Origin of the sequence: Brevundimonas sp. UBA4553 (assembly GCF_002387245.1) — a bacterium.
Taxonomy (GTDB): Bacteria; Pseudomonadota; Alphaproteobacteria; order Caulobacterales; family Caulobacteraceae; genus Brevundimonas.
Genome location: NZ_DGLD01000016.1, coordinates 1 through 53581, shown reverse-complemented (window position 1 = coordinate 53581; position 53581 = coordinate 1). Strand labels below are relative to the sequence as shown.

General features: G+C 66.9%; 62 protein-coding genes and 1 tRNA gene (1 of these 63 cut by a window edge). 36 read left to right on the top strand and 27 right to left on the bottom strand.

Annotation, left to right across the window (positions count from 1 at the left end; all coding sequences use genetic code 11):
• Both B4A39_RS11040 and B4A39_RS11035 read left to right on the top strand, forming a co-directional pair.
• Nucleotides 1-1179: the 3' portion of an alpha/beta hydrolase family protein gene (locus tag B4A39_RS11040; protein ID WP_292036549.1), read on the top strand. Its footprint begins 900 nt before the window's first position; 1179 of the gene's 2079 nt are visible here — the last part of the coding sequence; the start codon falls outside the window, past its left edge; it ends in the stop codon at nt 1177-1179.
• A gap of 71 nt (nt 1180-1250) precedes the next feature.
• Nucleotides 1251-3356 (top strand): alpha/beta hydrolase family protein, encoded by a 2106-nt coding sequence (locus tag B4A39_RS11035; protein ID WP_292036547.1) that lies wholly within the window; start codon nt 1251-1253, stop codon nt 3354-3356.
• A gap of 72 nt (nt 3357-3428) precedes the next feature.
• Here B4A39_RS11035 and B4A39_RS11030 read toward each other — a convergent pair whose 3' ends face one another.
• Nucleotides 3429-3761 carry a hypothetical protein gene (locus tag B4A39_RS11030; protein ID WP_292036546.1) on the bottom strand — a complete coding sequence of 111 codons (333 nt, stop codon included), beginning with the start codon at nt 3759-3761 and terminating at the stop codon, nt 3429-3431.
• A 168-nt stretch (nt 3762-3929) separates the two neighbouring features.
• On the opposite strand from B4A39_RS11030, the gene B4A39_RS11025 reads away from it, so the two are divergent.
• Entirely contained in the window at nt 3930-4817 is an 888-nt protein-coding gene (locus B4A39_RS11025) for an alpha/beta hydrolase (protein WP_292036545.1), read from the top strand.
• Here B4A39_RS11025 and B4A39_RS11020 read toward each other — a convergent pair.
• On the bottom strand, nt 4814-5338 hold the full coding sequence (locus B4A39_RS11020; protein ID WP_292036544.1) for an SRPBCC family protein: 525 nt from the start codon (nt 5336-5338) through the stop codon (nt 4814-4816). The genes B4A39_RS11025 and B4A39_RS11020 overlap by 4 nt on opposite strands.
• Nucleotides 5339-5448: 110 nt before the next feature.
• Here B4A39_RS11020 and B4A39_RS11015 point away from each other — a divergent pair, with 110 nt between their 5' ends.
• Complete coding sequence (locus tag B4A39_RS11015; RefSeq protein ID WP_292036543.1) at nt 5449-6894, top strand: AMP nucleosidase; 1446 nt, start codon at nt 5449-5451, stop codon at nt 6892-6894.
• A 117-nt stretch (nt 6895-7011) separates the two neighbouring features.
• Here B4A39_RS11015 and B4A39_RS11010 read toward each other — a convergent pair whose 3' ends face one another.
• Complete coding sequence (locus B4A39_RS11010) at nt 7012-7758, bottom strand: SAM-dependent methyltransferase (RefSeq protein ID WP_292036542.1); 747 nt, start codon at nt 7756-7758, stop codon at nt 7012-7014.
• A 103-nt stretch (nt 7759-7861) separates the two neighbouring features.
• On the opposite strand from B4A39_RS11010, the gene B4A39_RS11005 reads away from it, so the two are divergent.
• The 4 genes from B4A39_RS11005 to B4A39_RS10990 are packed head-to-tail and all read left to right on the top strand — an operon-like array spanning nt 7862 to nt 10940.
• The gene (locus B4A39_RS11005) at nt 7862-8488 is read left to right on the top strand and encodes a hypothetical protein (protein WP_292036541.1); all 627 of its coding nucleotides are present in this window, start codon (nt 7862-7864) and stop codon (nt 8486-8488) included.
• A complete protein-coding gene (locus tag B4A39_RS11000; RefSeq protein WP_292036540.1) occupies nt 8488-8814 on the top strand; it encodes a winged helix-turn-helix domain-containing protein in 327 nt (108 codons plus the stop codon). The genes B4A39_RS11005 and B4A39_RS11000 overlap by 1 nt, the downstream gene beginning before the upstream one ends.
• Nucleotides 8815-8847: 33 nt before the next feature.
• A complete protein-coding gene (locus B4A39_RS10995) occupies nt 8848-9624 on the top strand; it encodes a tyrosine-protein phosphatase (RefSeq protein ID WP_292036539.1) in 777 nt (258 codons plus the stop codon).
• The gene (locus B4A39_RS10990) at nt 9621-10940 is read left to right on the top strand and encodes an anthranilate synthase component I family protein (protein WP_292036538.1); all 1320 of its coding nucleotides are present in this window, start codon (nt 9621-9623) and stop codon (nt 10938-10940) included. Before B4A39_RS10995 ends, B4A39_RS10990 begins: the two co-directional genes overlap by 4 nt.
• Here the strand turns inward: B4A39_RS10990 and B4A39_RS10985 are convergent.
• From B4A39_RS10985 to B4A39_RS10975, 3 genes are read right to left on the bottom strand one after another with little or no spacing between them, the layout of a single operon-like run.
• Nucleotides 10937-11491: a TadE/TadG family type IV pilus assembly protein gene (locus B4A39_RS10985; protein ID WP_292036537.1), complete on the bottom strand. Its 555-nt coding sequence runs from the start codon at nt 11489-11491 to the stop codon at nt 10937-10939. The two genes, B4A39_RS10990 and B4A39_RS10985, sit on opposite strands and share 4 nt — an antisense overlap.
• Complete coding sequence (locus tag B4A39_RS10980) at nt 11488-12036, bottom strand: TadE/TadG family type IV pilus assembly protein (protein ID WP_292036536.1); 549 nt, start codon at nt 12034-12036, stop codon at nt 11488-11490. Before B4A39_RS10980 ends, B4A39_RS10985 begins: the two co-directional genes overlap by 4 nt.
• A 5-nt stretch (nt 12037-12041) precedes the next feature.
• Complete coding sequence (locus B4A39_RS10975) at nt 12042-12443, bottom strand: pilus assembly protein N-terminal domain-containing protein (protein WP_292036535.1); 402 nt, start codon at nt 12441-12443, stop codon at nt 12042-12044.
• A gap of 284 nt (nt 12444-12727) precedes the next feature.
• Between B4A39_RS10975 and B4A39_RS10970 the strand changes: the two genes are divergently transcribed.
• From B4A39_RS10970 to B4A39_RS10930, 9 genes are all read left to right on the top strand, one after another.
• On the top strand, nt 12728-12898 hold the full coding sequence (locus B4A39_RS10970) for a Flp family type IVb pilin (protein WP_292036534.1): 171 nt from the start codon (nt 12728-12730) through the stop codon (nt 12896-12898).
• A gap of 111 nt (nt 12899-13009) precedes the next feature.
• Nucleotides 13010-13522, top strand: coding sequence for an A24 family peptidase (locus B4A39_RS10965; RefSeq protein WP_292036533.1), 513 nt, complete (start codon nt 13010-13012; stop codon nt 13520-13522).
• Between the two features lie 107 nt (nt 13523-13629).
• A complete protein-coding gene (cpaB, locus tag B4A39_RS10960) occupies nt 13630-14571 on the top strand; it encodes a Flp pilus assembly protein CpaB (protein ID WP_292036532.1) in 942 nt (313 codons plus the stop codon).
• Between the two features lie 11 nt (nt 14572-14582).
• Nucleotides 14583-16121 carry a type II and III secretion system protein family protein gene (locus B4A39_RS10955; RefSeq protein WP_409449591.1) on the top strand — a complete coding sequence of 513 codons (1539 nt, stop codon included), beginning with the start codon at nt 14583-14585 and terminating at the stop codon, nt 16119-16121.
• Nucleotides 16122-16126: 5 nt separating this feature from the next.
• A complete protein-coding gene (locus B4A39_RS10950; protein ID WP_292036530.1) occupies nt 16127-16819 on the top strand; it encodes a CpaD family pilus assembly protein in 693 nt (230 codons plus the stop codon).
• A gap of 5 nt (nt 16820-16824) precedes the next feature.
• Nucleotides 16825-18417 carry an AAA family ATPase gene (locus tag B4A39_RS10945; protein ID WP_292036529.1) on the top strand — a complete coding sequence of 531 codons (1593 nt, stop codon included), beginning with the start codon at nt 16825-16827 and terminating at the stop codon, nt 18415-18417.
• Nucleotides 18418-18421: 4 nt separating this feature from the next.
• Nucleotides 18422-20008: a CpaF family protein gene (locus B4A39_RS10940; RefSeq protein ID WP_292036528.1), complete on the top strand. Its 1587-nt coding sequence runs from the start codon at nt 18422-18424 to the stop codon at nt 20006-20008.
• 8 nt (nt 20009-20016) lie between these two features.
• The gene (locus B4A39_RS10935; protein ID WP_292036526.1) at nt 20017-20991 is read left to right on the top strand and encodes a type II secretion system F family protein; all 975 of its coding nucleotides are present in this window, start codon (nt 20017-20019) and stop codon (nt 20989-20991) included.
• Between the two features lie 13 nt (nt 20992-21004).
• Nucleotides 21005-21988, top strand: coding sequence for a type II secretion system F family protein (locus B4A39_RS10930; RefSeq protein ID WP_292036523.1), 984 nt, complete (start codon nt 21005-21007; stop codon nt 21986-21988).
• 3 nt (nt 21989-21991) lie between these two features.
• Here the strand turns inward: B4A39_RS10930 and B4A39_RS10925 are convergent, their stop codons facing one another.
• Both B4A39_RS10925 and B4A39_RS10920 read right to left on the bottom strand, forming a co-directional pair.
• A complete protein-coding gene (locus B4A39_RS10925; RefSeq protein WP_292036522.1) occupies nt 21992-22423 on the bottom strand; it encodes an SRPBCC domain-containing protein in 432 nt (143 codons plus the stop codon).
• Nucleotides 22424-22451: 28 nt separating this feature from the next.
• Nucleotides 22452-22826, bottom strand: a complete 375-nt coding sequence (locus B4A39_RS10920; RefSeq protein WP_292036520.1) for a hypothetical protein — start codon at nt 22824-22826, stop codon at nt 22452-22454.
• Nucleotides 22827-22909: 83 nt separating this feature from the next.
• On the opposite strand from B4A39_RS10920, the gene B4A39_RS10915 reads away from it, so the two are divergent.
• The 4 genes from B4A39_RS10915 (at nt 22910) to B4A39_RS10900 (ending at nt 25019) form a co-directional block, all read left to right on the top strand.
• Nucleotides 22910-24229 carry an amidohydrolase gene (locus B4A39_RS10915; protein WP_292036519.1) on the top strand — a complete coding sequence of 440 codons (1320 nt, stop codon included), beginning with the start codon at nt 22910-22912 and terminating at the stop codon, nt 24227-24229.
• A 65-nt stretch (nt 24230-24294) separates the two neighbouring features.
• Nucleotides 24295-24438, top strand: a complete 144-nt coding sequence (locus tag B4A39_RS10910) for a hypothetical protein (protein ID WP_292036518.1) — start codon at nt 24295-24297, stop codon at nt 24436-24438.
• Between the two features lie 30 nt (nt 24439-24468).
• Entirely contained in the window at nt 24469-24810 is a 342-nt protein-coding gene (locus tag B4A39_RS10905; RefSeq protein WP_292036517.1) for a RidA family protein, read from the top strand.
• Complete coding sequence (locus B4A39_RS10900; protein ID WP_292036516.1) at nt 24810-25019, top strand: hypothetical protein; 210 nt, start codon at nt 24810-24812, stop codon at nt 25017-25019. The genes B4A39_RS10905 and B4A39_RS10900 overlap by 1 nt, the downstream gene beginning before the upstream one ends.
• Here B4A39_RS10900 and dapE read toward each other — a convergent pair.
• Nucleotides 25016-26209 (bottom strand): succinyl-diaminopimelate desuccinylase, encoded by a 1194-nt coding sequence (gene dapE / locus B4A39_RS10895; RefSeq protein WP_292036515.1) that lies wholly within the window; start codon nt 26207-26209, stop codon nt 25016-25018. The genes B4A39_RS10900 and dapE overlap by 4 nt on opposite strands.
• A 49-nt stretch (nt 26210-26258) precedes the next feature.
• On the opposite strand from dapE, the gene B4A39_RS10890 reads away from it, so the two are divergent.
• Together B4A39_RS10890 and B4A39_RS10885 are read left to right on the top strand one after the other, a co-directional pair.
• The gene (locus B4A39_RS10890) at nt 26259-26735 is read left to right on the top strand and encodes a cupin domain-containing protein (protein WP_292036513.1); all 477 of its coding nucleotides are present in this window, start codon (nt 26259-26261) and stop codon (nt 26733-26735) included.
• A gap of 47 nt (nt 26736-26782) precedes the next feature.
• Nucleotides 26783-28036, top strand: coding sequence for an MFS transporter (locus B4A39_RS10885; RefSeq protein WP_292036572.1), 1254 nt, complete (start codon nt 26783-26785; stop codon nt 28034-28036).
• A 42-nt stretch (nt 28037-28078) separates the two neighbouring features.
• Here the strand turns inward: B4A39_RS10885 and B4A39_RS10880 are convergent, their stop codons facing one another.
• Both B4A39_RS10880 and B4A39_RS10875 read right to left on the bottom strand, forming a co-directional pair.
• Nucleotides 28079-28384, bottom strand: coding sequence for a hypothetical protein (locus tag B4A39_RS10880; RefSeq protein ID WP_292036511.1), 306 nt, complete (start codon nt 28382-28384; stop codon nt 28079-28081).
• 69 nt (nt 28385-28453) lie between these two features.
• Nucleotides 28454-29740: a hypothetical protein gene (locus B4A39_RS10875; protein ID WP_292036509.1), complete on the bottom strand. Its 1287-nt coding sequence runs from the start codon at nt 29738-29740 to the stop codon at nt 28454-28456.
• Nucleotides 29741-29876: 136 nt separating this feature from the next.
• Between B4A39_RS10875 and B4A39_RS10870 the strand changes: the two genes are divergently transcribed.
• Nucleotides 29877-29953, top strand: a tRNA-Arg gene (locus tag B4A39_RS10870).
• Between the two features lie 45 nt (nt 29954-29998).
• On the opposite strand, the gene B4A39_RS10865 is transcribed toward B4A39_RS10870, so the two are convergent.
• Nucleotides 29999-31156 carry a DUF1624 domain-containing protein gene (locus B4A39_RS10865; protein WP_292036507.1) on the bottom strand — a complete coding sequence of 386 codons (1158 nt, stop codon included), beginning with the start codon at nt 31154-31156 and terminating at the stop codon, nt 29999-30001.
• A gap of 88 nt (nt 31157-31244) precedes the next feature.
• Between B4A39_RS10865 and B4A39_RS10860 the strand changes: the two genes are divergently transcribed.
• The 7 genes from B4A39_RS10860 (at nt 31245) to truA (ending at nt 35772) form a co-directional block, all read left to right on the top strand.
• Nucleotides 31245-32402 carry a patatin-like phospholipase family protein gene (locus B4A39_RS10860; protein WP_292036505.1) on the top strand — a complete coding sequence of 386 codons (1158 nt, stop codon included), beginning with the start codon at nt 31245-31247 and terminating at the stop codon, nt 32400-32402.
• A gap of 141 nt (nt 32403-32543) precedes the next feature.
• Complete coding sequence (locus tag B4A39_RS10855) at nt 32544-32900, top strand: acyl-CoA thioesterase (RefSeq protein ID WP_409449592.1); 357 nt, start codon at nt 32544-32546, stop codon at nt 32898-32900.
• A gap of 39 nt (nt 32901-32939) precedes the next feature.
• Nucleotides 32940-33212: a hypothetical protein gene (locus B4A39_RS10850; protein WP_292036502.1), complete on the top strand. Its 273-nt coding sequence runs from the start codon at nt 32940-32942 to the stop codon at nt 33210-33212.
• A 72-nt stretch (nt 33213-33284) separates the two neighbouring features.
• Complete coding sequence (gene def / locus B4A39_RS10845; RefSeq protein ID WP_292036500.1) at nt 33285-33857, top strand: peptide deformylase; 573 nt, start codon at nt 33285-33287, stop codon at nt 33855-33857.
• Nucleotides 33857-34072, top strand: a complete 216-nt coding sequence (locus B4A39_RS10840) for a hypothetical protein (protein ID WP_292036498.1) — start codon at nt 33857-33859, stop codon at nt 34070-34072. The genes def and B4A39_RS10840 overlap by 1 nt, the downstream gene beginning before the upstream one ends.
• Before the next feature lie 27 nt (nt 34073-34099).
• Entirely contained in the window at nt 34100-35023 is a 924-nt protein-coding gene (fmt, locus tag B4A39_RS10835; protein WP_292036496.1) for a methionyl-tRNA formyltransferase, read from the top strand.
• Entirely contained in the window at nt 35023-35772 is a 750-nt protein-coding gene (truA, locus tag B4A39_RS10830) for a tRNA pseudouridine(38-40) synthase TruA (RefSeq protein WP_292036494.1), read from the top strand. Before fmt ends, truA begins: the two co-directional genes overlap by 1 nt.
• A 2-nt stretch (nt 35773-35774) precedes the next feature.
• Here truA and B4A39_RS10825 read toward each other — a convergent pair whose 3' ends face one another.
• Nucleotides 35775-36179, bottom strand: a complete 405-nt coding sequence (locus tag B4A39_RS10825; RefSeq protein WP_292036493.1) for a YidB family protein — start codon at nt 36177-36179, stop codon at nt 35775-35777.
• 93 nt (nt 36180-36272) lie between these two features.
• Nucleotides 36273-36410, bottom strand: coding sequence for an entericidin A/B family lipoprotein (locus tag B4A39_RS10820; protein WP_292036490.1), 138 nt, complete (start codon nt 36408-36410; stop codon nt 36273-36275).
• 100 nt (nt 36411-36510) lie between these two features.
• On the opposite strand from B4A39_RS10820, the gene B4A39_RS10815 reads away from it, so the two are divergent.
• The 4 genes from B4A39_RS10815 (at nt 36511) to rplS (ending at nt 41314) form a co-directional block, all read left to right on the top strand.
• Nucleotides 36511-38175 (top strand): thiamine pyrophosphate-binding protein, encoded by a 1665-nt coding sequence (locus B4A39_RS10815; RefSeq protein WP_292036488.1) that lies wholly within the window; start codon nt 36511-36513, stop codon nt 38173-38175.
• Between the two features lie 65 nt (nt 38176-38240).
• The gene (locus B4A39_RS10810; protein WP_292036487.1) at nt 38241-40085 is read left to right on the top strand and encodes a DUF885 domain-containing protein; all 1845 of its coding nucleotides are present in this window, start codon (nt 38241-38243) and stop codon (nt 40083-40085) included.
• Between the two features lie 51 nt (nt 40086-40136).
• Nucleotides 40137-40889 carry a tRNA (guanosine(37)-N1)-methyltransferase TrmD gene (gene trmD / locus B4A39_RS10805; RefSeq protein ID WP_292036485.1) on the top strand — a complete coding sequence of 251 codons (753 nt, stop codon included), beginning with the start codon at nt 40137-40139 and terminating at the stop codon, nt 40887-40889.
• Between the two features lie 2 nt (nt 40890-40891).
• Nucleotides 40892-41314: a 50S ribosomal protein L19 gene (rplS, locus tag B4A39_RS10800; RefSeq protein WP_292036483.1), complete on the top strand. Its 423-nt coding sequence runs from the start codon at nt 40892-40894 to the stop codon at nt 41312-41314.
• 79 nt (nt 41315-41393) lie between these two features.
• Here rplS and B4A39_RS10795 read toward each other — a convergent pair whose 3' ends face one another.
• The 9 genes from B4A39_RS10795 to B4A39_RS10755 form a co-directional block, all read right to left on the bottom strand.
• Entirely contained in the window at nt 41394-41879 is a 486-nt protein-coding gene (locus tag B4A39_RS10795) for a PA2169 family four-helix-bundle protein (protein ID WP_292036481.1), read from the bottom strand.
• A gap of 64 nt (nt 41880-41943) precedes the next feature.
• Nucleotides 41944-42789 carry a tryptophan 2,3-dioxygenase gene (locus B4A39_RS10790; protein WP_292036479.1) on the bottom strand — a complete coding sequence of 282 codons (846 nt, stop codon included), beginning with the start codon at nt 42787-42789 and terminating at the stop codon, nt 41944-41946.
• 55 nt (nt 42790-42844) lie between these two features.
• Nucleotides 42845-43372, bottom strand: coding sequence for a CHAP domain-containing protein (locus B4A39_RS10785; protein WP_292036477.1), 528 nt, complete (start codon nt 43370-43372; stop codon nt 42845-42847).
• Between the two features lie 37 nt (nt 43373-43409).
• The gene (locus tag B4A39_RS10780) at nt 43410-44543 is read right to left on the bottom strand and encodes an acyltransferase family protein (RefSeq protein ID WP_292036475.1); all 1134 of its coding nucleotides are present in this window, start codon (nt 44541-44543) and stop codon (nt 43410-43412) included.
• A 79-nt stretch (nt 44544-44622) separates the two neighbouring features.
• Nucleotides 44623-45069: a COG3650 family protein gene (locus tag B4A39_RS10775; protein WP_292036474.1), complete on the bottom strand. Its 447-nt coding sequence runs from the start codon at nt 45067-45069 to the stop codon at nt 44623-44625.
• Nucleotides 45070-45089: 20 nt separating this feature from the next.
• The gene (locus B4A39_RS10770) at nt 45090-45389 is read right to left on the bottom strand and encodes a hypothetical protein (protein WP_292036472.1); all 300 of its coding nucleotides are present in this window, start codon (nt 45387-45389) and stop codon (nt 45090-45092) included.
• Between the two features lie 9 nt (nt 45390-45398).
• Nucleotides 45399-45758, bottom strand: coding sequence for a YdbL family protein (locus B4A39_RS10765; RefSeq protein WP_292036471.1), 360 nt, complete (start codon nt 45756-45758; stop codon nt 45399-45401).
• 20 nt (nt 45759-45778) lie between these two features.
• The gene (locus B4A39_RS10760; protein ID WP_292036469.1) at nt 45779-45964 is read right to left on the bottom strand and encodes a YnbE family lipoprotein; all 186 of its coding nucleotides are present in this window, start codon (nt 45962-45964) and stop codon (nt 45779-45781) included.
• 88 nt (nt 45965-46052) lie between these two features.
• Nucleotides 46053-49223 carry an intermembrane phospholipid transport protein YdbH family protein gene (locus B4A39_RS10755; protein ID WP_292036467.1) on the bottom strand — a complete coding sequence of 1057 codons (3171 nt, stop codon included), beginning with the start codon at nt 49221-49223 and terminating at the stop codon, nt 46053-46055.
• A gap of 288 nt (nt 49224-49511) precedes the next feature.
• Here B4A39_RS10755 and B4A39_RS10750 point away from each other — a divergent pair, with 288 nt between their 5' ends.
• The gene (locus tag B4A39_RS10750) at nt 49512-50909 is read left to right on the top strand and encodes a M23 family metallopeptidase (protein ID WP_292036464.1); all 1398 of its coding nucleotides are present in this window, start codon (nt 49512-49514) and stop codon (nt 50907-50909) included.
• A gap of 33 nt (nt 50910-50942) precedes the next feature.
• Here the strand turns inward: B4A39_RS10750 and B4A39_RS10745 are convergent, their stop codons facing one another.
• From B4A39_RS10745 to B4A39_RS10730, 4 genes are all read right to left on the bottom strand, one after another.
• A complete protein-coding gene (locus tag B4A39_RS10745; protein ID WP_292036463.1) occupies nt 50943-52580 on the bottom strand; it encodes a TadG family pilus assembly protein in 1638 nt (545 codons plus the stop codon).
• Nucleotide 52581: 1 nt separating this feature from the next.
• Nucleotides 52582-52956 carry a TadE/TadG family type IV pilus assembly protein gene (locus B4A39_RS10740; RefSeq protein ID WP_292036461.1) on the bottom strand — a complete coding sequence of 125 codons (375 nt, stop codon included), beginning with the start codon at nt 52954-52956 and terminating at the stop codon, nt 52582-52584.
• 118 nt (nt 52957-53074) lie between these two features.
• Nucleotides 53075-53284 carry a hypothetical protein gene (locus B4A39_RS10735; protein ID WP_292036459.1) on the bottom strand — a complete coding sequence of 70 codons (210 nt, stop codon included), beginning with the start codon at nt 53282-53284 and terminating at the stop codon, nt 53075-53077.
• Nucleotides 53281-53581, bottom strand: a 301-nt coding sequence (locus B4A39_RS10730) for a recombinase family protein (RefSeq protein ID WP_292036457.1), incomplete at its 5' end; no start/stop codon positions are given. The genes B4A39_RS10730 and B4A39_RS10735, both read right to left, overlap by 4 nt.

Sequence of the window (53581 nt, the reverse complement as noted above, 5' to 3'; positions counted from 1 at the left end):
CGTCTGGCCTGGCTGGCCTCGCCGCGCGAGAACGTCGGCGGGGATCAGGCCGTGGTCATGATCGCCGACGCCAGCGGCGCCAATGCGCGCCAGCTGACCAACTGGGATCGCGGGCCGTCGGGCCTGACCTGGCGTTCGGATGGGCGAGCGCTCTACGTCACGGCCGCGGACGAGGGGCAGAACCGCCTGTTCGAGATCGACGCCCGCACCGGCGCGATCAAGGCCCTGACCGGAGACGGTGCGGTCAACGCCTTCGACGAGGCGGCAGGGGTCGTGGCCTACGCCCACGACAGCTTCACCACCCCGACCCAGGTCTTCGTGGCGGAGAACGGCGGCGCGGCGCGTCAGGCCACCCAGCACAACGCCGACCTGCTGGCCCGGTTGGACCTCCCGGAGGCTGAGCCTCTGAGCTTCGCCGGCTGGAACAACGAGACGGCGCACGGCTGGGTGTTCAAGCCCGCGGGCTATGTCGAGGGGCGCCGGTATCCGGCGGTCTATCTGATCCACGGCGGGCCCAAGTCGCCGTGGACCGAGAGCTGGTCCTATCGCTGGAATCCTCAGGTTTATACGGCGGCGGGCTATGCGGTGGTCATGGTCAATTTCCACGGCTCGCCGGGCTATGGTCAGGCCTTCACCGACGCGATCAACGACCACTGGGGCGACCGTCCGCTGGAAGATCTGCAGAAGGGTTGGGAGGCTGCGCTGTCGGCCAATCCGTGGATCGACGGCGACCGGGCCTGCGCGCTCGGCGCCTCCTATGGCGGCTATATGGTCAACACCATCGCGGGCAAGTGGAACGGGCCGTGGCGTTGCCTGGTCAACCACGCCGGGGTGTTCGACGTGCCGCAGCTGATGAACGCCATGGACATCGGCAACTTCATCCACGAGTTCGGCGGCCCCAGCTGGACGCGCAAGGACCTGTACGACGCCTTCAACCCCGAGACCTATGTCGCGGACTGGAAGAAGCCGATGCTGGTGCTGCACGGGTCCAAGGACTTCCGCGTGCCGATGGAGCAGGGGCTGGCCACCTTCTCGGCCTTGCAGCGCGAGGGCATTCCCAGCCGCTTCGTCCACGTGCCGGACGAGAACCACTGGGTGCTGAAGCCCCGGACCTGGGTCGACTGGCAGCAGGAGATCCTGGACTGGACCGCGCGCTGGACGGCGGAGGGGCAGGACTAAAACGGGACTTTGCGGGCGGCGCAGGGGGGTATAGGCCTTCGGGCAGATCGAAATCCGCTTGAGGAGCGCCCATGCGCCGTCTGCCCCATCTTCTGTCTGGCCTGAGCGCCGTCGCCCTGTTGACGGCTTCGGCCCTGCCGGCCTTGGCCGAGGCGCCTGTTCCGGCGGCGGCTACGGCTCAGGCGACGTCGAACGCCTTCACCTATCAGGACATGATCTCGGCCAACCGGCTGGGCGATCCGCAGGTGTCGCCGGACGGCGAATGGGTGGTCTATGCGCTGACCCAGACGGACGTGGCGGCCAATCGCCGCTCGAGCGCCCTCTACATCCTGAGCCTGAAGGGCGAGGGCGAGGCGCAGAAGCTGGCCATTTCCGAAGGCGGCGCCAACACCGCGCGCTGGGGCGCCGACGGCAAGCTGTATTTCCTGTCGGGCCGTTCAGGTTCGAGCCAGGTCTGGGTGTCGGGCGACAAGGGCGCGACGGCGACGCAGGTCACCAGCCTGCCGACCGACGTCAACGCCTATCGCGTCAACGCCGCAGGCGACGCCGTGGCCGTGTCTCTGGCCGTCTATCCCGAGGCAAGCGACCTGAACGCCTCGGTCGAACGCGCCAAGGCCGCCGCCGAAGTGAAATCGACGGGTCAGGTCTATGACCGGATGTTCGTGCGCCACTGGGACACCTGGAGCGACCACACCCAGAACCACCTCTTCGTCCAGCCGATCGGTGCGGACGGCAAGGCCGGAGGCGATCCGGTCTGGGTGACCAAGGGCTTTGACGGCGACACCCCCTCCAAGCCGTTCGGCGACGAGAGCGAGTTCGTCTTCGCCCCCGATGGCAAGTCGCTGGTCTTCTCGGCGCGCGAAGCTGGCAAGAGCGAGCCGTGGAGCACGGACTTCGACCTCTACAGCGTCGCGGTTTCGGCGCCCGGCCAACTGACCAACCTGACCGAGGCCAACCCGGCCTGGGACACCGGCCCGGTCTTCTCGCCGGACGGTCAGACCCTGGCCTATCGCGCCATGGCCCGTCCGGGCTTCGAGGCCGACAAGTATTCGATTTTCCTTCGTGACGTGGCCACGGGCCAGACGCGTCAGATCGCTGCCAACTGGGATCGCTCGGCCGACGGCTTGCAGTGGTCGGCGGACGGCAAGACCCTCTACACCACGGCTGGCGACGTCGGTCAGACCCGCCTGTTCGCCATCGACACGCGCAACGGCTCGGTCATGCCTCTAACCGGCGAAGGCCACGTCGGCGCCTTCCAGCAGACGCCTTCGGGCTTCGTCATGGCGGTCGACACCCTGACCTCGCCCAGCGACCTCTACTTCAAGACCTGGCGCGGTCGCGAGATGCCGCGCCGCCTGACCAACGTGAACCCGCAGCTGGCGAACAAAGCCTTCGGCCAGTTCGAGCAGTTCAGCTTCCCCGGCTGGAACGACGAGACGGTGCATGGCTTCGTCATCAAGCCTGCGAACTATGTCGAGGGTCAGAAATACCCGGTCGCCTTCCTGGTTCACGGCGGGCCGCAGGGTTCGTTCGGCAACAGCTGGTCGTATCGCTGGAACCCCGAGACCTATGCGGGCGCCGGCTATGCGGTGGTGATGATCGATTTCCACGGCTCGACCGGTTACGGCCAGGAGTTCACCGACGCCATCAGCCAGCACTGGGGCGACCGCCCGCTGGAAGACCTGCAGAAGGGCTGGGCCGCGGCCCAGGCCAAGTACAGCTTCCTGGACGGCAATAACGCCTGTGCTCTGGGCGCCTCCTACGGCGGCTATATGATCAACTGGATCGCTGGCAACTGGTCCGACGCGTTCAAGTGCCTGGTCAACCATGACGGCGTCTTCGACACCTTCGGCATGGGCTATTCGACCGAGGAACTTTGGTTCACCGAGTGGGAATACGGCGGCACGCCGTGGGAAAACCCGGAAGGCTATCAGAAGTTCAACCCGGCGAACCACGTGCAGAACTGGAAGACGCCGATGCTGGTGGTCCAGGGCGACCTCGACTATCGCATCCCCACGGCGCAGGGTCTGTCGACCTTCACCGCCCTGCAGCGCCGCGGCATCGACAGCCGACTGGTCTTCTTCCCCAACGAGAACCACTGGGTGCTGAAGCCGGCCAACAGCCTGCAATGGCACAACGAGGTGTTCGGCTGGCTGGACAAGTATCTGGCCAAATAAGGTCGTTCACCTGACCAAGAAGAAGGGCGCGGCCAGTGATGGCCGCGCCCTTTGTCGTTCTGGAACTGATGTCTAGTGGGCGGCGTAGGCCTGGGTCAGCTGGACGTAGCGGCCGTGCTCGCGTTCGGTCATGCAGCGCGGCGTGGTCCAGGTCTGCCCGGCGGTCTTGGCCTCGGCGGCTTCGCGCGCGGTCAGGAAGACCGGCTCGGCCCCGTACTGACGGGTGAAGGCGGCGCGGGTCGCGGCGTCGCTTTCGCAGATCAGCACCACGCGCTGCGGCTGGGGCGTCGACACCCGCGTCGCCTGCACGTTCTGCCTCTGCGGACTCTGTCCAGGGCTCTGGGCCAGGGCGGGGGCGGCGCCTGCGAGCAGCAGGGCCGAGACGACGGCGACGGACAGGCGCATGAGATATCCTCCCTTGGCCGGAATTCGCTCCGGACTCAGAGCGAATTATGCGCTCATTTTTTGGAATGTAAATATTATGCGACAAATCAGTGTGTGAAGTGTGACGTTCTGCGTCTTGCGGGCTCCCGGGATTGAGCCGAACGCCGCGTTCGTGCGTAGAAGAGGTCCGTGTCCACGATCCGCCGGAACCTCATGACCCGTCGAGGCCTGTTCGCCCCATTCGTCGGCGCCCTGTTGGGCGGTCTGGCGTCCGCCTGTTCGCCGTTGGCGGCGCTCAATGCGCTGGGGCCGCGCGATCGAGGGGCGGGCAAGGTCGCATCCGGCGTAGGCTATGGCGACGATCCCCGCCAGACGATGGATGTCTATGCGCCGACCGGCGCCATCGACCTGCCGGTTCTGGTCTTCTTCTACGGCGGCGGCTGGGATTCCGGCTCCAAGGATGTCTACGGGTGGGCGGCGCAGGCCCTGGCTGCGCGCGGCTTTGTCGTCTTTCTGCCGGACTACCGCGTCGTGCCCCAGGTGCGGTTCCCTCGCTTCATCGAGGATGCGGCGGCCGCGACCGCGCGAGCGGGGGATCTGGCGATCCAGTACGGCGGCGACGCGGGGCGGCTGGGCGTGCTGGGCCATTCGGCGGGCGCCCACCTGGCGATGATGATCACGCTGGACCGGCGCTACATGGCGGCCGTGGACCGATCCGACCTGATCCGGGCGGCAGCCGGTCTGGCGGGCCCATATGATTTCCTGCCTTTTGATGTGGCGGCGTCGCAGAACGCCTTTGGCCGGGCGCCCGACCCGACCCTGACACAGCCGGTGACCTTTGCGCGCAGGGATGCGCCGCCCCTGTGGCTCGGACATGGGGCCGCCGACACCGTGGTCCACGCTGAAGACACGACGATCCTGAACGACAGGATGAGGGCGGTTGGCGGCCGCTCCGAGGCCCATCTCTATCCTGGCCTTGACCATGCCGACCTGATCGCGACCTTCTCGCCGCTGTTCCGCAAGAAAGCCCCGGTGCTGGACGACGTGGTGGCCTTCTTCCGGCGCGAACTGGCCTAGTCGGCGGCCTCGACGCGCGCCTTGAGATTGGTCAGTTGCGCCGACAGCACGTTGTCAACGGGGGCGGCCCAGCCCTCCAGCCCACCGGGCGTATAGCCGCCGACAATGTAGGACCAGGTCAGGAGGCTGCCCGCGCCTTCAGCCTTGAGATCGAAGGTTAGACCGCCGCTCGCTCCCTGACCTTGCAGGGGGCCCAGGCCGCCGCGCAGCACCAGCTTAGACCCCGGCTCGACGAGAGCCGTTTCCAGATGGCGCGACACACGGCCGTCTTGCGCGTGTTCGCACCAGCAGCCGCCGGGGGCGAGGTCGAGCGACAGGGTCGAGCCCTTGAACCAGCGGTGGTCGCGGCTCCACCAGTCGTCGGGCGCGGTCAGCGCAGTCCAGACCCGGGCGGGCGGGGCGTTGATAACCACTGATCCGCCAGCCTCGAAGCCGCCGGGCGTGGCCGATTTGACTTCGGCGTGAGCGGGTGCGGCGGTCAGGACCAGCAGGGCGGCTGTCGAAATCACGCGTCTGGACATGGATGTTCCTCCTGACCGCAGACGAACGCCGTCCCGGGCCGTCGGTCAACAGTCGTGTCCTTGTGTTTCCCCCGTCTCGCCATGGTCACGGTTTTCGGCTAGAGGAGGTCATGACAGACAAGATGACCCCCCAGGCGGCGCTGGACCGCCTCGAAACCCTCTACAATCAATCCGTCGCCAACCTGCGCAATGCGGTGAAGCGCTTCCTCGAGACCGGCGAGCGCGCCGATCCAGAAGCCCGGGCCGCTGGCCTGTTCGCCTATCCCAGACTGACCGTCAGCTGGTTCGGCGACCGTCCTCAGGACCTTGAGACGCGGGCCTTCGCCCGCCTGTCGCGCACCGGCGTCTATACGACCACCGTCACCCGGCCGGACCTGTACCGCGACTATCTGCTGGAGCAGTTGACCCTGCTGGTCGCCGAGTATGGCGCGACCCTGACGGTCGAGCCCTCGGATCAGGAAATTCCCTTCCCCTATGTGCTGGACGGTTCCGGCGTGGCGCTGGACAGCACCATGACGGCGGCCATCGCCCGCTGGTTCCCGACCACGGATCTGGCCCATATCGGCGACGAAATCTCGGACGGCCTGTTCGCGCCGGGAGAAGACTTCCCCCTCGCCCAGTTCGACGGCCTGCGCACCGACTTCTCGCTGGCCCGCCTGCGTCACTACACCGGGACGCCGGTCGAGGACGTGCAGTCCTACGTCCTGTTCACCAACTATCACCGCTACGTCGATGAGTTCGTGCGCTGGGCCTGCGCCCAGCTGGCCGACCCGGGCAGCCCTTATGAGACCCTGTCCTGCGCTGGCGGCGTGATCATCGATCGCGAGACGCCTGACCCGGAACGCGCCATCATGGATGCGGCCTGGCGCCGGCATCAGATGCCCGCCTATCACCTGACCGCCCCGGGCGGCACGGGCATCACCCTGGTCAACATCGGGGTCGGCCCGTCCAACGCCAAGACCATCTGCGATCACCTGGCGGTCACCCGTCCGCACGCCTGGATGATGATCGGTCACTGCGGCGGCCTGCGCGCCAGCCAGACCATAGGCGACTACGTCCTGGCCCACGCCTATCTGCGCGATGATCACGTCCTGGACGCCGTCCTGCCCGCCGACATCCCGATCCCGTCGATCGCCGAGGTGCAACGTGCCCTCTATGACGCAACCAAGCTGGTCTCGGGCGCGCCGGGCGAAGAGGTCAAGAAGCGCCTGCGCACCGGCACGGTGGTCACCACCGATGACCGCAACTGGGAGCTGCGTTATTCCAAGTCGGCGCTGCGCTTCAACCAGAGCCGAGCCGTCGCCATCGACATGGAATCGGCCACCATCGCGGCGCAGGGCTATCGCTTCCGCGTGCCCTACGGGACCCTGCTGTGCGTCTCGGACAAGCCTCTGCATGGCGAGATCAAGCTGCCGGGGCAGGCCAATCGCTTCTACGAAGGCTCGATCTCGGAGCACCTTCAGATCGGCATCCAGGCCATCGACCTGCTGCGCGCGGAGGGCACGAAGCTGCACTCTCGCAAGCTGCGCGCCTTTGACGAGCCGCCTTTCCGGTAAGCGGGCCTACCGCGCTTTGCGCTACTTGCCGGTTGGTCGCGCCCTATTTGAGCGCAAGAATAGTGGCCTATGGATCGGGGCGCTCGGGATTTCCTGGGCGCCCTTTTCTATTGGGGCTCAGCTCTTGCGGAAGAGGTAGTGGCCGAAGCCGAGGTAGGGCGCGCCGAAGTCGAACATCATCTTGACCCGGCTGGCGGTCGCGGCGACCGACGAGGCGTCGGCGTGGTCGGGATTGGCGTCCAGCCAGCCGGCGATCGACGTTTCCATGCCGGTGCGGTAGGTCGCCCATTCAGGATCGCCGCTGATTTCGGCCGAGACGATCTCCAGTCCCGCTGTGCGGGCGGCGGCCTGCCATTCGTCATGACTGACGTAATAGCCGCCGGTCTCGACCAACTGGCGAAGGGGCGTGGGCGGCTCCTCCTTCCAGAACAGGTCGCCCCACAGCAGTGCGCCGCCTGGGGTCAGATGCTCGGCCAGGGCGGCGAAGACGGCGGCGGGCTCGCGCAGACCCTTGCCCGCCGGTTCGGTCGAGCCGATGGCGACGATCAGGTCGAAGGGGGGCTGGGCCGCAAGCGCCGCCGCTGAGGTCTCCTGCCGGACGGCGATCCGGTCCGAAAGCCCCGCCGCCTTGATGCGGGCTTCTGCGCCCTCGGCCATGAACGGGTCCAGTTCGACGGCCGTGACGCGGGCATTGAAGGCGCGGGCCAGGTGGATGGACACTTCGCCGTAGGCGCAGCCGATGTCCATGACGGGCGCGCCGGGCTTCAGGCCCGCTAGGCCCGCGGTCGCGACGAGCCGTTCCATCGACAGGGCGTTGCAGACGGCCAGGGGCTGATAGGCGATGTGATGGAAGGCGACGCGCATGGCCAAGACCTAGAACGCGTCGCGCTGTCGCGTCTCAGAAAAAGAACTTTACAAGATAAAGTTCTTGATGCACATTTCCCTCAACAGGCAGGGAGAGATCGCCATGACTCGAGATCAAGTTCAGTCCGTCCACGATGACATCGCCTATATGAAGGCCCTGGCTCAGGAGGGGCGACGCGCGCCTTTACTGGGCGGGTCGATCCTGATCGCCGCCGGCCTCGTCTTTGGGCTAGCCTCGATCGTCGCCTATGGCATCGACAGCGGAATCCTCAACCTGCCGCCGGTCGCCTACGCCTTCCTGTGGGGCGGGGCGGGTCTGATCTTCTTTGTCGTTCTGATGCTGCAGATTCGTCGAACCGGCGGTCGGCCCGGCGCGAATTCCGTAGTGAACCGAGCCGGCGGCGCAGGCTGGATGGGCGTCGGTATGGCCATCTTCTTCATGGCGCTGGCGATGACGGTAGTCAGCTGGAAGACAGGCAGCGATGTGAGCTTCATGCTGTTTCCTTCACTGATTTTCGCCCTCTACGGCTCGGGCTGGGCCGTGTCCGCGACCATGAGCGATCAGAAATGGCAGTGGAAGCTGGCGATCGCCTGCTGGATCGCCGCCCCCCTGATCGCCTTCCTGACGGGCAGCCCGCTGATGTGGCTGGCCTATGCGGCGGGGCTGTTCCTGTTCGCGCTTGTCCCCGGCGTCCTGCTGGTGCGTCAGGAACCTTCGGAGGTGATCTGATGGCGACGGAATCGGCTGCGGACACGGCGGACGCCTTCGACATCGGCCGTATCGACGAGGTCATCCATGGGCGGGTGCGTCTGGGGATCATGGCCTATCTGTCAGGCGTCGGGACGGCGGACTTCAATGAACTGAAGGCGCGCCTTCAGACCACGGACGGCAATCTGTCGGTGCATCTGAGAAAGCTGGAGGAGGCTGGCTTTGTCGAGGTCGCCAAGAGCTTCCAGGGTCGCAAGCCTCTGACGCGGGCGACGATGACCGAGGCGGGGCGTGATGCCTTCGTCGCCTACCTTGACGCCATGTCCGGGCTGGTCGGCGCCCGGTAGCCTTGATCGATGAATAGTCTAAGGAAGGCGGTCATGAGCGACCGCCTTTCGCCGTTTCAGGCCATCGATAACTTCCGCGACTATGGCGACTACGCCGCCGGCCATGCCCGGATCGCGCGGGGACGTCTGTATCGTTCGGCGCATCAGGCGCGAGCGACCGAGGCCGACCTGGAGGGTTTGGCGAAGTTGAATCTCGCCACGGTGGTCGATCTGCGCCGTCCCAGCGAGCGACGCGACCAGCCCTCGCGCCGGCCGGCAGGATGGGGCGGGCGGGTGATCGAGAGCGCCCATGATGACGGCGGCGAAGCTCCGCACATCACCTTTCTGAAGAACAGCGACCTGACCGAGACCTCGGGCCGCGCCTTCATGACCGACACCTATCGCCGCCTGCCGTTCGAGTCGGCCCATGTCGATCTGTTCAGCCGCTATTTCACCGCCTTGGGCGAGGGAGAAGGCCCGATCCTGATCCATTGTGCGGCGGGCAAGGATCGCACCGGCCTTCTTGCGGCCCTGACCCACAGCCTGCTGGGCGTGTCGCGCGACGATCTGATCGCGGACTACCTCCTGACCAATCGCGCCGTCGATCTGGAAGGCCGGGCCGAGAGCATAGCGAGAAAGCTGACCGAGATGACCGGTCGCCCTGCATCGCACGGCGCTGTGGTCGCGTTTCTTGGCGTCGAGGCCGATTATCTGCACGGGGCCTTCGCCGAGATCACAGCGCAACACGGCTCTCTCGCCGCCTATATGGAACAGGCCCTGGGCGTCGATCCGGGGCTGGCCGAGCGCATCCGGGGCCAGTTGACGGCATGAGCCTGGCCGTCGTGCAAATCGATCGGCTGGACTGGACCGACCCGCTCGCCGTCGCAACGGGATTGAATCGCCGCGAGGGGGCGTTGGCGCTGCTGGCCGGAGCGGGCGACCCGGCGGCGCATGGCGGCCGATGGTCCTTCGTGGCGTGCGAGCCGGATCAGGTTCACGTCGGCCCGGTGGAGGGCGGGGCGCCGTTCGACGCCCTGCGCGATGTCGCGTTTGCGGGCGGCGTGGTGGGGCTGATGAGCTATGACGCCGGGGCGCGTCCGGCGACGGGGCCGCGCGCCGAGGTCTGGCCCGATCTCATGCTGGCGCGTTATCCCGCCTTGCTGGCGTTCGACCATGCCCGAGGCGAGGTGCTGGCGGTCGGACGGGGCCCCAATAGGCGTGAGGCCGGAGAAAGGGCGCGGCAGGCCCAGGCGTGGCTCAGCCTCGCCGTCGCGCCGCCGACGCCGTCGCCCCCCGCCGACGCGTTCACCGAAGAAGCGGCCCCCGAGGCCTACGAAGCCGCCGTGGCCGACGTCGTCGCGCGGATCGCAGCCGGCGAGCTGTTTCAGGCCAATATCGCGCGGGGCTGGAGCGGACGGCTGGGCGCCGCCCGGGACCCGTTCGAGGTTTTCCTGCGGCTTTCAGCGGGACGGGGCGCGGCCTACGGCGCCTTTTGGCGGTTGGGCGAGCGGGTCGTGGTGTCCAATTCGCCGGAGTTGTTCCTGACCTTCGACCCTGTGTCCGGCCGGATCGAGACGCGACCGATCAAGGGCACGCGGCCGCGGCACAGCGACCCTGAGCGCGACGCGGCCCTGGCCGCCGACCTGGTCGCCAGCGCCAAGGACCGGGCTGAGAACCTGATGATCGTTGATCTGATGCGCAACGATCTGGCGCGGGCGGCCGTGCCGGGGTCGGTGCGCGTGGAGCGGCTGTTCGAGATCGAGAGCCATCCGACGGTTCACCATCTGGTGTCGACGGTGACGGCCGCTGTCCGGCCCGGCTGGAGCGCGGCCGGGGTGCTGGAAGCGGCCTTTCCTCCCGGCTCGATCACCGGCGCGCCAAAGCATCAGGCGATGAAGGTCATCGCCGCGCATGAACCGCCGCGCGGACCGTGGTGCGGCAGCCTGTTCGCCCTGGGCCTGGCGGGCGACGCCGCGCTGACGGCATCGGTCCTGATCCGCACCGCATTCCTCGAACGAGACGCGTCGGGTTGGCGCTTTCGGGTTCTGGCCGGCGCCGGGATCGTGGCCGACAGCGATCCGGGCGCTGAACGCGAGGAGACTGACGCCAAGGTCAGGGCGCTGAAGGAGGCTCTGATCGGCGCCTAGCAGTTGCTGCAGGCGACGCTGTCCACCGTGCGCGGCCGCAGATAGTAGCTGCGGCGGAAGTTGATCGGCGTCTTGATCACCTGTGCGAACGGCGAGGTGTACTTGAACGCCGTCTCGCCGAGGATCAGGCTCTCGCCGTTCTCGATCAGGCCCGGCGGCAGGTCCGTCACGATGGAGTTCTTGCCGAGCGCGGTCAGAGCCTTGCTGTTGTCGCGGCTCCAGGTGATGCGCGCGACCCCGTTGGCGTCCTTCGTCACATTGGACACGCGGATGGACAGCGGGCCGGACGGGAAGGGGCGCATGATCATGTCGCCGATGGCGAAGACCTTGGCCAGATCCTGCGTCGACGTCGCGTCCGACTGCGCCACCAGGTCGGCCACGATAGAGGCGGTGTGCCCGGCGCGACGGCTCGCCATATAGCCCTGGCAGAACTCCACCAGGCCGAAATAGAGCAGCATCATGATGGGGGCGATGAAGGCGAACTCGATGGCCGCGGCGCCGCGATGATCGCGCCAGAAGTCGCGCCTGATCCGGGGGGCGGGGCGGCTCACTGGTAGGGCTCGTTGCGGAAGGCGAGGGAGGTCGTCAGCAGCACCTTGTGGTCGGTGGTCCGCGACAGCGCCTGCGAGATGAAGGGCGTCACGATCGGCTGTTCGTACCAGATGCGCACCAGGATGCGGTCCCCTGGGCCGCCCGGCTGATAGGTCAGCTTGGACGGATCGAAAACACCGGAAGCCAGGGGATCAGGCGCGACAGGCGTGGTGAAGTTGTCGACCACGCGAACGTCGATGAAGGCGCGGTCGGGGCAGTCGCCCGAAAAGACGCTCATGCGGGCGCACAGTTTCTGTTTGATGGCCGCGGGCGTCATGGCCTGCTGCTGGGCCTGACCGGTCCGGACCAGTCGGCCGGCGTCGGAGACCGCAGTCTCGACGACCGCATCCAGAAGTAGAAGCAGCCCGACCTCCAGGATCCCGAACAACAGAATGAAGAAGGGAAAGGCCAGCAGGCCGAATTCGACCGCAGTGGACCCTTCACGCGTCGACCTGCGGCGGCGGGACGGGGACCCAACAAGGCGGAGGAGAAGCGGCCCGGCCATCATTATCAGGGGGCAGGAGACGCCGGTGTCGCCCGCACGCTGGGCGAGCAACTGGAGCCGCAGGCCATTTCGGTGGCCTGGGCGCCACGCCAGACGCGGACGGAGCCGGCGGATCCAGCGCTGACCACCACCTGGCTCTGGAACAAGGGGCGGCCCAGGGCGTCGACGGCGATGACCTCGGTCACGCCATAACCCTTGCCGGTGATGAACAGGGTGTTGGCGTCCACAACCGTCACGTCGGCGATCCTGGGATTGGCCACGATCACGGAACCGGCCGGCGCGCGCAGCTGAACGCGGGTGGCGTGGTCGATCTCGACATTCAGAGGGCGCGACTGGCCGTGAGCGGCGCTGACGGACAGGGCGAGCAGAGCGGCGCCTAGGGCGAGCCTCTTGAAGGTCCTGGGCATGGGCGACGGCTCCGAGTGGATGAACGAGCGCGCGCGAGCGCTAGGCGTGAAACTTCGCCTTGAAAGATCAAGAAATCCTGAAGGCAGGGGGAAGCCGCCTCGTTCTTGGCTTTTCTATAGTAAACAGGTTAGTAACCATCAATAATCCGGCTCGCTGATGCCTGTTTTACTCGCCCTTAATGATCGTCGGGGCATTGTCGCCATGCAAACGGGGGTCAAGCGGGCAAAGCCGGTGACCCTGGTCATGGAACTGTTGCTCGCTTAGACAAAGAAGGAAGACAATCATGCGTAACTTCATCAAGAACTTCGCCAAAGACGAATCCGGCGCCACGGCGATCGAGTACGGCCTGATCGCGGCCCTGATCGCTGTCGCCATCATCGGCACGCTGACGCTGATCGGTCCGAAGCTGGATGGCGCATTCAAGAAGGTTGAAGCTGGTCTGCCCGCAGCCTAAGCTTAACGACATTCGAAGGAAGGGGCCGGAACGGAGACGTTCCGGCCTTTTTCTTGTCTGCGCTCGAGGTCGGCAACCTCGCCTTAAAGGTTGGCGCGCCATGGTCGGAAGATGAGCGAACTGCTTCTTTTGCCGTTGAGCATTCTGCCCGTCCTGGTGATTATCGCCGGGCTGAATGACCTGACCACGATGAAGATCCCGAACTGGATTTCGGGCCTTCTGTTCTTGGCCTATTTCCCCGCCGCCTTCGCTCTGGGCCTGCCGCTGGCGACGATCGGCGTGTCGCTGGCTCTGGGTTTGCTGGTCCTGGTGATCGGTATGGCGATGTTCGCCATGAAATGGCTCGGCGGCGGCGACGCCAAGCTGATCGCCGCAACCGCTCTGTGGATGGGGACCGCCGGCATCCTGCCGCTTCTTCTCTACACCGCCATGATCGGCGGCGGCTTCTGCCTTCTGCTGATGGCGGCGCGGAGCCAGTTGCAGGTGTTCGCCATGAACGGGCCGGGTTGGGTCACGCGCCTGATGCAGCCCAAGGGGGACCTGCCCTACGGCGTGGCGATCGCCGTCGGCGCCCTGCTGGCCTATCCCTCCAGTCCGCTGGTGCAGGCGTTCGCCGGGGCCTAGAGGCCTGGGGACGGCTTAGGGGGGCGTTAACCGCCCGGCCTCATTGTCGTTAACGGCAGAGGGCGAAGAACCGGAATTCGAGTCGCCGCGCCTGCCGGAGACCGTCGATGAAGCCCGCCAAGATCGCCGTAATCTGTATCGCCGCCGTGTCGGCCATTGGCCTGGCCCTGGTGGTTCGCGCCATGGGGTCGTCCGGCGAGCCGACGGCTGTGGCCGTCGCCGCCGTCGAAACCCAGCCCATGGCCAAGGTTCTGGTCGCGGCCAAGGATCTGGAGCCGGGCAGCCGACTGACCGATTCCGACCTGGCGTGGAAGGACTGGCCCGTGGCCGAGGTCAACCCGGTCTTCATCACCGACGGCAGCGTGCCGGTGCCCGCTGCGCCCGCAGCGGAAGACGCAGCCGCCGAAAAGACTGCTGACACCAAGGCGGAAAGCGCCGCAGCGCGCGTGACCCGCGCTGCAACGGATCTGGCGACCGGCGGGGCCAAGGCCGACTTCATCGGCTCGGTCGTGCGTGAACCCATTCTGGCCGGAGAGCCGATCGTCGCACGCAAGATCGTGCGCGCGGGCGACAGCGGCTACATGGCCGCCTACCTGGAGCCGGGCATGCGCGCCATGGCCATCCGCGTTACGGTCGAAACCGCTGCGGGCGGCTTCATCCTGCCCGGCGACCGGGCTGATGTCCTGCTGACGCGCGAGGTCAAGGTGCCCAGCACTGGAACGAATGGTGGCGAAACCTCCAAATTCGTCGCCGCCACCGTCATGCAGAACGTCAAGGTCCTGGCCATCGATCAGAACACCCGCGCCGCCGAGAACGAGCAGGCCGTGGTCGGCGCCACCGCCACCCTGGAGGTCAGCGGCCGGGACGCCGAAGTCCTGGCTTTGGCCAAGTCCGAAGGCGAACTGTCGCTGGTTCTGCGCTCCTACGCTGATACGGCCGGACCCTCGGGTCAGGTGCCCGGCGCTGCGCGGCGCGGCAATACTCCGGCTGCGGGCAGCGTTGTGCGCGTCTATCGCGAAGGCCAGGCCGAAGCGGTCGCCGTCCCATGAGGAAACCGGGCATGAATCGTTTGATCGCGGCGGCCTGCGCCTCCTTGATCGTCCTTGGCGGCGCGGCCTCGGCGCCCTTGGCCCAGACCCGGGCGGCCGTCGCCACGGGTACGGCGCCGCAACTGGTCAACCTGCCGCGCGGCACCTCGTTCGCCGTGGATCTGCCGGCCGATGCGCGCGATGTGATCGTGTCCAATCCCCAAGTGGCGGAGGCCATGCTCCATTCGCCGCGCCGTATCACGGTCATCGGCATGGCGCCGGGCGAGACCGATGCGGTCTTCCTGGACGCCACAGGGCGGACCATCCTGTCGCTTCGCGTGCGCGTCGACGCCGGGACCAGCGCCCTTCAGGACACCCTGAGCCGAGTGGCGCCCGGCTCCAGCATCCGGGCGGAAGCGGTCAACGACAGTATTATCCTGACTGGCGCCGCCGCCAGCCCGGCGGAGGCGCAGCGCGCCGCCCAGGTGGCTCGCGCCTTCGTTTCGGCGCCTGAAAAGGTGGTCAACATGATCGGGGTGGTCGGCTCCGACCAGGTGACGTTGAAGGTGCGCGTGGTCGAGGTGCAGCGCAGCGCCATCAAGCAGTTGGGCTTCGACACCCAGGCGGTGCTGGGCCAGATCGGCGACACCCAGTGGCTGTTGGGCAACGCCGCCACCTGGGGCGTCAACGGTTCGCTGCTGGGCGGGATCACCGGCGGCGTGTCGCGCGACACCACCAAGAACTATCAGATGCAGCGCCCCTGCATCGGCCCCGGCTGGGCCGAGGGCGCGCTCTGCCCGTTTACGGTCGATGGGCCCGAAGACGCGCCCAACTGGGACACCGCCCAACCGGGCACCGGTCCGGGATCCGACGGGCTGAACAAGGGCAACGCCACCATCAAGGCGTTCGAGCGGGTCGGTCTGATCCGTACGCTGGCGGAACCCAACCTGACGTCGGTGAATGGCGAGGCGGCCAGCTTCCTGGCGGGCGGCGAATTTCCTGTGCCCACCGGACGGGACCGCGACGGCCAGATCTCGGTCGAATACAAGCCCTATGGCGTGGGGCTTTCGTTCCGGCCCGTCGTCCTGACTGCAGGCCGCATCTCGCTTCAGGTCAAGGTCGAGGTTTCGGAGCTGACTTCTCAGGGCGGCCTGACCATCGGTGCGGGCACGCCGTCGTCCATCGGCCTGCCCGGCCTGTCGGTGCGGCGCAGCGAGAACACCATCGAACTGCCGTCGGGCGGATCGATGATGATCGCGGGCCTGCTCCAGGAATCGACTCGTCAAAACATCGATTCCCTTCCCGGCATGACCAACCTGCCGGTGCTGGGTCAGCTGTTCCGGTCGCGCGACTATCTGATGGGTGAAACCGAACTCGTCGTCATCGTCGAGGCCTTCATCGTGAACCCGACCTCCGCAGGACGGATGCAGACGCCGGCCGATGGCCTGCGCATCGCCGAGGACGCCCAGACCATCTTCTTCGGCCAACTGAACCAAGCCTACGGCTCGCCGGCGCCGACCGCCCAGGCGGGCACCGGCTGGCAGGGGCCGGTCGGCTACGTGATCGAGTGACCGCCATGATCCTTACCTCCACGTCCCGTTCCGCGATCGTGTCCGTGCTGGCGCTGGGCGGTCTGCTGCTCAGCGGTTGCATGGGCGGCCCGGCCAGCCTGGGCGGCGAACCGCCGCTGACGCCCACTTCGCGCTACAGCCTGCAGGTCGAACCGGGCCTGGACCGGATCGCGCTGGCGGTTCACGAGACCGGCTTGTCCGCCAACCAGCAGGCGGCGCTGAAGGACCTGGTCAATCGTTTCGCCATCGAGGGCGCCTCTGTTCTGGTGGTCGAGGCGCCGGCGGGGGACGACCCGGTCGTCAATCAGGCGGCGTGGAACGTCAAGGCGGGCTTGGTGGCCGCCGGGGCGCCGGACCACATGATCCGCGTCGTCAGCTATGCCGGTCCTGACCCGCGCGCGCCGATTCTGGCGGGGTTCGAGACCCTTCGCGCCGTGGTGCCGCAGTGCGGGACCCAGTGGGGCAGCCTGACTCGCACCGGGGACAACCAGTCGCCGTCGAACTTCGGCTGCGCCGTCAACGCCAACCTGGCGGCCCAGATCGCCAATCCGCGCGACATCGTCTCGCCCCGCGCCATGACGCCGACCGACGCCCAGCGCCGCGCCGTGGTGTTCGACAACTACGCCAAGGGCGAGCAGACCTCCGCAGAGCGCGAAGCCCTGATCAGCGACGCCCGAACTTCCAGCGCCGTGGACTGATGGACATGAGCAAGCCTTTCGCCGCACAGGACTTCGACGCTCTGGACGCGTTCGAGATGGAGGACGACTTCATCGACGCCGTGGCGGCGCCTCGGCTTGATCCCACGCCCTTCATCACCCCGCCCGCGACCGCCATGGCCGGACCCGCGCCGACCGAAGAAGCCTATAATCCGGTCGGCCGAATGGTCGCGGAAACCGAGACCGCCGTGGCCGCCGTCATGATGCCCGAAGAGACCACGCCAACCTCTCCCGTTCCCGTGGATGAGGTCTACACGCCGCCCGTCCCCCTCGTCGCCGTCACGCCAGAAGCTCCCGTCTCGGCCCTGACGGCCTATGAGCCCGCCGGTTTGCCGGTAGGCCCGGGCGCGGTCGAGGTCTCCATTCCGCGCATCGCCGTTCACGTCTTCGCCGAGCGTCAGGACACGCTGGCCGCCGCCGAGCGCGCCGGACAGGATCGGCGCATGTCGCGCGCCACGACCCAGATCCGCATCGGCGGCGTCGCGGCCGCGATCGAGGCCTATCAGTCCGAGCCGACCCCGCCGCTGATCGTCGTCGAAAGCATGAAGGACGCCCAGACCCTGCTCTGGGAGATCGACCAGCTCGCCGAGGTGTGCGACGCGGGCACCAAGGTGGTGATCATCGGCGCCACCAACGACATCCTCCTGTTCCGTGAGCTCATGCGGCGCGGGGTCAGCGAGTATCTGGTTGCGCCCGTCCAGCCGCTGCAGCTGATCTCGGCCATCGGCGGACTGTTTGCAGATCCCGCCCAACCCTTCGTTGGTCGCTCCATAGCCTTCGTCGGCGCGCGGGGCGGGGCAGGGGCCTCGGCCGTGGCCCACAACACCGCCTATGCGATGAGCGAGCGGATCGGCGTCAACACCGTCATCGTCGACTATGATCTGCCGTTCGGCACCGCCGGTCTGGACTTCAATCAGGACCCGCTGGGCGGCGTCGCCGACGCCCTGAGCCAGCCCGACCGCCTGGACGCGACCCTGCTGGACCGAATGATGGTCCGCTGCACGGACAAGCTGAGCCTGTTCGCCGCTCCCGCCACGCTGGACGGCGACTGGGACATCCAGCCGGACGCCTTTGAGGAGGTGACCAGCCGCATCCGGTCCACCGCCCCCTTTGTCGTGCTTGATCTGCCCCATCTCTGGTCGGGCTGGATGCGCAAGACGCTGATTTCCGCCGATGAGGTTGTCATCGTGGCGACGCCGGACCTGGCGAGCCTGCGCAACGCCAAGAACATGATCGACCTGATCAAGCAGGGGCGTCCCAATGACGCGCCGCCGCGTCTGATCCTGAACCAGGTCGGCATGCCTGGACGTCCCGAGATTCCGGCCAAGGACTTTGGCACGGCGCTTGGCGTCCACCCCAGCCTGATCATCCCCTTCGACGCCAAGGTGTTCGGCGCCGCAGCCAACAACGGCCAGATGATCGTGGATTCCGGGGCCAAGACCAAGGCCGCCGAAGCGTTCGAGACCCTGGCCCAGATCGTGTCGCGCCGCGAACTGCCGACAGCACCCGCCAAGGGCAAGAGCGCGCCCGCAAAGAAGGGCGGCTCTCTGCTCGCCTCCCTGTTCAGCAAGAAGCGCTGACATCGTGTTTGGCAAGCGCACCGCACAAGCCGGCCTGGCGGTCCCGCCGCGACCGGCCCCGGCGCCGGCTCCGGCGGCTCAGCCGAACGTCGCCGCGGCGCGCGCGCTTGAACCTATAGACGCCTTCTCACCGGAAGAGCTTGAGGCGCCCGCGCGGGCGGTGCCCGACGCCACGGACCGGCTGGACGCCCTAGCCGCCAGGCCGCGTCCGGAAGGCCCTGCGCCGACCCCCGGCGGCCCCGTCAAGGGACCCCGCGCGACCGCTGGCCTCGAGCAGCTGAAAAAGGCGCAGGCGGTCGCGGAGATCGTTCGCGAACAGTCCGACTATTATCACGCTACGAAGACGACAATCTTCAACGCGTTGATGAACACCATCGACCTGTCCCAGCTGGCGCAGCTGGACACCAAGGCGGCGTCCGAGGAAATTCGCGACATCGTCGCCGAACTGGTGGCGATCAAGAACGTCTCCATGTCGGTGGCCGAGCAGGAGCACCTGGTCCAGGACATCGTCAACGACGTCCTCGGCTACGGCCCGCTGGAGCCGCTGCTGGCCCGGGACGACATCGCCGACATCATGGTCAACGGCGCTGGCCGGGTCTTCATCGAAGTCTCGGGCAAGGTCCAGCTGACCAATGTCCGCTTCCGCGACAACACCCAGTTGATGAACATCTGCCAGCGGATCGTGTCGCAGGTCGGTCGTCGCGTCGACGAAAGCAGCCCCATCTGCGACGCCCGCCTGCCGGACGGCAGCCGCGTCAACGTCATCGCCCCGCCCCTGGCCATCGACGGCCCGACGCTGACGATCCGGAAGTTCAAGAAAGACAAGCTGACGATGAAGAACCTGGTGGAGTACGCCTCCATCAGTCCCGAGGGCGCGCGGGTTCTGGGCGTCATCGGCGCGTCGCGATGCAATCTCGTCATCTCGGGCGGGACCGGCTCGGGCAAGACCACGCTGCTGAACACCCTGACGGCCTTCATCGATCCGACGGAACGGGTCATTACCTGCGAAGACGCCGCCGAGCTTCAGTTGCAGCAGCCGCACGTCGTGCGCCTCGAAACCCGTCCGCCCAATCTGGAGGGCCAGGGTCAGATCACCATGCGCGATCTGGTCAAGAACTGTCTGCGGATGCGTCCCGAACGCATCATCGTCGGCGAGGTGCGCGGCCCCGAGGCCTTTGACCTGTTGCAGGCCATGAACACCGGCCACGACGGCTCTATGGGCACCCTGCACGCCAACTCCCCGCGCGAAGCCATCAGCCGCATGGAATCCATGATCACCATGGGCGGCTATGGCCTGCCGTCGCGGACTATCCGCGAAATGATCGTGGGCTCGGTGGACGTCATCGTTCAGGCGGCGCGTCTGCGCGACGGCTCGCGTCGCATCACCCACATCACCGAGGTGGTCGGCCTAGAGGGTGATGTGATCGTTACCCAGGACCTGTTCGTCTACGAAATCACGGGCGAAGACGCCCACGGCAAGATCACCGGCCGACATCGCTCCACCGGCATTGCGCGTCCCCGCTTCTGGGATCGTGCGCGCTACTACGGGTTGGAGCGTGAACTGGCCGAAGCGCTGGACGCGGCGGAGTAGAGACGGCGATGCTCCCCATTCTTGCGGCCTTCCTGGCCTTCATCACCATCGGCGGTCTGGGCTGGGTGCTGGTCAGCGGCGATGACGGTTCGAGTCAGGCGGTGAAGCGCGCCAAGGCGCTCAATGTCGGACGCGCGGAAACCGCGAAGAAGCGCGCCGCTGTGGTCAATACGCCCGAGGCGCGCCGCAAGCAGATCATGCTGCAACTGCAGGAGGTGGACCGGCGCGACCGCAAGGCGCGCATGACCATGAGCGCGAAGCTCAAACAGGCCGACCTGTCGATCAGCCTGCGCACCTTCATCATCATCAGCATCGTTCTGGGCGTGATTGGCGCCGTGATGGCGTTTGTCCTGGGGCTCAATCCCGTGCTGTCTCTGGGGATCGGCCTGGTCATGGGGCTGGGCGTGCCGCGCTGGGTCGTCAACATGAAGGGCAAGAAGCGGATGAAGAAGTTCTCGCTCGCCTTTCCCGATTCCGTCGACATCCTGGTGCGAGGCATCAAGACGGGTCTGCCGGTCCACGACTGCTTCAAGATCATCGCCCGCGAAAGTCCCCAGCCGCTGGCGGGCGAGTTCCAGCAGCTGGTCGAGGGGCTGGGCGTCGGCCTGACCCTGTCCGAGGCCCTGGACAAGATGTTCGAGCGGATGCCGGTTCCGGAACTCAAATTCTTCGCCATCGTCATCGCCATTCAGCAAAAGAGCGGGGGCAATCTGGCCGAGGCGCTGGGGAACCTCACTACTGTGCTGCGGGCCCGGCGCATGATGGGCGAGAAGATCAAGGCCATGTCTTCGGAAGCTATCGCTTCGGCCGGCATCATCGGTTCGCTGCCGCCTGTGGTCATGATGTTGGTCATGGTCGCCAGCCCGGCCTACATGATGCTGCTGTTCACTGACATGCGCGGTCAGGTCATGCTGCTGGGCGCGGGCCTCTGGATGAGTTGCGGCGTCTTCATGATGAAGCGCATGATCTCGTTCAAGTTCTGAGGGGAAGAGCGTCGTGAACGGCTTCTTTCGTTTCATCACCGACCCCCAGAACCTGCTGAGCATCGGCGTCGGGGTCGCGGTCTTCGCCAGCGTCCTGACCCTGTTGGGCTCCTTCATGGGCGGCGAACGGCTGGACAAGCGGATGAAGGCCGTCGCCGAGCGTCGCGATGAGCTGAAGCGCCGATCGCGCCAGGCGATGAAGGGCGGCGGCGCCAATCCTGCCTCGCTGCGCCACTCCGACGAGGGCTTCAAGAAGCGTGTCGTCGAGCGTCTGAACCTGACCCAGTTGCTGGAAGATCCGAAGGTCGCGGAGAACATGGCGCAGGCCGGGTTCCGCGGTCCGCGTCCGTTGACCACCTTCTACTTCTTCCGCTTCGCCACGCCCTTCATCTTCATGGTGCTGGCGGCCTTCTACCTGTTCGTCGTCAATGACTTCGGTTTCAATCTGACGCTGAAGCTGTGCGCGCTGGTGTTCGCGGCGGCGGCGGGCTTCTATGCGCCCAACCTCTATCTTCAGAATCGCATCGCCAAGCGGAAACAGTCCATTGTGGCCGCCTTTCCCGACTCGCTGGATCTGCTGCTGATCTGCGTCGAATCGGGCATGTCGATCGAGGCGGCGATCCAGAAGGTCAGTCAGGAAGTGGGCAGCCAGTCGATCGAGCTGGCCGAGGAACTCAGCCTGCTATCGGCTGAATTGAGCTACCTGCCCGAGCGTCGGATGGCCTACGAAGGCATGGCCAAACGGACAAACCATCCCGGCATTCGGGCCGTGGCCACCGCCATGACCCAGGCCGAAACCTATGGCACGCCATTGGGCAATGCCTTGCGGGTCATGGCCAAGGAAAACCGCGAGTTGCGTCTGGCCGCCGCCGAGAAGAAGGCCGCGGCGCTGCCGGCTCAGCTGACCGTGCCGATGATCGTCTTCTTCCTGCCGGTGCTGTTCGTGGTCATTCTCGGCCCGGCGATCATCAACATCCAGGACATGATGAAGGGCTGAGGATCAGCCCTCGGCGGCGCGTCGCAGAGCCTCGCTGATGTCCTCGTAGGCGCTGCGGATCGTCTTGCGGTGCTTGTCGTGGAACAGTTCGCCGCGCAGGCCCGAGAAGATCACCCCGTTGGAGACGATGCAGTTGCCGCGCTCCAGCTCCTCGATTTCGTAGTAGCGAATGGCGTTGAACAGCCAGCCGCGCTTCTCGGCCCAGACCAGTTGCGAATAGGGCTGCCAGTCGCCGAGGCGCGCCTGCACCTGACGCTCGGCCATGCCGGGCAGAGCCTCGGTCAGACTGATGCCGGCGCCGAAGGCCAGCGCGCCCGTCACGCCCGTTTCATAGGGATTCCAGGTGTGCCAGTTCTCGAGATCCGACAGGATCTCCCAGATGCGGTCCGACGGCGCGTGCACGCCGATACGCTTCTCGATACGGGTCGTGTCCATGTTCTGCCTCTGACACGGCTTTTCGACTTTAGGAAGTCGTCTCGGCAGGATCGGCGCGGGATAGCGGCGGCTTGAGCCGTCGCCCGTCGTCCAGGCCCAGCCGCGCCTTGACCTCGAACAGGTCGGCGCCCGCCGGCACGATCAGCAGTTCATCGGGGCGTCGGGCGTTGACGGCGACCACGGCGTTCCTGGGACAGACGTCGAAGCAGTCGGCGCCGACGACGGCCAGATCCGCCTTGCGGCCCTTTCCAGCGTGCAGGTAGCGCCGCAGGGCCTTCTTCAGCGTCTTGTCGCCATCCGGGCCGAAGCCGCCGTCCAGCTTCTTCGAGCATTTGCGACACACCAGAACCACCTCGTTCCAGCGAGTCTTAGAGACCTTGAACGGTTTGGACGTCTTGCTCATGCCGTCTGAAGATCGGCGTTCGCGGCGGCTTGCACAAGCGGCGTTCGCTCGCGCAACATGAACTTCACAAAGGGGAGTTCGCCATGACCATTCGCCGCCGTCTGATCCTCGCCGCTGTCGCGTCTGCCGTCCTGACGGGGGCGGGCGCCGCCGCGGCCCAGGTTCCCGCCGCCAGCGTCGAGGCGGCGGTGGACCGGGTCATGCCGGAGGTGGTGGCCTGGCGGCGCGATCTGCATCAGCACCCGGAACTGGGCTTCGCCGAAACGCGCACGGCGGGCGTTGTCGCCGATCATCTGCGAGGTCTGGGGCTGGAGGTGCGCACGGGCGTGGGCAAGACCGGGGTGGTCGGGATTCTGCGCGGCGCGCGGCCCGGACGCACGGTCGCCCTGCGCGCCGACATGGACGCCCTGCCGGTCAAGGAGGCGACCGGCCTGGCCTTCGCCTCGACCGCGACCGGAACCTACATGGGCGAGACCGTGCCGGTGGCCCACGCCTGCGGCCATGACGCCCACGTCGCCATGTTGATGGGCGCGGCGGAGGTCCTGGCCGGGATGAAGGATCAGATCAGCGGCACGATCGTCTTCATCTTCCAGCCGGCGGAGGAGGGAGCGCCTCCGGGCGAACGTCTGGGCGGGGCGGCCCTGATGATCGAGGAGGGGGCGCTGAAGGATCCGGCGCCCGAGGCCATCTTCGGTCTGCATGTCGTGCCAGGCGCGCCGGGGACCATCTTCTATCGACCGCAAGGCTTCATGGCCGCGTCGGACCGGGTCGATATCGTCCTGCACGGCAAGCAGACGCATGGGGCCTGGCCATGGAAGGGCGTGGACGTCATCGCCGCCGCCGCCAATGTGGTGCAGACGGTCAACACCCTGACGGCGCGGACCATCGACCCGACCACGACGCCGACCGTCTTCACCATCGCGACCATAGACGCGGGCGTGCGTTACAACATCATCCCAGACAGCGCGACGCTGAGCGGGACTCTGCGCACATTCGACGTGGCCCAGCGCGACGCCCTGGTGGCCCGGGCCGAGGCGGCCATAGATCATGTGGCCGAGGCTTACGGAGCCACCGCCGATTTCGCGGTCAGGCAGAATGCGGCCCTGGTCTTCAACGACGAGGCTCTGTCGGCCTGGCTGGCGCCCGTGCTGGAAGAGGCGGCGGGCGCGGGCAAGGTCAATCCGGCCACTCCACCGACCACGGTGGCCGAGGACTTCAGCTATTTCCAGCGGGTCGTGCCGGGCGTCTTCTATCATCTGGGCGGCAGCCCGGACGGCGTGGATCCGGCTGCGGCGGCCCCGAACCACTCGCCCGCTTTCGATGTCAACGAGAAGGTGCTGCCCCTGGGAGTGAAGGCTCATGTCTTCAGCGCCCTGCGATTCCTGGAACGGGCGGAAAACTGATTGTTTCTGTTTATCAAGGGGTAAGCATAGGCGCGCATCCTCGACATCTCAGCGAGGGTCCGTCGATGTCGCGACTGCCGATCAATCTTCCATCCGCCGCGCCCCTGCGTCCTGTGCGCAGTCGCCTGCGTGATGCCGTCTTCTTCTGCATGGCTTTCGCGGCGGTCTTCGTCGCGGCCCTTCTGGTGATGGAGATGATGCTGGGGTAAGCCGGAGGCGCGATTTCAGGAGGCCTCCCCATGATAACCCGCATCCAGCCCGGCGCCCGCATGAGCGAGGCCGTCATCCACGGGAACACCGTCTATCTGGCCGGCCAGGTCGGCGAGCCGGGCGACGACGTCACGGCCCAGACCAGGACGACCCTGGCCGAGATCGACGCCCTGCTGGCCCAGGCCGGGACGGACAAGTCGAAGATTTTGATGGCCACCATCTGGCTGGCCGACATCGCCGACTTCGAGGCCATGAACGCGGTCTGGGACGCCTGGGTCGATCCGGCCAATCCGCCCGCGCGTGCCACCAGCGAAGCCCGGCTGGCCACGCCCGACTATCTGGTCGAGATCATCGTCACGGCTGCGATCTGATGGCGCTCGACAGGGAAAGTGAACTGGAGCGGTTCAAGGCGACTCGCGTCACAGCCCTTTACCGCCTCGACCTGATCGAGAAGGGCGCGCAACTGACCTATGAAGACGGCACGCCCGTCGACATGGCCTCGGAAAAACAGCGCCTGAAGGATCAGGTCGCGGACATGGATCGCCGCATCGCCCGCCTGGAAGCGGCGGGCGAAGCCTAGGCCGTCAACCGCTCGATCACGGTTCGGATCACCGCCTGATAGGCGTCGGCCAGGGCGCGCAGTTCAGCCTCGGGCACGCGCTCGTCGATCTGGTGCATAGTCTGGCCGACCAGGCCGAGCTCCAGCACCGGACAGAGCGAGCGGATGAAGCGGGCGTCCGAGGTTCCGCCGGTGGTCGAGGCCTCGGGACGGCGGCCCAGCGTCGCCTCCACCGCGTCCTGCACCGCCGTGACGAAGACGCCCGGCTCGGTCAGGAAGGCTTCGCCCGAGCACATGTGCTCCAACTCGATGCGCAGGCCGGTCTCGGCCTGAAGGGCGCCCGCCTCACGGTTCAGCCAGTCTATCAGGCCGTCGCCGGTGTGGGCCGGGTTGAAGCGGATGTTGAGGCGGGCCTTCGCTTCCGCGGGAATGATGTTGGTCGCCGGATTGCCGACGTCGATGGTGGTGATCTCGAGGTTGGACGGGGGAAACTCCGGGTATCCGTCATCCAGAACGTGAGCGTCGAGGCGGGCCAGCAGCTTGGCGACGACCGGCGCGGGATTGGCGGCGCGGTCGGGATAGGCGACGTGGCCCTGTTTGCCGTGGGCGGTGATCCAGGTGTTGAGCGAACCGCGCCGCCCGACCTTGATCATGTCGCCGAGGTGGTGGGCCGAGGAGGGCTCGCCGACCACGCAGGCGTCGATGACCTCGCCCTCGGCGGCCAGGGCCTCGACCACCCGCTTGGTGCCGTGCAGGGCCGGGCCTTCCTCATCGCCGGTGATCAGGAAGGAGAGGGAGCCGGGCACGTCGCCCTCAGCCAGAATGCGCGAGACGGCGGCGACCCAGGCGGCGATCCCGCCCTTCATGTCGACGGCGCCCCGGCCATAGAGGATGCCGTCGCGCGTCTCGCCCTCGAACGGAGCGGCGCTCCAGGCGGCGACGTCGCCCGTCGGCACCACATCGGTGTGGCCGGCGAAGCAGAGATTGGGCGAGGCCGTGCCACGGCGGGCGTAGAGGTTCTCGATGCGGGCGTCGTGACCCATGCCGGTCGGCCCCTCGAACACCATGCGGCGGCAGGTGAAGCCCAGGCCGGTCAGGGCGCGTTCCAGCACGTCCATCGCCCCCTCGTCGGCGGGGGTGACGGAGGGAATGCGGATCAGGTCGCGGGTCAGTTCGACAGGATCAATGACGGAATGTGATGCGGCGCTCATGGGCTCTATGCTTTAGGCATATCCCGCATCCGCGAGAAGGCCCGAAACCGTGCCGAAGATCGACATCGACAATGCGCCGACCGGCCATGGGACCGGCTACCCGGAAGACTTCGCCGCGCCTTGCAAGCCGCGACGGCGCTGGCGGCTGGGCGATGCGGTCGGTCTGGACCAGTTCGGGGTCAACCTGCTGCGCCTGCCCGCCGGGGCCTGGTCCAGCCAGCGCCACTGGCATTCGGTGGAAGACGAGTTCGTCTGGGTGGTCGAGGGCGAGGTGGTGCTGGTCGAGGAGGACGGCGAGACCGTGCTGCGTCCCGGCGACTGCGCCGGTTTCAAGGCGGGCGTGCCAAACGGCCACAAGATCGAAAACCGTAGCGACCACGAGGCGGTCCTGCTGGAGGTCGGTTCGCGCCGGCCCGCTGAAGACGCCTGCGACTATCCCGACATCGACATGATCCTCCCCAAGGGCGCCGGCCGCTATTTCCACCGCGACGGAACCCCCTATCCAAAGACACCGCGAAGAACGTGACCACAGACAGTATCGACACCGCCCCGACGGTTCCGCCGCAACCGCCCCTGCCGCCCGAATCCCATGACGGCGGGCCCTCCAGCCCTTGGGCCATTCGCGACTTCCGCCTGTTGTGGGTCGGGCGCGTGGCGGCGGTCCTGGGCATCCAGATCCAGTCCTCGGCGCTGTTGTGGCAGGTCTATGAGATCGCCCGGCGCGACCACCCGATCGCCGAGGCCAGCCTCTATTTGGGGCTGGTCGGCCTGTGTCAGTTCCTGCCGTTGCTGGCCTTCACCTTACCCGCCGGGGCCATGGCCGACCGGCGCGACCGCAAGCACACCGTGACCCTGTCCATCGTGGTCGAGAGCCTGTGCGCCTTGGCCTTCCTGGCCATGGCTATTCATGGCTCCCCTCCGCTGTGGGGGCTGCTGGCGGTGGCCGCCGTGTTTGGCGCGGCGCGGGCTTTCCTCGCGCCGGCCAGCCAAGCCTTCCTGCCCATGGTGGTAGGGCGCAAGGCGCTGCCGCCGGCCATCGCGGCCCAGTCCATCGCCTTCCAGACCGGAGCTATCGCCGGCCCGGCCCTGGGCGGCGTCATCGTCGGGTTCGCGGTGCCTTGGGCCTACGCCTCGGCCATGGCGCTTTTCCTGATCGCTATCGGCTGCTTCCTGCTTATCCGCACCAAGGGCAAGCCGCAGTTTGTCGAGACCGGCGTGGGGCCGCTGGAACTGGTCAAGGAAGGTCTGTCCTACGTCTGGAAGACCAAGATCGTCCTGGGCGCCATCTCGCTCGATCTGGTGGTGGTGTTGCTGGCGGGGGTGGCCCTGCTGACGCCGATCTTTGCGCGCGACATCCTGCACGTGGGACCGCAAGGGTTCGGTCTGTTGCGGGCCTCGTTCGGGGTCGGAGCCCTGCTGGTAGCCCTCTATCTGAGCCGTTTCCCGATCGTGAAGCACGGCGGGCGGTGGATGTTCGCCGCGGTGGCGGTGTTCGGCCTTTCCACCCTGACGTTCGGCCTGTCGCACTGGGTCTGGCTGAGCGCGCTGGCGCTGTTCATCGGCGGCGGGGCGGACATGATCAGCGTCAATATCCGTCAGACCCTGATCCAACTGGCGACGCCCGATCACATGCGGGGCCGGGTGTCGTCGGTCTCCATGCTGTTCATCGGCGCGTCCAATGAACTGGGAGAGGCCTATTCGGGGGTCATGGTGCGCCTGCTCGGCCCTGTGGGCGCGGCGGTGTTCGGCGGGGTTGGCGCCCTGGCCGCCACCGGCATCTGGGCCAAGGTCTTCCCCAGTCTGAGGAAGGCCGATCGCCTGACCTGACGGCTGGCCCTTCTCCTTGACGGAAGAAGGGCCGCTCTTGCGTCAGTTCTTGGCGGGGACCCGCGTGTCCGTGGCCGGATCGACGGCGCCAGGGCGCCCTTCGGCGGCGGCCTCAGCTTGATTGCCTTCCAGTTTGTCAGCGACCTTGCCGGCGCCGCTTTCGACGGCCTGGGCGGCCTTCATGGCGCCGGACTCGACCACTTCGCCGGTTTGGGCGGCGACATCGGCCGCCTTGTCGCCGGCTGCCTCGGCGTTGACTTCGGCCTGCTGTTGCTCGGCCTGGGTGCAGGCGACCGCTCCCAGCGCCAGGATGGAAGCGGCGGCGATGGTGATGATGCGGGTGCGCATGGGATGTCCCCCTTCTTGCGTTGAACCTTGACGGTAAACGCCAGCGAGCGGTCCCGGTTGCCTGTCGCCTCAGTCCAGATTGATCGGCAGGGTCTGGCTGGCCAGGAGTCGCTCGGTCGTGTCCCAATGATCAGGACCCTGCGCCTCGACCCAAGTCTGCACCATGTCGCGGCCCAGGCCGTAGTTGATAATGTAGCTGCGATAGGTGTCGATGAAGCTGAGCCGCTGCGTGGCACGATCGCGCGCCACCAGGTTGTACTTCTGCAGTTGATCCAACGCGGTCTCGCGATCGATGCGGCCGGCCAGATAGGCGTCGGCGATGGTGTACTCGGCCCGGCCCAGCTGCCGCATCAGGGCCAGAAGTTGCGTCTGCGCCTCGGCCGTCGTCGGGTCCAGCCCGGCCAGCGGGTAGAGAACGCGTTGCTCGAAATCGGTGCGTTCGTGGCCGGGGAAGGCCAGATCGATGCCGTAGTTCGCGCTGCCTTCGGCGATGAAGGACATGGGGCTGAACAGGGGATAGACGCTCATCTCGACCCACCCCTTCTGCTTGACGAAGGTCTGTTCCAGCAGGGCGTTATAGACGTGGTGGCCGGGGTAACCTTCGTGGCAGCCCAGGTCGACGGCGCGGTCGATGTAGATGGGCAGGTCGGTGTTCACCTGGATCAGGCTGAAGGCGTCGCCCTTGTACCAGTTGTAGCCCGACCACGGCTTGTTGGTGACGAACTCCAGGGTGAAGGTCTCGTTGGCGGGAAGCGTCATGTGCCGTTCGGTGCGCGCCTTGCACTCGCTTATGGCGGCCCGCATCACCGGCTCCAGCTTCTCCTTGGGAATGACGTAGCGGGCGCGGAAGGCGGCGACGCGGTCGGCCAGGGGCCCTTCGCCCGGGATCAGGGCGTCGATCTGCGCCAGCACGGGGTCATAGGACGAAAGGGGGCGCAGGTCCGGCCGCACGCCGAACTGGGCTTCGGCCTCGTCGGCGAAGCTCATCTTCTCGCCGCCCAGCATCCGCAGACGGGCAGAGGCGGCCGAAACATGAGCCGACAGATAGGCGCGGCGTTGCAGGCTCTCGGCGTCGAGACCGGCAGTCGGCAGGGCGTCCAGGCGGCGGGTCAGGGCGGCGGCGCCTTCGACCAACTGTGGCAAGGCACGGGGGTTCGCCTTGGCTGTCTCGGCCCATTCGGCCGGGCCGTAATAGGCGTCTACATAACCCGGCTCGCGCTCGCCGATCTCCAGCGTCAGGGCGACGTAGTCGCGGGCCACGGCGTCCAGACTGTCCGAGGTCGTCTTCGGCGCCGTGGCGCAGGCCGCCAGCAGGGCGGCCGCGGCTGTCAGGGCGATGATGGTCGAAATGCGCATGGAAACTCCCTCTCTCCGGCGAACGCTAGGACTTTGCGCGCCTCGCGCCAAGAAGGCGACGCCGCTCGGGATTTCAGGGATTGAGGCCGCCCGGCCCATGCTGTAAGCACCGCCGTCCGGCTCAAGAGCCGCAGACGCACCCGTAGCTCAGCTGGATAGAGTGCTGCCCTCCGAAGGCAGAGGTCACAGGTTCGAATCCTGTCGGGTGCGCCATCCTCCTCAAGACCGCCAAGAGATGCGTTGCTTATCTGCGACGGCTCAGAGGTACTTCATCCACCACTGGGAACTGCGGCGTTTGACCCCGGCGAACCAGCGGCAGGCGAATCCGCAGGGCACAGCCGTCGCGAGCGCCAGCAGCCATATCCAGCCCACGTTCGGCAGGCTGAAGACCTCGCCCTGATTGGGTCCGAACATCGCCAGCGCGGCCAGGTTGAGCAGGTGCAGGCCGTAGAGGTGGATCAGGTAGAAGAAGAGGGGCGCGCCGCCGAAGACGGCGAGCAGGGCGACCAGCCTTTTCGGCGTCCGCTCGAGCCCGGCCAGCAGTAGGGCGCCGACGCCCAGCGTCGTCAGCAGGAAGTCTGCAGAGGGCGGATACTTGGTCAGATTCAGCACGCTCATCATCGTGTGCAGCAGGTCGGGTTGCGTCGTCCAGGGCTGGTCACCGTAGACGTTAAGCGTCCGCAGGACGACGAACAGACCCAGCATGGACAGGCCCAGCATGACCAGTCGTCGGCGGCGCGTCGCGCCCTCTGCCGCGAACCAGGGCCCGATCCCGTAGCCGAGGGCGATCACGCCGATCCACGGCAACAGGGGGTAGGAGGTGCGCGCCTGCCCGCCCCAGGGCAGGTCGATGTAGCCGCGATCGTGCAGAACGGCCCAGACCGCGTGACCCGGCGCGCCCTCGGCTATGGTGATCGGGTCCAGCAGATTGTGTCCCAGCACGATCACGAGCCCCAGGGCGATCAGTAGGCCGCGCGGCAGATGGACCAGCGCCGCCAGAGCGATCATGGACAGGCCGATGACCCAGATGACCTGCAGGAAGACGGTGGTTGGCGTCAGCGAGAAGGTCCAGGCGAAGCTGACAAGAGTGAGCTCAAGCGCGATCAGGAACAGGCCGCGTTTGAACAGGAAGGCCGAGGCCGCTGGCGCGCCGCCTTTCTTCGAGGCGTATAGCCAGGCGCTCAACCCGGTCAGGGCGACGAAAATCGGGGCGCACAGGTGGGCCGCCAGCCGGGTGAAGAAGAGGGCCGGCGAGGTCGCCGTGACATCCATCGGATCCGAGACCTGAGCGTGAATGAAGAAGAATTCTCGCGCGTGATCGACCAGCATCAGCAGCATTACCAGTCCGCGCAGGGCGTCAATGGACTGGATGCGGGCGGACGGAGCGACGGAGGAGGGCGTAGCTGAAGGCGTCATGCGACCGCACTTAAATGATATGAAATAACATTACAAATCATCGCGGCGAGGATTTGACGTCCATCGCGCGGCGTCCGATGAAAGCATCGTGAGCGAACCTGTCCTTCCCGCCCGACGTCTGCCCCGAGGCCGCCTGCCCCCACCCCCGCCGGGGATGGGGCGGATCGAGGGCTTTTCCGACATTCGATTGAGCGTCGAACAGGCTGAAGCCTCGCTGGAAGCGGCGGCGGATAGGCTGTCCCTGCCGCGTTCGGGCTGGTCGTCGGGCCGGTTCGACATGCTGGCCATATCCGGCGGCGCGGCGGGCGGCGCCTATGGGGCGGGCGCCCTGGTCGGCTTGACCGAGGCGGGGACGCGGCCCGAGTTCGCTTTGGTCACCGGGGTCAGCACCGGGGCCCTGATCGCCCCCTTCGCCTTTCTGGGGCCAGCCTGGGACGATCGACTGGCGGATGCCTATACGGGCGGGCACGCCGCTGATCTTCTGAGCCTGCGGCGGCTGGCCTCGACCTTTACCGGCGGCCTGTTCCAGGGCGAAGCCCTGGACGCCCTGATCCATCCCTTTGTCGACGAAGCCCTGATCGACGCCGTGGCCGTGGAGCATGCGCGGGGCCGGCGACTGCTGGTGGCGACGACCGATCTGGACAGCCAGCGGTCGTGCATCTGGGACATGGGGGCTGTCGCGGCGCACGGTGGTGATACGGCGGTGGCGCTTTTCCGCGAAGTGCTCGCGGCTTCTGCCAGCCTGCCTGGGCTGTTTCCCCCGCGTCGCATTCCCTGCGAGGTGGATGGCGGCAAGTTCGAGGAAATGCACGTGGACGGCGGCGTCGCGGCGCCCTTGTTCCTGATGCCCGAGGCTCTGCTGCGCTGGAACCGTTTGGGGCGACGGCTGCACCGGGGGCGAGTCCACGTCCTGGTCAATACGGTGCTGGAGCCCGAGCCCAGGACCACCGCTCCCAATGTGCCGGCGGTGCTGACGCGCAGCTTCGACGCCATGCTGCGGTTCTCCTATCGCCAGGCCTTGGGCACGGCGACCACCTTTTGCGCAGCGCAGGGTCTGCCGATCAGCGTCGCTTCCATCCCCCATGCGCCTGATCAGGGCGGCATGCTGAGCTTTGAAACCGCCACCATGAAGCGGCTGTTCGACACAGCCCGCGAGCGCGCAGCGGCGGGCGAGTTGTGGCGGTCGCCGGTGGCCGAGCGGCAGGGGCTTCAAGGGCTGATGGATCGTTTGCGGCCGCGCGGGTAGGGAGCACGGCCTTGAAGCGCCCGGCCACGAGGCGCATGAGACGCCTTATCTCCCCAAGACTTCCAAGGCCCGCCTGTGACCGACGTCGAACAAATCCTTGCCCAGCTTCCTGACGGTCAGCCCGTCGGACGCGTCATCGCCATGCCCGCCGATACCAACCCCGAAGGCGACATCTTCGGCGGCTGGCTGCTGGCCCAGATGGACCTGGCCGGCGCCACCCCTGCCTTCGAGCGCGCCAAGGGTCGGTGCGCCACCGTGGCGCTGGACGGCATGGTCTTCCACCAGCCGGTCTCGGTCGGCGACGAGGTGTCCATCTACGCCCGTGTCATCCACACAGGCCGCACCTCGATCCGCGTCCACGTCGAGGCCTGGAAGCGCGCGCGCGGCCAATCCGAGGCGCTGTCGGTGCGTGTGACCGAAGGCGTCTTCACCTATGTGGCCATCGATTCCGAGCGCAAGCCGCGGCCCTTGCCCCCGGTTCTGGACAGCCAAGCTTGAGTCGATCACTGTTCAGCCGTCGTCTTGTGGGGGGTGGGCATGTGGATGTTGGGGGCGTTTCTGGCGGGCCTGTTTTTGATCGTGCGGGAGCTCATTCCCCTGCTTCAGGCCCGAGCCAGCGGTGTCGTCTACACCAAGGGTCATGCGCGCCGGCGTGTTGTGCGCGTTGAAGAGCCAGAACGCTTCGACGCCCTGTGTCGCGGACGTTTCAAGGCGATGGGGCTTGGCGCTCTCATCATCGCCGTCGTCTTTGCATGGCTGGTGGTGAATGTGATGCTGACCCTCGCAGGTGCGGCCCTTCCCGCTACGTGACGGTATTCTCAAGACCAAGCGCCGCACTCGGAAATTCTTGACGTTTGACCGCCTGCACCCTACCTGCGGGGCATGGCTATTCGTCGCATCCTGACCATCGATAACGCCGCCGACCTGGCGATCCTCAAGGCCGTCTCTCCGCCCGTGGAGGGCGGCGTGACCGACGAACTGCGCGCGCTCATGGATGACATGCTGGAGACCATGTACGATGCGCCGGGCATCGGCCTGGCCGCCGCACAGATCGGCGAGTTGAAGCGCGTCGTGGTCATGGACCTGGGCGACAAGCCGGTCGAGGGCCAGCCCGACGAGCCGGAAACCGAAGAAGACGCTCTGGCGCGCCGCAACCCGCGCTACTTCGTCAATCCCGAGATCGTGTGGTCGTCCGAGGAGATGTTCTCCTACGAGGAAGGCTGCCTGTCGGTGCCGGACTATTTCGACGCCGTCGAGCGCCCGGCTCGCGTCCGCGTCCGTTACATGGACTACGCCGGCAAGCCGATCGAGGAAGAGATCGAAGGTCTCTACGCCGTCTGCTTCCAGCACGAACTGGACCACCTGAACGGCGTCCTGTTCATCGATCACCTGTCGCGCCTGCGCCGCGAACGGGCTGTCGCCAAGGTCAAGAAGAACGCAAGGCTCGCCGCCTGATGGCCCGCAAGACCACGATCATCGACTCGCGCGGCCGTCGCCGCCTCACACGCAATCAGAAGGTCGGCGCCGCCAGCCTGGCCACTATCGTCGCAGTCGCCGCTGTCGGCGTGGTGGCGGGCCTGCTGCTGGATCGCCTGCTTGATTTCGACGACGCGCTCGACGCGGGCGGCGAGTGGGACGAGGGCGGCGGCGTCTATACGCGCTGGATGTAATCCGCCCCACGGTCTAAAGGCGTGGCCATGCGCCTAGCCTTCATGGGAACCCCCGACTTCGCCGTGCCGTCGCTGGCCGAGCTGATCGCCTCGGGACACGAGATCGTCGCCGTCTATTCGCAGCCGCCGCGCCCCAAGGGCCGGGGCCAGAAGCTGACGCCGTCGCCGGTTCACGCCTTCGCCGAGGCCATGGGCCTGCCCGTCTTCACGCCCGAGAGCATGAAGGCGGCGGAAGCCATCGACATCTTCAAGAGCCTGGATCTCGACGCCGCCTGCGTCGTCGCCTACGGCCAGATCCTCAAGCCTGAGGTGCTGGAGGCGCCGCGCCTGGGCTGTTTCAACCTGCATGGTTCGCTGCTGCCGCGCTGGCGTGGGGCCGCCCCGATCCAGCGCGCCATCATGGCTGGCGACCGCCAGACCGGCGCGCAGATCATGCGGATGAGCGAGGGCCTGGACGAGGGCGCGATCATCCTGTCCGAGGTCATGGATATTCATGCCGATGACACTGCGGCTTCGTTGACCGAGCGCATGGCCCATCTCGGCGCCGCCCTGTGGCCGCGCGCCCTGGCCGCCATCGAGCGGGGCGGATTCACCGAGACCGAGCAGGCGGGCGAAGCGACCTACGCCAAGAAGATCACCCCCGCCGAGGCCCGCATCGACTGGACTCGCTCCGCCGCCGAGGTGGACGCCCACATCCGCGGCCTGTCGCCCTTCCCGGGCGCGTGGTTCGAGGTCGAGGCGGACGGCGAGCCGGTGCGCATCAAGGCCCTGATGTCGGCTTTGGCCGAGGGTGAGGGCGTGGCGGGCCAGGTGCTGGACGACGCCCTGACGGTCGCTTGCGGCGTCGGCGCGGTGCGCCTGAGCCGCGTGCAGCGCCCCGGCAAGGCGGCGCAATCCGCCGAGGAAATGCTGCGCGGTTTTCCGGTAGCAACCGGAACCGTGTTGGGCTGATGCCCCGCTATCGTTTCACGGTCGAATACGACGGCTCAGCTTACAACGGCTTTCAGGCCCAGGCCGGCCAGCCGACAGTGCAGGGCGCCATCGAGACGGCGGTGACGGCCTTCAGCGGCCAGACCGTGCGCATCGCCGCCGCCGGGCGCACCGACACCGGGGTCCACGCCACGGGCCAGACCTGCCACGTCGATCTGGACAAGGACTGGCCGGCGCGGACGGTGATGAACGCCCTGAACGCCCACCTGATGCACGAGGCGGTGGCGGTTCTGGACTGCGCGCCCGTCAGCGACGACTGGCACGCCCGATTCACCGCCAACGGACGCAAATATCTGTATCGCATCCTCAACCGCCCGGGCCGTCCGGCGCTTGATCGGGGGCGGGTCTGGCACGTCAAGAAGCCGCTGGACGCCGAGGCCATGCACGCGGCGGCGCAAGCCCTGGTCGGCCTGCACGACTTCACCACCTTCCGCGACGCCCAGTGCCAGTCGGCCAGTCCGGTCAAGTCGCTGGACATAGCCCGGGTCAGCCGCGTGGGCGAGGAAGTGCATCTGGTGTTCGAGGCGCGCAGCTTCCTGCATCGGCAGGTGCGTTCCATGGCGGGCAGTCTGGCCGAGGTCGGTCTGGGCCGCTGGGACGCGGCGGATCTGGCCGACGCGCTGGCGGCGAGGGACCGCGCCCGGTGCGGCCCGGTGGCGCCGTCAGACGGGCTTTATCTGACGGGCGTCACCTATGACGTCGAGGCCTAGTCCTAGCGTTTGAACAGGCCGCCCAGGGCGTCGCCGATGCCGCCCGGCAGGTTGTTCATCAGGCCGCCCAGCAGGTCGTCCGCGCCTTCGGCCGAGCCGCCGGGCGTCAGCCGGTCGACGGCTTCCGGCAGCAGGCCGGCCAGGGTCTCGCTGGCCTGTTCCGGCGAAATGCCCAGTCGGGCCGCGAAGTCGGCGATGGGGCCGGACCCGAGCACAGAAGCGATCTGTTCGGGCGAGATCCCGGCGTTGCCGCCCTTGCCAATCCACGACCCCACCACGTCGCCGAGGCCGTTCTGACCAAATTTCTCGGCTAGTCCGCCAACGCCGCCCTGACCCTTGAGCAGGTCCGAAAGGCCCCCAGCTGCGTCGCCGCCAAGGCCGCCCAGCACGTTATCCAGCAGTCCCATGGTCATTCTCCGATTTGATGTCGGCAGTCTGAGGGAACAAGGCTACGCCTTTGTGGCGGGATCGCAAAGAAAAGGCGGCCCAGGCGTGGCCCCTTAGTTGCGGGCCGAATTCGAACTGGAGGTCACGGCCTGGCCGGCGGCCGACAGGTCGCGACCGACGCCGGCCACGGTGTTGCAGGCGGCGGTGGTCAGGGCGGCGGCGATGACGCCGAGAACGATGAGCTTGCGCATGGAGATTTCCCCGAAAATAGACGATTGAGCCGCTTCAACGTGAAGCTTGGCCATAAGGTTGCGTGGCCAATTCATCCTTCAATCTGCTAACGGCGAAACCATGACGCAAGCTCTCGATACCGCCGCCCGCCGTCTGGTCGACACCCTGGTGATGAACGGGGTCGACAAGGTCTTCTGTGTGCCGGGTGAGAGCTATCTCGCCGTGCTCGACGCCTTGGCCGACGTGCGCGACAGGATCGAGGTCATCGTCTGTCGTCACGAGGCCGGCGCCGCCAACATGGCCGAGGCCTATGGCAAGCTGACCGGCAAGCCCGGCGTCTGCATGGTCACGCGGGGACCGGGCGCGACCCACGCCTCGATCGGGGTGCATACGGCGCATCAGGATTCGACGCCGATGATCCTCTTCGTCGGCCAGATCGCCCTGACCGACCGGGGGCGGGGCGCCTTCCAGGAGGTCGACTACCGCGAGGTTTTCGGCGGCCTGGCCAAGTGGGCGACCGAGATCGAGAGCCCGGAACGCACCGTCGAGGTAGTCGAGCGCGCCTTCGCCACGGCCCTGCAAGGCCGCATGGGGCCAGTGGTCGTAGCTCTGCCCGAGAATATTCTGCACGACCATGGCGGTCCGGCCCCCGTACGTCCGGTGGTCGCGGCCAAGGCTGCGCTGGACCCGGCCTTCGTGGAACAGGTGGGGGCCCGTCTGGCCAAGGCCGAGCGCCCCATGCTGATCCTTGGCGGCTCGGGCTGGACCGACGCCGCCACCGACGCGATGTCGAACTGGGCCGAGCGGCTGGGCCTGCCCGTCGCCCTGTCCTTCCGCCGAAAGGACCTGATCCGCAATGATCATCCGAGCTATGCGGGTGATCTTGGTCTTGGCCCGAATCCCAAGCTGGTGGCGCGGGTCAAGGACGCAGACCTGCTGCTGGTGATCGGGGCGCGAATGGGCGAAAATCCGACCCAGGGCTACACCCTTCTGGACCGCATGAAGACAGCGGAAACCCTGATCCACATCCATCCGGGCGCAGAGGAGTTGGGTCGCGTCTGGGCGCCGAGCCTGTCGGCCGCCTCCGACAACTCGCTTGCGGCCCTGGCCTTGTCGAGCATCGACCCGGGTCGGACCTGGAGCGAGCAGGGCGCGGCCGCTCACGCCGACTTCCTCGCCTTCTCCGCGCCCATCGAGGTCAAGAGCGCGGTCAACATGAGCGCGGTCATCGCCCACCTGGCCGAGGCCCTGCCGGAAGACGCCATCCTGACCAATGGCGCGGGGAACTTCGCCGCCTGGCTGCATCGTTTCCACCGCCATCAGGCGCGACGGACCCAGTTGGCTCCGACCTCGGGCGCCATGGGCTACGGCTATCCGGCGGCGCTCGGGGCCAAGGTGGTCGATCCGGCGCGCGAGGTCGTCTGCATCGCCGGCGACGGCGACTTCATGATGAGCGCCAATGAAATGGCCACCGCCGCCCAGTACGGGCTCGGCGTCATTGTGGTGGTCGTGGACAACGGGACCTTCGGCACGATCCGCATGCATCAGGAGCGGGAGTATCCTGCCCGCGTCATCGCCACCGAGCTGAAGAACCCCGACTTCGTCAAATACGCCGAGGCCTTCGACGCCTTCGCCGTTCGCTGCGAACGGACCGAGGATTTCCCGGCGGCGCTGGCGGCGGCGCGGAAAGCGGCGGCGGACGGGCGACCGGCCCTGGTCCATTTGATCACTGACGCCGAGCAGATCGCGCCGGGACGCACGATCACCGACCTGCGCGGCGGCTGATCGGGAAACTTGCGCATCCCGTTGTATGCGGGAACAGTGCCGCCTCGCAGTTCCGAGGGGGTTTCATGCGTCGCTTTCTGATTTCGACCGTCGCTGTTCTGGCGCTTTGCGCCGTCGCGCCCGCAGTCATGGCCCAGCAGGCCGCCGCGCCCGGGGCCGCAGCGGTTCAGGCCCAGAGCGAGGATGCGCGCCTCAACGCCTTTTTCGAGCAGGCCTTCCAGGATCGGATCGCCCTCAGCCCGCAGCAGATGACCTCGCTGGGGATCAAGACCGACTACGACAAGCTGGACGATGTCTCCGACGAGGCCTCGGCCCGTTCGCTGGCTCTGCAAGAAGCGCAGCTGGAGCAGATGAAGGCCGAGTTCGATCCGTCGAAGCTGAGCACCCAGAGCAAGCTGTCCTGGCGTCTGTTCGAGTACGGGGTGCAGCAGGCGCGCCTGTCGAACCAGTGGCGCGACTGGGGCTTCCAATTCGCGGCCAACGGCAATCCGACGACCAGCCTGCCGGTCTTCCTGATCAACAATCATCGCATCGCCAGCGTGTCGGACGCCGAGGCCTATGTCTCGCGCATCACCGAGGCCGAGCGCTACATGGGCCAGGTCGCGACGACGCTGAAGGCCCGCGCCGCCGAGGGTGTGGTCTCGCCCCGCTTTGTGTTCGCGCCCTCGATCGAGAACACCCGCAACGTCATCACCGGCGCGCCCTTCGATGGCGGCGCCGACAACCCGGTCTGGGCCGACTTCCAGAAGAAGGTCGGGGCGCTCGACGCCGATCAGGCGACCAAGGACCGACTGCTGGCCTCGGCCCGCGCCGCCCTGACCGGCCCCTACAAGCGCGGGTTCGATACGGTTCTGACGGCTCTGGCCGAGGTGCAGCCGATGGCCGACAGCGACGCGGGCGTGTGGCGACTGCCGAATGGCGAGGCCTATTACAACGCCCGCCTGCAGCTTTCGACCACGACCGACCTGACCGCCGATCAGATCCATCAGATTGGTCTGGACGAGGTGGCTCGCATCCAGCGCGAGATGGAGATCATCAAGGCCAGGGTCGGCTTCGACGGTTCGCTGCAGGATTTCTTCGTCTTCCTGAAGACCGATCCGCGCTTCCAGTATCCGAACACGGCGGAGGGCAAGGAGCAGTATCTGACCGACGCCCGCGCCTTCATCGCCCAGGTCATGGCGGTGGCGCCGCAGTGGTTCTCGACCTTGCCCAAGGCGGCGCTGGAGGTGAGGGCGGTCGAGCCCTTCCGTGAGGCTACGGCCTCCATCGCCTTCTACAACTCGCCGGCTCCCGACGGTTCGCGCCCCGGCATCTACTACGTCAACCTGTCGGACATGACCCAGGTGCTGAAGCCACAGATCGAGGGCATCAGCTATCACGAGGGCGCGCCGGGGCATCACTTCCAGATCGCCTATGCCCAGGAGATCGAGGGCCTGCCGCGATTCCGTCGCTTCGGCGGCTATGGCGCCTACGCCGAAGGCTGGGGCCTCTATGCCGAGCAACTGGGCAAGGAGATGGGCTTCTATCAGGACCCCTATTCCGATTTCGGCCGTCTCTCGACTGAGTTGTGGCGCGCGGTGCGTCTGGTGACGGACACCGGCCTGCACGCCAAGCGCTGGAGCCGCGAACAGGCCATGGACTATTTCCGCCAGAACTCGCTGCTGTCGGAGCGCGACATTCAGAAAGAAGTCGAGCGCTACATCACCAATCCCGGCCAGGCGACCAGCTACAAGATCGGGGAGCTGAAGATCGAGGAACTCCGCCACAAGGCCGAGGCGACCCTGGGCGACCGGTTCGACATCAAGGACTTCCACGCGGTGGTCCTCGGCTCCGGCTCGGTGCCGCTGGACGTCCTGACCGATCAGGTCGACGCCTGGATCGCGGCGGGTGGGGGCAAGCCCGCGCTCTGAGGCTCGCGCCATACTCTCGCATTTGGGCCGCTAGAACGGTAAAGGGCCGCCATGCCCTTTACCGCCACCGTCCTGACCATGTTCCCCGAGGCCTTTCCCGGGCCGCTCGGCGTGTCGCTGATTGGCACCGCCTGGCGCGAGAAGGGACTGTGGGACCTGCAGACGCTGGACATTCGCGCGTTTTCCGAAGATAAGCGCGGCTTCCTGGACGACACCCCCGCGGGTGGCGGCCCGGGTCAGGTGCTGAAAGCGGACGTGGTGGCCCGGGCTTTAGACAGCCTCGAAGGCCCGCCTCGGCCGCTTTTGTACATGAGCGCACGCGGTCGACCCCTGACGCAGGCGCGAGTGAAGGAATGGGCCAAGGCCGACGGCATCGTCGTGCTTTGCGGTCGTTTCGAGGGGGTGGACCAGCGGGTGCTCGACGCGCGCGGGTTCGAGGAGATTTCCGTCGGAAACGCAGTCCTGGCCGGTGGCGAGGCGGCGGCGATGGTGGCGATCGAGGCGTGCGTACGACTGGTCCCCGGTGTTCTAGGCGCGGCTGAAAGCCTGTCGTCCGAGAGCTTTGAGGATGGTCTTCTGGAACACCCGCAGTACACGCGACCGCGGACGTTCGAGGGGCACGACATTCCCGAGGTGCTGCTGTCGGGCGATCACAAGAAGATCGCGCAATGGCGAGAGGCGCAGCGGGAAGAGACCACGCGAGAACGGCGCCCGGACCTCTGGGCGGCGCATCTGGCGAAGACGGCTGCGGAGCCTGGCTCCGCCAAATCAAAGGCAAAGGGCGCTAAAGCCCGAGGAGAATAGATATGAACATCGTCCAGCAGATCGCTGCCGAAGAAAAAGCCCGCCTGCTCGAAGGCAAGACCATTCCTGACTTCCAGCCGGGCGACACCCTGCGCGTCCACGTGAAGATCAAGGAAGGCGAGCGCGAACGTATCCAGGCGTTCGAAGGCGTCTGCATCGCCCGCGACAGCGGCGGCATCAACGAGACCTTCACGGTCCGCAAGATTTCGTTCGGTGAAGGCGTGGAGCGTCGCTTCCCGATCCTGTCGCCGAACATCGACTCCATCGAAGTGAAGCGTCGCGGCGTCGTCCGTCGCGCCAAGCTGTACTACCTGCGCGACCGTCGCGGTAAGTCGGCCCGTATCGCCGAGCGTCAGACGGTTCGTCCGGCCAAGGGCGCGACCGTGCCGGTCACCGGTTCGGCCGACAAGGGCGACGAAGCTTAATCCAGCTTCGGCCCTGCGCGGAGAAGATCGAGGCCCCGGCGGAAACGCCGGGGCCTTTTTCCTGTTGGGCGCCTTCGCGCTATTGTGGATACAGCGGATTGTCTGCGTCGTGCTGCCCTTCCAGGCTGCGTCGCAAGAGATGCATCTCGTCATGGCCAGTTCTGACAGCGGCCTGGGCGCGACGGATGGTTTCGCGCGTCGTCGCCGACAGGGCCTGATCGTCCATAGCGCGGTCAAATCGAGCTTGAAGATGAGCCTCGCTGTTCTCGATGGAGCCGACGACCGAAGAGTCGTCCCGCATCAGGGCGTGCTTGATGTCCATGAAGGCGCGCTGGGCCTTGGCCAGAATCGAGCCTTCGTCCTCCGGCTGTCCGCCCATGCCCCGCACGGCGGCCTGCAGGTCCGAGGCGATCCGACGCCTCTCATCGCTGCGACGGACAAACAGATCGCGATAGCGGACGTCGTCCGTCTCTGCCGCTGCTTCGGCATAGCCATCGGCGCTGTCGATCAGGCCTTCCGCGAGGCTGTTCAGAACCTTGATGTCATGACTGTTGGGGCTGCTCACCAGAAACCTCCGTGGCTGACACAGGTGAAACCCGTGCCCTCGGCGAAGGTTGCCGAGGCGGCGTCTACAGCTTGGTGCGCAGCGACCACAGCTCCGGGAAACAGCGGCGCTTCAGCGTCTCGACCAGATAGCCGACGCCGTCGGTGCCGCCGGTGCCCTGACGACGGCCGATGATGCGCTCGACCGTGACCACATGCTTGTGGCGCCAGGTCAGCAGGGCGTCGTCCAGATCGACCAGCTTTTCGGCCAGTTGGTACAGGGGCCACCAGCGCTCTGTATCGCGATAGACCTCCAACCAGGCGGCCTCGACCCCTTCGGACGGCTCATAGGTCTGGCTGACGTCGCGGTTCAGCACCTCGGCGGGGACGGGCAGGCCGGCCAGCGACAGCTGGCGCAGGGCGTCGTCATAGAGGCTGGGCGCCTCCATGGCCGCCACCAGCGCGGCATGGGCCTCGGGCCGCTCGACGTGGAAGCGAAGAAAGCGTGGGTCCTTGAGGCCCAGCATGGTCTCCAGGCGACGGAACTGGTCGCTCTGGAACCCGGAGCTGGCGCCCAGGTCGCCGCGGAACTTCAGATAGTCGGACGGGGTCATGGTGGCCAGGATGTCCCAGCTCTGGGTCATGACGGCCTGGATCCGGCTGACGCGGGCCAGGCTCTTGTAGGCGGGAACCAGGTCGCCGGCACGGATCAGGCTCTGGGCCAGAGCCATTTCGTGCAGGATCTGCTTGAGCCACAGTTCCTTGGTCTGGTGGATGATGACGAACAGCATCTCGTCATGCTGGTCGGAGCGCGGATGCTGGGCGCTGAGCAGATCGTCAAGCGACAGATAGCCGGCGTAGGTGATGCCGGCCGGTTCATGCTTGGCGGCTTCGATCGCGTGGCCGCGAATATCTTTGGGTGCGTCGGTCATCCGTCACCTATCGCCGGATCAGGCCGCGAGGGCCAGCCCGGAGGCGGCGGAAAGATCAGTTGGCGGCGCGAGGCTCGTTGACGGCGGCGGCAGCCATCTGGCGACCGCTGTCGAAGGCGTCGCGTGCGCCTTTGTAGACGAAGCCGTAGGTCGGATAGACGGTGGTGCCCAGGGCGTTGATCGGATTGTACCAGACCTTGACCCGGCTCCAGTCGCCCGAGGGCGAGACGTCGACGACGGTGACGTTCTCCTCGACCTTGCCGCGGCTGCCGCCCCAGTTGGCGTGGGTTACGCGGATGACGCGGTCGGTCAGGATGTCGGAAACGACGGCGACGTGGCCCTTGTCCATGCGGCCGCTGGGCTGGAAGACCAGCACCGACCCGGTTTCCGGCGCGCGGCCGGTGCGGAACTTGTCGACCGCCTGGCGCCACCAGGTCCAGGCGTCGCCGAAGATGTTGATGCCCGAGAACATGCGGGCGAAGGTCACGCACTGCCAGTAGGGATCGTCAGCCTTGGCCGGCGCAGGGCCGATCGCAAAGAAACCAAGAGTCGCCGCAACCGCGGCGGCTGTGAGCCGTTTCATCATCTGGCGTGCTCCCGACTAAAACGCGGACCAAGCCTTAGACGATAGTGTCCGAAGGTTGAAGAACCGTTTCCGACTGTTTCGCTGCGTGATCCACAGGCGGCCTCCGCCGTTCGGCCATGCCGCGCAAGGCCTTGCGGGCGGGGCGTTCGATCAGATGGGAGGTGGCGGCGGCGGCGGCGATCAGGCCCAGAATAATCCCCAACCACACGAGAACGTGAAGCCGCTTGTCCTCAGCCCCGGTCGCGCGGGCGGCCAGATTGACCGCCAGAATCTGCCAGGGCGCGCAGACCATATAGACCGAGTAGCTGATCTCGCCGAGATAGACGGCAGGCTTCGACCCCAGCCAGCCGGCGCGGTCATGCGGGATCGAGGCGAGAGCCAGGATCAGCAGGCCGGCGGACAGAACCGTGATCGCGTCCCAAGCCTGGACTGAAGCGCTGGCGACCATGACCAGCGCAGCCATGGAGGCGAGAAGCCTGGCGCGGGGCAGGGGTGCGCGACGATAGACCAGATAGAGGGCGCAGCCGTAGGCGAAGCAGGGCACGATGCGCAGCGCGCCCCAGCGGAAGGTGGCCTCGGTGAGGGGGAAGCCGGCCAGACGCTCAAATGCGGCGTAGAGGCCCATCAGGAAAACCGCAGCGCCTGCCGTCGCCACCCAAGGCCGTTTGCGCAGCGGCCAGGCGGCGAGGGCGAACAGCGGGAAGGCCAGATAGGCGAACCACTCGGCCGAAATCGACCAGGATGGATGGTTCCAGCCCGCCTCATTGGCAAAGCCCCAGGCGTGCAGCATCAGCAGATGGGCCGGCAGAGTCTTCCAGCTGAGGACGCTGCCGTCGATGCTCATGCCGATGGCGACGGCCGCCAGTCCCAGGCCCATTACGCCCAGAAGGGTGAAAATATGTAGCGGATACACCCGCGCGATCCGCGCCCACAGAAATCCCCGATAGGAGAAACGCTTTTCGGCGAAGGCGTGCAGATAGACGTGGCTGAGGATAAAGCCGGACAACACGAAGAACAGCTCGACGCCCAGATAGCCCTTGGACGTCAAGTTCGGGATGAAGCCGACGTCGAGGTTAGGCCAAAAGGTGTAGAAGGCCACCCACAGCGCAGCCATGAAGCGGAGCGCCGTCAGCGGGCGAAGATCGACAGGCGTCTGAACCGGGGTCATGCGGCCACCATGGGATAGCGCCGCTTTGGGAAGCGTTAAGCGGCCTGAGGCTTTGGCTGCAAACCTTGCGCCAGACCGCCTATTCGACCCGCCCGCTTTCTCCCGCCGCCGCGATCGCAGCGCTCGAGGCGGCGCAACCCGTCAGGCTTTCGCCGCCGATCTCGACCTTGGCGGTAAGGGGGTAGGTGCGGTCGCTCATGCCGTCCGAGCAATCGGTGGACATCACGGTGACCGAGAGTTTGTTCCCGGCCTCGGTCTCGGTGGTCCAGGTCGCCACGGTGCCCTGCAAGATCGGGCCGGGGTTGGCGGCTTTCTGCTCGGGGCGATCGACGCCCGAATAGGTCAGGCCAGCGGGCGTGATCTCGACGGCCCAGAAAGGTTCGGTGCCCAGCACGCGCAAGGGCTGGTCCAGATCGACCTTGGCCAGGGTGCGGGCCTCGGCCGGAGCTGCCGGCGCCTTTTCAACGGGCTGCGAGCAGGCGGTCATGGCCAGGGCCGATAGAGCGCAGGGCAGGACAAGGCGCATGACGGGGCTCCGAGAGAAGATCAGTAGTTCAGATCGTTGTTGTCGGCGTCTTCCCGGCCGGGGTCCAGCCGATTGTCGACCTGATCGTCCCAGCCGTCGCGATCCGACCGAAAGGCGAGGCTCATCAGCAACCAGGCGAGACCGATGGCGCCGAGGACGCCCAGTCCCATGGCGATCCAGCCGTGGACGGACATCTGTCCGCCGTCGATCAACCGCCAGTATCCGGCCAGGCCGAGCGTGGCGGCTCCGGCTATGACGATCGCCAGGCCGAGGGCCAGCAGGAAGCGTCCTGCCGGACCTTCGGCCCGGGGCGTCTTCATCGCCTCAGATCAGCGCTGGACCCACTGGCCCGACGCGTTCTTGTACCATTGGCCCGAGTTGATGCGCGGCAGCAGCTGGGTTTCAAACATGCGGGCGCCCGCGACCTCGGCCGAGGTGCCGGCGTCGGCGGCGCTGCGAGCGTAGGCCTGACGACGGCCCGCATTAGTGGCGCTGACCGCAGCCTGGGTATCGGGCGCCACGGAGGTGCGGACGCCGAGGAAGCCGTCAGCCTGTTCGCCGACTGCGCCGGCGGCCTTGGCTTGGTCGACCAGGGCCTTCTGCGAGGCGGTCTGGGCCACGGCGGCGCCGGCGGCCACACCTAGGGCGGCGACAGCGGCGACGGCGACGAAGAGCTTGCGATGGTTCATATTCAGCCCCTTTCTTTCGGTCAGAACAGGTTGGGGTTTTCGCGCAGGAGGTTCTGCAGTTCCTGGTCGAGTTTGATGCGGATGTCGGCATCCAGTTTGGCGTAAATCTGAAGCGGTTCGCTGAACTTGATGTTCACCGTGGGCGCGCATGCAGCGACGCTGAGGGCGGCGAGGCCGAGCAGGGCGATCTGACGCTTGCTGATCATGGGGCCGATCTCCGAAGGCGGCGGTTGAGGTCGCGACGATCTAACGCCCCGGTGCGTGAATGGGTTCTGAACAAAGCGGCGCCGTATCTCAAGGGCTGATTGCGGGCGTTTCGCCGCGGCGCGCATACTCCAGCAGATCGGAGACGATCTGGTTGGCGTTCCACGTCGTGTCGAGCGTCAGGTCAATCGGCGTGTCCGACGGCAGGTTCAGCTTCTTGTTGAGGAAGTCGCGCCGGATCAGCTCCATCCAACTGAGACGAAGCTGTTCGCGCTCGGGCGGATCGTGCCGGCCATTGATGTGGAACCTGACGCCCAGACGGCCGCCGTCCAGGCTGTTGACCTCGGCGGACAGGCCGCTGATCGCCAGATCCTGCATGGCCTGATAGGCTAGGTCCTGCATGGTGTTGGGCGGCAGGGCTGCGCCATCAGCAACGCCGCCGCCGGCGGCCAGATCGTCGAAGACTTCGGGCTTGATGGACAGACGGCCGGGGCGCACGGCGTTCAGCACTCCGCCGCTGATGCGCCAGCCCACATCGGGGGCGTAGGTGAAAGGCAGGCGACCCGAGACTACCGAATCCAGCTGCGCCTTGTCCTGCAGATTGGCGCTCTTCATCAGCTCATTGAGCTGGACCTGTTCGACCAGGATGACCCCGCCCCAGGACTCGCCCGGTTTCAGCGGGATCTTGAAGGGCTCGATGCTGATGCGGCCCCCCGCCGCCTGAATCGCGCCGCCGGTCAGATCGAGGGAGGTCTCATCCAGGCCGAAGCGCAGGTCCAGGCCGGTCAGCGGCGTGAACGTCTCCAGGCGGTCCACCGTCAGGTGTTGGTCGGGGGCGGTGATCAGGGGCGTCAGGCTGGTGAACTCGACCCGGCCCTTCAAGCCCTGAACCTTGCCGGCCGGGCTGGTGAAGTCGAGTTCGGGGATGCTGGCGACGCCGGAACTGGTGGAAGCCGTCGGCGTCCAGTCGAAGCGGCCCTCGAACCCGACCGACCCCTCTACCGGCGACTTCAGGTAGTCCGCGGCCAGCGGGCTGAGGTCGTCGGGCTGCAGGCCGTACTGGGTGAAGGCCAGGTTGGGCGCGCTGATGGTGACCCCGCCCGCCTGCGCCTTGCCGTCGTGACGCAGGTCGATGCGGCCGATGGCGTGGTCCAGTCGTGTCAGGTCGAACCCGCCGCTCCAGACCTCGTCAGTCAGCTTCGCCTCGCCAGTCGCGGTCAGAGGCAGGAAACGCTGCGGGTCTGTCGTATCGGAGACCTGGGCGCTGGCGATGGTTGCGGTCATCGCCAGTCCTGTCGGCTTGCCGTCCACCACCAACCGTCCCTGAGCCTCCGAGAAGCGCATGGCCAGGAAGGGGGCGGTCGCAGCGACATCGGCCAGTCTTCCCTGTGCCCGCCAACCGCCGTCCGCTACGGTGATCAGCGGCGCGTCGGACGGGCAGAGGCGGCCGGTCGCCTGGGTCACGTCGTTCTCGCCCAGCTCCAGTCGCTCGATGCTGAGGGGGATGCAGTCTTTCGCTGTGTAGGTCAGGCGTCCGGCGTGGGAGGCCAGGTCGCCCCGGGTGGTCAGGGTGAGGTTGCGGGCAGGACCAAAGTCGAGCGCCGCCTCGCCTTCCAGCGTCGCGCGGAAACCGCCCGGCGTCAGACTCCATGACGGCACGAGGATCCGGGCCTCCGGCAGGCCGCCGCCGCGTTGCGCGGTCAGGCTGAGCGCGCCGCCGCCAGGCCGGCCGGGTTCAGCAAGGAACAGCGGTGTCCTGGCGGGCGTAAGGGTCAGGACGCCGCCGTTCGAGGGCCGCGCCGTGACCGGACGGGTCACGACCAGCGCCGTGCCGGCGCTGCCGGCCGAAAGCTCGATGCCGGGCGCGTCGACCGCGAAAGCGGACAGCGCCCGCTTCAATTCGGCCAATTCGGGCAAGTCGTCTTTCGCGGGGGCGCCGAGGCCGGACCACGAGGCGCGGGCGGCTGACAGGGCACCCGTGGCCGTCATTCGAGTCACCCCGTCGCGGACCATGTCGAACTCCAGCCGGCCGCGTGTCTGGTTCAGGGTGAGATCGCCCGAGGCCAGGCTGGCGGCGCTGACCGCCAGCGGGGCCTGCACCTCAAAGGCGGCGTCGCGTCCGCCCGCCGTCAGGCCGCCGGAGGTCAGAACGGCCCGGGTCAACGTAGCTCCGGCCGCCGTTCCGCTGTCCAGATGGATCGAGGCGGGCGAAGCGACCCGCCACTCCAGTCCGCGCTGATCGCGTTTCACGAGGATGTCGGCGCGGTCGAGGGAGAGATCGGCGTTGCGGGCCTTCATGCCCTGGCCCGTCAGGTCCCGGGCGCGCAGCCGGGTCTTCCCCTTGCCGACGACGCGGAAGGTTTCGATCCAGCCTTCGGTCACGCCGTCGAAGTCCAGGGTGGCTTCGGCCTGACGGCTCTCCAAGCCGGCCGCCGACAGGGAGTTTGCGGTCAGGCGGGCCGCGATGACAGCGCGTCCGTCGCCACGTCGCGCCTTCAGATCGGGGTAGGGCAGGTTGCCTGTCAGGTTCAATTTGGCCGCGGCACCGCCTGCGCCCGCCATGGCGAAACGATCGGCTGCAGCGTCTATCTTCACCGCGACGCGGTCGCCGCTTGTGGTCAGGTCGACAGTGGCGCTCAGTCCGCGTGCCTCGACCTCGCCGCTCTTCAGCGAGGCAGCCGGCAGGCGCGCTTTCAACTGCAACAGTCGGCTGTTGTCGATGCGCGCGTCGGCCAAGACCTGGAGCGGGCCATACTCGGTGTCGATGCGGGCGCGGACCTGCTCGACGATGATCAGAGGCGCGCGGCTGTCGGGGCGGGGCGGTCGCGCGGTGAACTCCGCCACCAGCGGGTCCAGCGATCCCAGCGACAGCTTGCCGCCCTTCCAACTGGCGCGCGCCAGGGGGCGGACCATACGGATGCGGCTGGGCGTGACACCCAGGCCGGTCTTGGACCACGGCATGCCAAGGGTGTAGTCGACCTCGACCCGTTCAACCTTGAAGTCCGGGTTCCGAGGATCGCCGATGGTGATCTTGCCGACGAAGCCGTCGATTTCCAGATGTTCCACTTCGACGTCCGCATCAATCCCCTTGCGATCCAGCCAGCCGACCAGAAGCTCGCGGGCTGCGGCGCGGCGGTTAAGATAAAGGGCGGTCGCCAGAACGATCAGCAGCAGCAGGCCGATCATCCCGGCGATCAGCACGGTCCGGGCGACAGATCGTCTGACGCGGCGCGGAGGGGAGGCGGGAAGCTCGTCGGTCAAGGCTGTGGAGAGTCCGTCGGCGATAGGAGATCTAACAACGCCACAGAACGCGCAGCAAAAACAGGCGTTGCTGTTTGAACACTGGTCGTGGCGTGGCGGTCACTGTTCAGTCAAGCAAGGCGAGAAAAGGGCCGTTGTCCGCCGATGATTCATGAAAAACGGTGGAATACTTGATGTGGCGGCGGCCAAGTTAACCAATTGTAACCTGCGCGCTTCCCAAGATGGGACGGACGGGCTATATCGCTCGCTTCGTGTCTCCGGGGCTGCCGGGCGCGATCCATAATTCGAATGGTTTGGCGCCAGTACGGCGTCGTCGATTGCCGGGGACCGATGGCTCAGTTCGATCCGCGCCGCCAGCCCATACGGCTTGCGCCGCATCTCCTGACGACAGCTGCAGCTGTGGCCATCGCTCTGGTGGCGGGGCAAGCTTATGAACCGGTCCGCGCCGAGGAAGTTCCGGCGCTGACCTCGGAACAGATCGCCTATCTCGAGACCCAGGCCTACGCCGCCGCTGGCGCGCCGGCCGGTCTGACGACCCCAGAAGCCATTCCGGTTCAGATCCGTCGCGGCGAAACCTTCGAGCAGGCCGTGCGTCGCACCGGCATCGGCGCCGAAGAAGCCAGCGCCGTCGCCGCCACCATCGCCAGCGCCTTTGACCTCAAGGATATGCGCGCCGGTCTGAAGTTCGAGACCGCCGTCTCCAAGCCGCGCGGCGGCCGTGGCGACGCCCGCCTGATCGGTCTAACCATGCGCACCGGTCCGGCCAGCCAGCTGACCGTGTCGCGCAGCTTCGACGGCGCTCTGCGCCTGCGCGCCCTCGACGAAAAGGTCACGCACGAAACCGTCGTCGCCAATGACAAGGTCCAGCGTTCGTTGTCGGCCAGCGCCCGGGAACTGGGCGCCACCTCGGCGGTGGTCCGTCGCGCCAGTCAGCTGTTCGCGCACAAGTTCGACATGCAGCGCGACGTGCGCGCCTCGGACGAGTTCACCCTGGTCTTCGATCGCTCGGTGACCGAAGCGGGTCGCACGGTCGAGACCGGCGAACTGCTGTACGCCGAGCTGAAGGGCCACGCCTTCTACCGCTATCAGCGCCCTGGCGCGAAGACGGCGGAATATTTCGACGCCACCGGCAAGAACACGCGCACCGCCATGATGCGCACCCCGCTGACCAGCTTCCGCCGCGTCAGCTCCAACTTCGGCGTTCGCACCCACCCCATCTCCGGCTATCGCAAGATGCACCAGGGCATGGACTTCGCCGCCACCACCGGCACGCCCGTCGTGGCGCCCGCTGACGGCGTGGTGGTCGAGGCCCGTCGCTGGGGCGGTTACGGCAACTGGCTGCGCATCCGCCACGCCAATGGTCTGGAAAGCGGTTACGGTCACCTGTCGCGTTACGGCTCCGGTATCCGCGCCGGCCAGCGCGTGTCGCAGGGCCAGGTCGTCGCCTATGTGGGGTCGACCGGCGCCTCCACCGGGCCGCACCTGCACTACGAAATCTGGCGCAACGGCCAGCGGATCAATCCGTCCGGCATCAAGACCCAGGAAGGCACCGTCCTGGCGGGCGCTGATCTGGCGGCGTTCCGCGCTGAGAAGGCCCGGATCGACCGTATCATCGCCGCCGGCGGCCAGCGCCGCCCCGTGGTGCAGCAGGCCTCGGCCTCGGGGCTGCGTTCCGTCGAAGGCTGATCAGCCAAGCCGGGAAGGGGTGAAGACCTCTTCCTATCCCACCAGCACAGGCGTTCGACCCTGGGTCGGGCACTGGACGCCGTGCACGCGCACGTCGGCCTCGCCCAGCTTCAGGCCTAGAAGGTCGAGCAGGGGTTGAACCACGCCGTCCAGCGCCGGGCCCAGCGGTGTCAGCAGCACGCCCAGGGTGGATACCAGATTGCCCAGGCCAAGCCCGCCCAGGGGGCCTAGACCTACATCCACCTCCAGGCGCTGCAACAGGCTGACGATCAGGCCGTTGATGAAGCCGCGTGACTGCACCGATTTGGTCGTCTGGCTCGCAATATCGGCGGAGTTGAAGGTCGCCCGCCGCCAGTCCAGGTCGGCGATCTCCACATCGCCATGGGCGGTCACGGTCACCAGGTTCAATACCGACACCAGGGTGGCGGGTGTGCTGCTCAGCGGCGTTTTGAAGTTCTTCAGCTTCGACTTGTCGATCGCGCCGACGCGCGCGCGCGCCAGGCCGGGTCGCACGTCCAGTGTGACGGATGGCTCTCCGCCGCAGTCGATCCGGCTCAGTTTCGCCTCGGACGCGGCGGCTTCGATCAGGATCGGCAGCTTGACCTGAGCGAGGCCGGCAAGCTTCTGGGTCGTGAGCGCCTCGATATAGATCCGGGCCTGGGCCGTGCGAATGATCGGCTCGTCCTTGCCGGTGATCGTGAGCCAGGGCGACTTGTTCGGCCGTTCGCCAATCGCCAGCAGGATGTCCAGATCGGCCAGTCCGGCGCGCGCGCCGAGATCCAGGGCCAACTGACGGTCGCCGTTGGCTGTCTCCAGCGACGCCATGATCAGGTCCAGGACGGAGACGTCGGCCCTCAGGGCCTCACGCAGTCCTTGCTTGGCGACCGCATCCACGCCGATCAGGTCTTTCAGCCTGAACTTGGCGTCTATCGGCGCCTGGGTCAGGCGGTTGAGGATGCTGCGGGTATCTGCGCCGGCTATCGATTCCAGGGCGTTGAGGGCTTGTCCAGCCGTCAGCTCCTGTTCGAACAATGCGTCGTAGTCCCCGGCCGTCACGTCCAACTCCGTCGCCAGGGCGTCTGAAAACTGCAGCAGATCGACCCGGGCGCCGGCCAGGGCGCGGTAATCCATCACGGTCAGCGAGACCTGGCTGCCCAGCAACCCGGACAGCAAGGTGTTGGCCAGGCCGCCGTCCAGGCTCGCCAGGCGTGAGCCGATGGAGAAGATGGCCTGGGACTCGCCGCCCGGAATGGCGGCGGTGGCTGTCTTGCGCACGGCGATGCTGTCCCGGTTCAGCACCCATCGTCCGAAGAACAGGGGGGCGGGGGCCGTCACCTCGACCCGGGCGGCGTTGGGGCGGGGCGCTGCGGTGCTGAACCGCTCGTCGGGCTCAAGGCGGGGGTCAGCGACATAGCCGCCTGTCGTCACGCTGACTCGTTGTACGTCGGGCAGGTTGGCGACAGCTGTGGCCTGGGCGGCGGCGTTGGCGCGCGCCAGGTCGTGCGCGGCGGCCATGGCCGACAGATCGGCCGCACCCTGGATCTGACGCGCCTTCAACGAGATCGAGCCCACGTCCACGGCCAGCGCGGCGAGCACGCATAGCAGGCCCCCAAAGGCGGCCGTCATGATGGCCACGCCGCCGCTCCTGTCGCCAATCCAGGCGGGCGTCATTTCAGTAGCCTTCCAGGCGGACGATCGCTGTCCGCCGAATAATTCGGGGCGGGGAGGGCACGATGGCCGCCAGAGCCATCAGGGGATGGTCGCTGATATCGTAGGCGACGTTTACGCGGATCAGGCCGGAGGTGCTTTCAACCTCCACGGCGGCGCGGTCCGCTCTCAGGCCGAGGTCTTTAATCTGAACGCCGACGAATCCTCGGGCCAGCGTCTCCCGCTCGATAGGATCGAGACCCGCGATCGCCGCCCTCGCCCCCTCCGACGCCAGGGACTGGACGCTGTGCGCCATCCAGAACCATCCGCCGTAAACGACCATGCCCAGCATCATCAGAATGAGCAGCGGCGCCACCATGGCGAACTCGATCGCGGCCACGCCGCGTCGGTCACTACTGCTACGAGAAGAGGGAAAGCGGCGTCTCATGATCAGCCCTCACCTATATAAGGTGATAAAGCTAGAACTGGCACCGTTAAGCGGTGGTGAAAGCGCACATCTAAAGGCGACCCAAGCGGATCACCTTATCAAGTCGATGGAAGAGGAAAGTGGCGCACCCGAAGAGAGACTTGGGTTGCTCAGCCTTTTGCGGTGGCTGGGTGTCGTCGGCCACGGTCCCGATACGGCTCTCTTCACCGTGGTCGATCGTCGGATCGAGGTCGTTGGTCTTGGCGGCGTCCAGGCTGGCGGACTCTGTCGGGGCGGTCATGCTGCGACGATTCCCATGTGGGTTGTCCTGACCGTCTCCAGGGACCGTTGGATAGCCGTCACCGTGGTCGTGCTGGCCTTGTGAAGGCGGGCGGTGGCACGGATGCCCATACCGTCGATCAACGACTTCCTGATCGCCTCCGCACGGTCGTCGGGCATGGGCTTTCGACCGCTCTTCCTGGTCGATCGACGAAGGCCCGACATGATGCGTTCCCGGATCATCGCTCGCTCGAATTCGGCGAACACGCTGAGCATCTGGAACATCATCCGGCCTGATGGCGTGCTGGTGTCCAGCCCC

What these genes read in the sequence shown, in the direction of transcription:
- B4A39_RS10775 (WP_292036474.1), bottom strand. Translation starts at nt 45,069, where the DNA reads ATGCGCCTTGTCCTGCCCTGCGCTCTATCGGCCCTGGCCATGACCGCC.
- B4A39_RS10855 (WP_409449592.1), top strand. Translation starts at nt 32,544, where the DNA reads ATGCCCGCCGATACCAACCCCGAAGGCGACATCTTCGGCGGCTGGCTG.
- B4A39_RS10750 (WP_292036464.1), top strand. Translation starts at nt 49,512, where the DNA reads ATGGTTTGGCGCCAGTACGGCGTCGTCGATTGCCGGGGACCGATGGCT.
- B4A39_RS10765 (WP_292036471.1), bottom strand. Translation starts at nt 45,758, where the DNA reads ATGAACCATCGCAAGCTCTTCGTCGCCGTCGCCGCTGTCGCCGCCCTA.
- B4A39_RS10980 (WP_292036536.1), bottom strand. Translation starts at nt 12,036, where the DNA reads ATGGCCGGGCCGCTTCTCCTCCGCCTTGTTGGGTCCCCGTCCCGCCGC.
- B4A39_RS10880 (WP_292036511.1), bottom strand. Translation starts at nt 28,384, where the DNA reads ATGCGCACCCGCATCATCACCATCGCCGCCGCTTCCATCCTGGCGCTG.
- B4A39_RS10920 (WP_292036520.1), bottom strand. Translation starts at nt 22,826, where the DNA reads ATGAGCAAGACGTCCAAACCGTTCAAGGTCTCTAAGACTCGCTGGAAC.
- B4A39_RS11000 (WP_292036540.1), top strand. Translation starts at nt 8,488, where the DNA reads ATGGCGACGGAATCGGCTGCGGACACGGCGGACGCCTTCGACATCGGC.
- B4A39_RS10910 (WP_292036518.1), top strand. Translation starts at nt 24,295, where the DNA reads ATGTCGCGACTGCCGATCAATCTTCCATCCGCCGCGCCCCTGCGTCCT.
- B4A39_RS10780 (WP_292036475.1), bottom strand. Translation starts at nt 44,543, where the DNA reads ATGACCCCGGTTCAGACGCCTGTCGATCTTCGCCCGCTGACGGCGCTC.
- B4A39_RS10815 (WP_292036488.1), top strand. Translation starts at nt 36,511, where the DNA reads ATGACGCAAGCTCTCGATACCGCCGCCCGCCGTCTGGTCGACACCCTG.
- B4A39_RS10945 (WP_292036529.1), top strand. Translation starts at nt 16,825, where the DNA reads ATGAGCAAGCCTTTCGCCGCACAGGACTTCGACGCTCTGGACGCGTTC.
- B4A39_RS10760 (WP_292036469.1), bottom strand. Translation starts at nt 45,964, where the DNA reads ATGATCAGCAAGCGTCAGATCGCCCTGCTCGGCCTCGCCGCCCTCAGC.
- cpaB (WP_292036532.1), top strand. Translation starts at nt 13,630, where the DNA reads ATGAAGCCCGCCAAGATCGCCGTAATCTGTATCGCCGCCGTGTCGGCC.
- B4A39_RS10875 (WP_292036509.1), bottom strand. Translation starts at nt 29,740, where the DNA reads ATGCGCATTTCGACCATCATCGCCCTGACAGCCGCGGCCGCCCTGCTG.
- B4A39_RS10785 (WP_292036477.1), bottom strand. Translation starts at nt 43,372, where the DNA reads ATGAAACGGCTCACAGCCGCCGCGGTTGCGGCGACTCTTGGTTTCTTT.
- trmD (WP_292036485.1), top strand. Translation starts at nt 40,137, where the DNA reads ATGCCCTTTACCGCCACCGTCCTGACCATGTTCCCCGAGGCCTTTCCC.
- B4A39_RS10865 (WP_292036507.1), bottom strand. Translation starts at nt 31,156, where the DNA reads ATGACGCCTTCAGCTACGCCCTCCTCCGTCGCTCCGTCCGCCCGCATC.
- B4A39_RS10970 (WP_292036534.1), top strand. Translation starts at nt 12,728, where the DNA reads ATGCGTAACTTCATCAAGAACTTCGCCAAAGACGAATCCGGCGCCACG.
- B4A39_RS10810 (WP_292036487.1), top strand. Translation starts at nt 38,241, where the DNA reads ATGCGTCGCTTTCTGATTTCGACCGTCGCTGTTCTGGCGCTTTGCGCC.
- B4A39_RS10790 (WP_292036479.1), bottom strand. Translation starts at nt 42,789, where the DNA reads ATGACCGACGCACCCAAAGATATTCGCGGCCACGCGATCGAAGCCGCC.
- B4A39_RS11010 (WP_292036542.1), bottom strand. Translation starts at nt 7,758, where the DNA reads ATGCGCGTCGCCTTCCATCACATCGCCTATCAGCCCCTGGCCGTCTGC.
- B4A39_RS10820 (WP_292036490.1), bottom strand. Translation starts at nt 36,410, where the DNA reads ATGCGCAAGCTCATCGTTCTCGGCGTCATCGCCGCCGCCCTGACCACC.
- B4A39_RS10840 (WP_292036498.1), top strand. Translation starts at nt 33,857, where the DNA reads ATGGCCCGCAAGACCACGATCATCGACTCGCGCGGCCGTCGCCGCCTC.
- rplS (WP_292036483.1), top strand. Translation starts at nt 40,892, where the DNA reads ATGAACATCGTCCAGCAGATCGCTGCCGAAGAAAAAGCCCGCCTGCTC.
- B4A39_RS10925 (WP_292036522.1), bottom strand. Translation starts at nt 22,423, where the DNA reads ATGGACACGACCCGTATCGAGAAGCGTATCGGCGTGCACGCGCCGTCG.
- B4A39_RS11005 (WP_292036541.1), top strand. Translation starts at nt 7,862, where the DNA reads ATGACTCGAGATCAAGTTCAGTCCGTCCACGATGACATCGCCTATATG.
- B4A39_RS10770 (WP_292036472.1), bottom strand. Translation starts at nt 45,389, where the DNA reads ATGAAGACGCCCCGGGCCGAAGGTCCGGCAGGACGCTTCCTGCTGGCC.
- B4A39_RS10900 (WP_292036516.1), top strand. Translation starts at nt 24,810, where the DNA reads ATGGCGCTCGACAGGGAAAGTGAACTGGAGCGGTTCAAGGCGACTCGC.
- B4A39_RS10965 (WP_292036533.1), top strand. Translation starts at nt 13,010, where the DNA reads ATGAGCGAACTGCTTCTTTTGCCGTTGAGCATTCTGCCCGTCCTGGTG.
- B4A39_RS10990 (WP_292036538.1), top strand. Translation starts at nt 9,621, where the DNA reads ATGAGCCTGGCCGTCGTGCAAATCGATCGGCTGGACTGGACCGACCCG.
- truA (WP_292036494.1), top strand. Translation starts at nt 35,023, where the DNA reads ATGCCCCGCTATCGTTTCACGGTCGAATACGACGGCTCAGCTTACAAC.
- B4A39_RS10950 (WP_292036530.1), top strand. Translation starts at nt 16,127, where the DNA reads ATGATCCTTACCTCCACGTCCCGTTCCGCGATCGTGTCCGTGCTGGCG.
- B4A39_RS10745 (WP_292036463.1), bottom strand. Translation starts at nt 52,580, where the DNA reads ATGACGCCCGCCTGGATTGGCGACAGGAGCGGCGGCGTGGCCATCATG.
- fmt (WP_292036496.1), top strand. Translation starts at nt 34,100, where the DNA reads ATGCGCCTAGCCTTCATGGGAACCCCCGACTTCGCCGTGCCGTCGCTG.
- B4A39_RS10735 (WP_292036459.1), bottom strand. Translation starts at nt 53,284, where the DNA reads ATGACCGCCCCGACAGAGTCCGCCAGCCTGGACGCCGCCAAGACCAAC.
- dapE (WP_292036515.1), bottom strand. Translation starts at nt 26,209, where the DNA reads ATGAGCGCCGCATCACATTCCGTCATTGATCCTGTCGAACTGACCCGC.
- B4A39_RS10935 (WP_292036526.1), top strand. Translation starts at nt 20,017, where the DNA reads ATGCTCCCCATTCTTGCGGCCTTCCTGGCCTTCATCACCATCGGCGGT.
- B4A39_RS11020 (WP_292036544.1), bottom strand. Translation starts at nt 5,338, where the DNA reads ATGTCCAGACGCGTGATTTCGACAGCCGCCCTGCTGGTCCTGACCGCC.
- B4A39_RS10825 (WP_292036493.1), bottom strand. Translation starts at nt 36,179, where the DNA reads ATGGGACTGCTGGATAACGTGCTGGGCGGCCTTGGCGGCGACGCAGCT.
- B4A39_RS11015 (WP_292036543.1), top strand. Translation starts at nt 5,449, where the DNA reads ATGACAGACAAGATGACCCCCCAGGCGGCGCTGGACCGCCTCGAAACC.
- B4A39_RS10975 (WP_292036535.1), bottom strand. Translation starts at nt 12,443, where the DNA reads ATGCCCAGGACCTTCAAGAGGCTCGCCCTAGGCGCCGCTCTGCTCGCC.
- B4A39_RS10850 (WP_292036502.1), top strand. Translation starts at nt 32,940, where the DNA reads ATGTGGATGTTGGGGGCGTTTCTGGCGGGCCTGTTTTTGATCGTGCGG.
- B4A39_RS10905 (WP_292036517.1), top strand. Translation starts at nt 24,469, where the DNA reads ATGATAACCCGCATCCAGCCCGGCGCCCGCATGAGCGAGGCCGTCATC.
- def (WP_292036500.1), top strand. Translation starts at nt 33,285, where the DNA reads ATGGCTATTCGTCGCATCCTGACCATCGATAACGCCGCCGACCTGGCG.
- B4A39_RS10915 (WP_292036519.1), top strand. Translation starts at nt 22,910, where the DNA reads ATGACCATTCGCCGCCGTCTGATCCTCGCCGCTGTCGCGTCTGCCGTC.
- B4A39_RS10995 (WP_292036539.1), top strand. Translation starts at nt 8,848, where the DNA reads ATGAGCGACCGCCTTTCGCCGTTTCAGGCCATCGATAACTTCCGCGAC.
- B4A39_RS10955 (WP_409449591.1), top strand. Translation starts at nt 14,583, where the DNA reads ATGAATCGTTTGATCGCGGCGGCCTGCGCCTCCTTGATCGTCCTTGGC.
- B4A39_RS11035 (WP_292036547.1), top strand. Translation starts at nt 1,251, where the DNA reads ATGCGCCGTCTGCCCCATCTTCTGTCTGGCCTGAGCGCCGTCGCCCTG.
- B4A39_RS11030 (WP_292036546.1), bottom strand. Translation starts at nt 3,761, where the DNA reads ATGCGCCTGTCCGTCGCCGTCGTCTCGGCCCTGCTGCTCGCAGGCGCC.